This is a genomic window from Nocardia sp. NPDC049526 (genome assembly GCF_044465765.1).
Lineage (GTDB): Bacteria > Actinomycetota > Actinomycetes > Mycobacteriales > Mycobacteriaceae > Nocardia.
Genome location: NZ_JBITMA010000010.1, coordinates 228,281 through 285,951 on the forward strand (window position 1 = coordinate 228,281; position 57,671 = coordinate 285,951).

53 protein-coding genes (1 of these 53 cut by a window edge) are annotated in these 57,671 nt (G+C 64.6%); 25 read left to right on the plus strand and 28 right to left on the minus strand.

From position 1 onward, the window contains the following. Both ACIBW7_RS30020 and ACIBW7_RS30025 read right to left on the minus strand, forming a co-directional pair. Positions 1-502, minus strand: the 5' portion of a protein-coding gene (locus ACIBW7_RS30020; RefSeq protein ID WP_397052100.1) for an alpha/beta hydrolase. It extends 422 nt beyond the left edge of the window; 502 of the gene's 924 nt are visible here — the first part of the coding sequence; the start codon lies at positions 500-502; its stop codon lies beyond the left edge, outside the window. 65 nt (positions 503-567) lie between these two features. Continuing rightward, a complete protein-coding gene (locus tag ACIBW7_RS30025) occupies positions 568-3,048 on the minus strand; it encodes a glycoside hydrolase family 2 TIM barrel-domain containing protein (RefSeq protein WP_397052102.1) in 2,481 nt (826 codons plus the stop codon). Between the two features lie 125 nt (positions 3,049-3,173). On the opposite strand from ACIBW7_RS30025, the gene ACIBW7_RS30030 reads away from it, so the two are divergent. The 5 genes from ACIBW7_RS30030 to ACIBW7_RS30050 all read left to right on the plus strand — a co-directional run bounded on the left by ACIBW7_RS30030 (position 3,174) and on the right by ACIBW7_RS30050 (position 6,523). Further along, a complete protein-coding gene (locus tag ACIBW7_RS30030) occupies positions 3,174-4,154 on the plus strand; it encodes a LacI family DNA-binding transcriptional regulator (RefSeq protein WP_397052104.1) in 981 nt (326 codons plus the stop codon). Between the two features lie 221 nt (positions 4,155-4,375). Beyond that, entirely contained in the window at positions 4,376-4,537 is a 162-nt protein-coding gene (locus ACIBW7_RS30035; RefSeq protein WP_397052106.1) for a hypothetical protein, read from the plus strand. Between the two features lie 79 nt (positions 4,538-4,616). Continuing rightward, the gene (locus tag ACIBW7_RS30040; RefSeq protein WP_397052108.1) at positions 4,617-4,781 is read left to right on the plus strand and encodes a hypothetical protein; all 165 of its coding nucleotides are present in this window, start codon (positions 4,617-4,619) and stop codon (positions 4,779-4,781) included. Next, positions 4,753-5,100: a hypothetical protein gene (locus tag ACIBW7_RS30045; RefSeq protein WP_397052110.1), complete on the plus strand. Its 348-nt coding sequence runs from the start codon at positions 4,753-4,755 to the stop codon at positions 5,098-5,100. Before ACIBW7_RS30040 ends, ACIBW7_RS30045 begins: the two co-directional genes overlap by 29 nt. A 1,093-nt stretch (positions 5,101-6,193) precedes the next feature. Further along, entirely contained in the window at positions 6,194-6,523 is a 330-nt protein-coding gene (locus tag ACIBW7_RS30050; RefSeq protein WP_397052390.1) for a hypothetical protein, read from the plus strand. Here ACIBW7_RS30050 and ACIBW7_RS30055 read toward each other — a convergent pair. The 3 genes from ACIBW7_RS30055 to ACIBW7_RS30065 all read right to left on the minus strand — a co-directional run bounded on the left by ACIBW7_RS30055 (position 6,404) and on the right by ACIBW7_RS30065 (position 10,782). Continuing rightward, a complete protein-coding gene (locus ACIBW7_RS30055; RefSeq protein WP_397052112.1) occupies positions 6,404-7,498 on the minus strand; it encodes a serine/threonine-protein kinase in 1,095 nt (364 codons plus the stop codon). The genes ACIBW7_RS30050 and ACIBW7_RS30055 overlap by 120 nt on opposite strands. 1,025 nt (positions 7,499-8,523) lie before the next feature. Beyond that, on the minus strand, positions 8,524-9,957 hold the full coding sequence (locus tag ACIBW7_RS30060; protein ID WP_397052114.1) for an ATP-binding protein: 1,434 nt from the start codon (positions 9,955-9,957) through the stop codon (positions 8,524-8,526). A 219-nt stretch (positions 9,958-10,176) separates the two neighbouring features. Beyond that, positions 10,177-10,782, minus strand: coding sequence for a TetR/AcrR family transcriptional regulator (locus tag ACIBW7_RS30065; protein ID WP_397052116.1), 606 nt, complete (start codon positions 10,780-10,782; stop codon positions 10,177-10,179). 92 nt (positions 10,783-10,874) lie between these two features. Between ACIBW7_RS30065 and ACIBW7_RS30070 the strand changes: the two genes are divergently transcribed. Beyond that, positions 10,875-11,723, plus strand: a complete 849-nt coding sequence (locus tag ACIBW7_RS30070) for an alpha/beta fold hydrolase (RefSeq protein WP_397052118.1) — start codon at positions 10,875-10,877, stop codon at positions 11,721-11,723. Between the two features lie 32 nt (positions 11,724-11,755). Then, a complete protein-coding gene (locus tag ACIBW7_RS30075) occupies positions 11,756-12,634 on the plus strand; it encodes an alpha/beta fold hydrolase (RefSeq protein WP_397052120.1) in 879 nt (292 codons plus the stop codon). Between the two features lie 4 nt (positions 12,635-12,638). On the opposite strand, the gene ACIBW7_RS30080 is transcribed toward ACIBW7_RS30075, so the two are convergent. After that, positions 12,639-13,688 (minus strand): LLM class flavin-dependent oxidoreductase, encoded by a 1,050-nt coding sequence (locus tag ACIBW7_RS30080; protein ID WP_397052122.1) that lies wholly within the window; start codon positions 13,686-13,688, stop codon positions 12,639-12,641. Then, positions 13,688-14,194: an SRPBCC family protein gene (locus tag ACIBW7_RS30085; protein WP_397052124.1), complete on the minus strand. Its 507-nt coding sequence runs from the start codon at positions 14,192-14,194 to the stop codon at positions 13,688-13,690. Before ACIBW7_RS30085 ends, ACIBW7_RS30080 begins: the two co-directional genes overlap by 1 nt. A 179-nt stretch (positions 14,195-14,373) precedes the next feature. Between ACIBW7_RS30085 and ACIBW7_RS30090 the strand changes: the two genes are divergently transcribed. Next, on the plus strand, positions 14,374-15,459 hold the full coding sequence (locus ACIBW7_RS30090) for an aldo/keto reductase (protein WP_397052126.1): 1,086 nt from the start codon (positions 14,374-14,376) through the stop codon (positions 15,457-15,459). A 65-nt stretch (positions 15,460-15,524) separates the two neighbouring features. Here the strand turns inward: ACIBW7_RS30090 and ACIBW7_RS30095 are convergent, their stop codons facing one another. The 3 genes from ACIBW7_RS30095 to ACIBW7_RS30105 form a co-directional block, all read right to left on the minus strand. Further along, on the minus strand, positions 15,525-16,184 hold the full coding sequence (locus tag ACIBW7_RS30095; RefSeq protein ID WP_397052128.1) for a winged helix-turn-helix transcriptional regulator: 660 nt from the start codon (positions 16,182-16,184) through the stop codon (positions 15,525-15,527). Positions 16,185-16,321: 137 nt separating this feature from the next. Beyond that, on the minus strand, positions 16,322-17,173 hold the full coding sequence (locus ACIBW7_RS30100; RefSeq protein ID WP_397052130.1) for an alpha/beta fold hydrolase: 852 nt from the start codon (positions 17,171-17,173) through the stop codon (positions 16,322-16,324). A 67-nt stretch (positions 17,174-17,240) separates the two neighbouring features. Next, on the minus strand, positions 17,241-18,332 hold the full coding sequence (locus ACIBW7_RS30105) for an alkene reductase (RefSeq protein ID WP_397052132.1): 1,092 nt from the start codon (positions 18,330-18,332) through the stop codon (positions 17,241-17,243). Between the two features lie 183 nt (positions 18,333-18,515). Here ACIBW7_RS30105 and ACIBW7_RS30110 point away from each other — a divergent pair, with 183 nt between their 5' ends. After that, positions 18,516-19,223, plus strand: a complete 708-nt coding sequence (locus ACIBW7_RS30110; RefSeq protein ID WP_397052134.1) for an SDR family oxidoreductase — start codon at positions 18,516-18,518, stop codon at positions 19,221-19,223. A gap of 277 nt (positions 19,224-19,500) precedes the next feature. Here ACIBW7_RS30110 and ACIBW7_RS30115 read toward each other — a convergent pair whose 3' ends face one another. Continuing rightward, complete coding sequence (locus ACIBW7_RS30115; RefSeq protein ID WP_397052136.1) at positions 19,501-20,682, minus strand: PucR family transcriptional regulator; 1,182 nt, start codon at positions 20,680-20,682, stop codon at positions 19,501-19,503. 110 nt (positions 20,683-20,792) lie between these two features. On the opposite strand from ACIBW7_RS30115, the gene ACIBW7_RS30120 reads away from it, so the two are divergent. Together ACIBW7_RS30120 and ACIBW7_RS30125 are read left to right on the plus strand one after the other, a co-directional pair. Continuing rightward, positions 20,793-22,520 carry an aldehyde dehydrogenase family protein gene (locus ACIBW7_RS30120; RefSeq protein ID WP_397052138.1) on the plus strand — a complete coding sequence of 576 codons (1,728 nt, stop codon included), beginning with the start codon at positions 20,793-20,795 and terminating at the stop codon, positions 22,518-22,520. A 16-nt stretch (positions 22,521-22,536) separates the two neighbouring features. After that, the gene (locus ACIBW7_RS30125; protein WP_397052140.1) at positions 22,537-24,111 is read left to right on the plus strand and encodes a GMC family oxidoreductase; all 1,575 of its coding nucleotides are present in this window, start codon (positions 22,537-22,539) and stop codon (positions 24,109-24,111) included. Positions 24,112-24,207: 96 nt separating this feature from the next. Here ACIBW7_RS30125 and ACIBW7_RS30130 read toward each other — a convergent pair whose 3' ends face one another. Continuing rightward, on the minus strand, positions 24,208-25,455 hold the full coding sequence (locus ACIBW7_RS30130) for a PucR family transcriptional regulator (RefSeq protein WP_397052142.1): 1,248 nt from the start codon (positions 25,453-25,455) through the stop codon (positions 24,208-24,210). 140 nt (positions 25,456-25,595) lie between these two features. On the opposite strand from ACIBW7_RS30130, the gene ACIBW7_RS30135 reads away from it, so the two are divergent. Together ACIBW7_RS30135 and ACIBW7_RS30140 are read left to right on the plus strand one after the other, a co-directional pair. Continuing rightward, positions 25,596-27,125: a flavin-containing monooxygenase gene (locus ACIBW7_RS30135; protein WP_397052144.1), complete on the plus strand. Its 1,530-nt coding sequence runs from the start codon at positions 25,596-25,598 to the stop codon at positions 27,123-27,125. 2 nt (positions 27,126-27,127) lie between these two features. Next, positions 27,128-28,069 (plus strand): alpha/beta hydrolase, encoded by a 942-nt coding sequence (locus tag ACIBW7_RS30140; protein WP_397052146.1) that lies wholly within the window; start codon positions 27,128-27,130, stop codon positions 28,067-28,069. Positions 28,070-28,276: 207 nt separating this feature from the next. On the opposite strand, the gene ACIBW7_RS30145 is transcribed toward ACIBW7_RS30140, so the two are convergent. The 13 genes from ACIBW7_RS30145 to ACIBW7_RS30205 form a co-directional block, all read right to left on the minus strand. Next, the gene (locus ACIBW7_RS30145; RefSeq protein WP_397052148.1) at positions 28,277-28,732 is read right to left on the minus strand and encodes a winged helix-turn-helix transcriptional regulator; all 456 of its coding nucleotides are present in this window, start codon (positions 28,730-28,732) and stop codon (positions 28,277-28,279) included. A gap of 17 nt (positions 28,733-28,749) precedes the next feature. Beyond that, positions 28,750-29,796, minus strand: coding sequence for an adenylate/guanylate cyclase domain-containing protein (locus tag ACIBW7_RS30150; protein ID WP_397052150.1), 1,047 nt, complete (start codon positions 29,794-29,796; stop codon positions 28,750-28,752). Between the two features lie 123 nt (positions 29,797-29,919). Then, positions 29,920-33,372 carry a protein kinase gene (locus tag ACIBW7_RS30155; RefSeq protein ID WP_397052151.1) on the minus strand — a complete coding sequence of 1,151 codons (3,453 nt, stop codon included), beginning with the start codon at positions 33,370-33,372 and terminating at the stop codon, positions 29,920-29,922. Positions 33,373-33,583: 211 nt separating this feature from the next. Beyond that, a complete protein-coding gene (locus ACIBW7_RS30160) occupies positions 33,584-34,093 on the minus strand; it encodes a zinc-binding dehydrogenase (protein ID WP_397052392.1) in 510 nt (169 codons plus the stop codon). Positions 34,094-34,189: 96 nt separating this feature from the next. Beyond that, a complete protein-coding gene (locus ACIBW7_RS30165; protein WP_397052152.1) occupies positions 34,190-34,582 on the minus strand; it encodes a hypothetical protein in 393 nt (130 codons plus the stop codon). A gap of 123 nt (positions 34,583-34,705) precedes the next feature. Then, the gene (locus tag ACIBW7_RS30170) at positions 34,706-35,053 is read right to left on the minus strand and encodes a hypothetical protein (protein ID WP_397052154.1); all 348 of its coding nucleotides are present in this window, start codon (positions 35,051-35,053) and stop codon (positions 34,706-34,708) included. 60 nt (positions 35,054-35,113) lie between these two features. Continuing rightward, entirely contained in the window at positions 35,114-35,542 is a 429-nt protein-coding gene (locus tag ACIBW7_RS30175) for a tautomerase family protein (protein WP_397052156.1), read from the minus strand. 51 nt (positions 35,543-35,593) lie between these two features. Next, on the minus strand, positions 35,594-37,105 hold the full coding sequence (locus ACIBW7_RS30180; protein ID WP_397052158.1) for a long-chain fatty acid--CoA ligase: 1,512 nt from the start codon (positions 37,103-37,105) through the stop codon (positions 35,594-35,596). A 286-nt stretch (positions 37,106-37,391) separates the two neighbouring features. Further along, positions 37,392-38,069, minus strand: a complete 678-nt coding sequence (locus tag ACIBW7_RS30185; protein ID WP_397052160.1) for a DUF169 domain-containing protein — start codon at positions 38,067-38,069, stop codon at positions 37,392-37,394. 26 nt (positions 38,070-38,095) lie between these two features. Continuing rightward, positions 38,096-39,676, minus strand: coding sequence for a hypothetical protein (locus ACIBW7_RS30190; RefSeq protein ID WP_397052162.1), 1,581 nt, complete (start codon positions 39,674-39,676; stop codon positions 38,096-38,098). 1 nt (position 39,677) lies between these two features. After that, positions 39,678-40,244, minus strand: coding sequence for a hypothetical protein (locus ACIBW7_RS30195; protein WP_397052164.1), 567 nt, complete (start codon positions 40,242-40,244; stop codon positions 39,678-39,680). A 3-nt stretch (positions 40,245-40,247) separates the two neighbouring features. Further along, positions 40,248-41,186: an alpha/beta hydrolase gene (locus ACIBW7_RS30200; protein ID WP_397052166.1), complete on the minus strand. Its 939-nt coding sequence runs from the start codon at positions 41,184-41,186 to the stop codon at positions 40,248-40,250. 5 nt (positions 41,187-41,191) lie between these two features. Next, positions 41,192-42,166 carry an enoyl-CoA hydratase/isomerase family protein gene (locus ACIBW7_RS30205; RefSeq protein WP_397052168.1) on the minus strand — a complete coding sequence of 325 codons (975 nt, stop codon included), beginning with the start codon at positions 42,164-42,166 and terminating at the stop codon, positions 41,192-41,194. Between the two features lie 236 nt (positions 42,167-42,402). Between ACIBW7_RS30205 and ACIBW7_RS30210 the strand changes: the two genes are divergently transcribed. From ACIBW7_RS30210 to ACIBW7_RS30225, 4 genes are all read left to right on the plus strand, one after another. Further along, on the plus strand, positions 42,403-43,101 hold the full coding sequence (locus tag ACIBW7_RS30210) for a TetR/AcrR family transcriptional regulator (RefSeq protein WP_397052170.1): 699 nt from the start codon (positions 42,403-42,405) through the stop codon (positions 43,099-43,101). 98 nt (positions 43,102-43,199) lie between these two features. Next, on the plus strand, positions 43,200-44,102 hold the full coding sequence (locus ACIBW7_RS30215) for an SDR family oxidoreductase (protein ID WP_397052172.1): 903 nt from the start codon (positions 43,200-43,202) through the stop codon (positions 44,100-44,102). Between the two features lie 75 nt (positions 44,103-44,177). After that, positions 44,178-45,113: an NADP-dependent oxidoreductase gene (locus ACIBW7_RS30220; protein ID WP_387285143.1), complete on the plus strand. Its 936-nt coding sequence runs from the start codon at positions 44,178-44,180 to the stop codon at positions 45,111-45,113. Between the two features lie 14 nt (positions 45,114-45,127). Next, positions 45,128-45,751 carry a hypothetical protein gene (locus tag ACIBW7_RS30225; RefSeq protein ID WP_397052174.1) on the plus strand — a complete coding sequence of 208 codons (624 nt, stop codon included), beginning with the start codon at positions 45,128-45,130 and terminating at the stop codon, positions 45,749-45,751. Here ACIBW7_RS30225 and ACIBW7_RS30230 read toward each other — a convergent pair. Further along, a complete protein-coding gene (locus ACIBW7_RS30230; protein WP_397052176.1) occupies positions 45,738-46,427 on the minus strand; it encodes a TetR/AcrR family transcriptional regulator in 690 nt (229 codons plus the stop codon). The genes ACIBW7_RS30225 and ACIBW7_RS30230 overlap by 14 nt on opposite strands. 161 nt (positions 46,428-46,588) lie before the next feature. On the opposite strand from ACIBW7_RS30230, the gene ACIBW7_RS30235 reads away from it, so the two are divergent. From ACIBW7_RS30235 to ACIBW7_RS30245, 3 genes are read left to right on the plus strand one after another with little or no spacing between them, the layout of a single operon-like run. Further along, positions 46,589-47,554: an enoyl-CoA hydratase/isomerase family protein gene (locus ACIBW7_RS30235; RefSeq protein ID WP_397052178.1), complete on the plus strand. Its 966-nt coding sequence runs from the start codon at positions 46,589-46,591 to the stop codon at positions 47,552-47,554. Further along, positions 47,551-48,510 carry an alpha/beta hydrolase gene (locus tag ACIBW7_RS30240; protein WP_397052180.1) on the plus strand — a complete coding sequence of 320 codons (960 nt, stop codon included), beginning with the start codon at positions 47,551-47,553 and terminating at the stop codon, positions 48,508-48,510. The genes ACIBW7_RS30235 and ACIBW7_RS30240 overlap by 4 nt, the downstream gene beginning before the upstream one ends. Before the next feature lie 11 nt (positions 48,511-48,521). Next, complete coding sequence (locus ACIBW7_RS30245) at positions 48,522-50,045, plus strand: class I adenylate-forming enzyme family protein (protein WP_397052182.1); 1,524 nt, start codon at positions 48,522-48,524, stop codon at positions 50,043-50,045. 65 nt (positions 50,046-50,110) lie between these two features. Here the strand turns inward: ACIBW7_RS30245 and ACIBW7_RS30250 are convergent, their stop codons facing one another. Next, a complete protein-coding gene (locus ACIBW7_RS30250; protein ID WP_397052184.1) occupies positions 50,111-50,686 on the minus strand; it encodes a TetR/AcrR family transcriptional regulator in 576 nt (191 codons plus the stop codon). Between the two features lie 284 nt (positions 50,687-50,970). Between ACIBW7_RS30250 and ACIBW7_RS30255 the strand changes: the two genes are divergently transcribed. Both ACIBW7_RS30255 and ACIBW7_RS30260 read left to right on the plus strand, forming a co-directional pair. Beyond that, complete coding sequence (locus tag ACIBW7_RS30255) at positions 50,971-52,215, plus strand: NADH:flavin oxidoreductase/NADH oxidase family protein (protein WP_397052186.1); 1,245 nt, start codon at positions 50,971-50,973, stop codon at positions 52,213-52,215. Between the two features lie 166 nt (positions 52,216-52,381). Further along, positions 52,382-53,236, plus strand: a complete 855-nt coding sequence (locus ACIBW7_RS30260; RefSeq protein ID WP_397052188.1) for an SDR family NAD(P)-dependent oxidoreductase — start codon at positions 52,382-52,384, stop codon at positions 53,234-53,236. Between the two features lie 358 nt (positions 53,237-53,594). Here the strand turns inward: ACIBW7_RS30260 and ACIBW7_RS30265 are convergent, their stop codons facing one another. Next, entirely contained in the window at positions 53,595-54,596 is a 1,002-nt protein-coding gene (locus tag ACIBW7_RS30265; RefSeq protein WP_397052190.1) for an NADP-dependent oxidoreductase, read from the minus strand. 746 nt (positions 54,597-55,342) lie between these two features. Between ACIBW7_RS30265 and ACIBW7_RS30270 the strand changes: the two genes are divergently transcribed. From ACIBW7_RS30270 to lipB, 3 genes are all read left to right on the plus strand, one after another. Further along, the gene (locus tag ACIBW7_RS30270; protein ID WP_397052192.1) at positions 55,343-56,314 is read left to right on the plus strand and encodes an NAD(P)H-dependent flavin oxidoreductase; all 972 of its coding nucleotides are present in this window, start codon (positions 55,343-55,345) and stop codon (positions 56,312-56,314) included. A gap of 217 nt (positions 56,315-56,531) precedes the next feature. Further along, on the plus strand, positions 56,532-56,726 hold the full coding sequence (locus ACIBW7_RS30275; protein WP_397052194.1) for a hypothetical protein: 195 nt from the start codon (positions 56,532-56,534) through the stop codon (positions 56,724-56,726). A 127-nt stretch (positions 56,727-56,853) separates the two neighbouring features. Next, positions 56,854-57,540, plus strand: a complete 687-nt coding sequence (gene lipB / locus ACIBW7_RS30280; protein ID WP_397052196.1) for a lipoyl(octanoyl) transferase LipB — start codon at positions 56,854-56,856, stop codon at positions 57,538-57,540. The last annotated feature ends 131 nt before the right edge of the window (positions 57,541-57,671 follow it).

Consider the following 57,671-nt stretch of genomic DNA (forward strand, 5'->3'; position numbering starts at 1 on the left):
GACCACGATCACGAACCAACAGCGCGAGTGCCGCGGCCAACCCGCCACCGGCACTGCTACCGCCGATCGCCACCCTCGTCGAGTCCACCGCGGGATGATCGGCGAGCCAGCCGAGCGCACGGTAACAGTCTTCCAGCGGTTCTGGGAACGGGTGCTCGGGAGCGAGCCGATAATCTACGGCCGCCACCACGATTCCGAGTGCGGCCGCGAACCGGCGACAGAGCGCGGCGTCCTGCTGTGCTCGGCCCATCACGTATCCGCCACCGTGAATCCACAACAGCGCGGGCGAAGGAGTCATCGTGGCCGAAGGACGATGTAGTCGAACGCGTACCCCGTCACCGAGCTGCGCCACCTCCACATCGCGCGGACGCCGCCAGCTCCACAGCGCCTGCAGCCGACGAAGCAGCGGCAGCGTGGCCGGCGACACCAATTGCCGCGGCAGGAACCGCGCTCTGCGGCGCCGGTCGGGGTGAAATCCTTCGCCCGTTGCGGTCTCGCTCATAACTGATCAACCATTCTGAATGTCCTCGATATCCGCGTCTCGTCGTGCTCGACGCCGTGGTCGTCTTATTCGACGGCGATCAGGATCTCGACTGGGTCGCACCCGGGGGCCGAGGCGAGCAGACTGATCTCGCCGGGGCCGGTCGGCCGCAGCACGGCGAGAGCGCGGCCCTCGTATGTGCGCCGCTCGATCGCGTCGAATCGTTCCTCGGTCGAGGGGGCCGCACTACCGAAACCGAGTAGTACACCGTCTCCCGAGATCGCTACCCGCACAGGACGATCCGCGTGGGTGTGCATGGTTCCGTGCTCGTCGACCAGGGAGAGGGTGACATAGGCGAGATCGCCGCCATCCGTGGTGAGGACCGGGCGATCGGCCTCGACGCGCAGCCGTACTGGGCCGGTCGCGGATCGCAGGACGTCACGGCCGGATTCGGCACCGTCCCGGTAGGCGATCGCGAGCAGTTCCCCCGGTTCGTAACTGGTTTCGAATTCGGTGCGAAAGCGGTGCTGCGCACCCACCGGCCGCCGCCCGAGGGATCGGCCGTTCACCAGCAGTTCGACTTCCTCGGCCGCGCTGTAGACCTCAACGGTGATCGGGGAACCTTCGAAACCCGGCCAAGTCCAGCCGGCGATCGCATCACTCCATGCCCATGGCCCGCCGGCGAACGTCTGCCCGTGATGTTCCGGCTTGCGTACCGCCAGGTAGGGCTGTGCGCGCAGACCGAAGACGATTTCGCGATAGTACGAGGCCGGTCGGCGGTGACCGGTGATATCTATGTCACCGCAGCCGGCGAGCAGGTATGGATACGGTGCCGCGTGGCTGGGCTGCGCATTGTCTGGAGTCACGTATCGGGGTCGGCCGAGGCCGACTTCACCGAGATAGTCCCAGCCGGTCCAGGTGAAGTCGCCGATGACGTGGCTGTACTGCTCGACGAGCTGCCAGTTGCGGTCGATGCGCGTGGGAAAGGTCTCGGTACCCAGGATGATCCGGTTCGGGAACAGCTCCCGGTCGAGGCCGTACCGGGATTCGGCGTAGTTCATACCGGCGACATCGAGCAGAGCGAAGGATTCGGCCGTGCGCCGAGTCACCAGCTCGGACGAGCCGATCGCGTCCATCGCAGCCCCGGCATCGGTCATCAGGGTGTTGATGCCCTTGTTCTCGTCGGCAGTCGTCGGCGCCTGTTGACCCTGCCCTTGTCGACTCCGTCCCTGCTGACGCAGGGCAGCCAGGTCCGACAGAACGGCCAGCATGCCGTTGACGGCGTTGGTTACGTAACGGGTGCCATCCAGCGCACGAACCTTCTCGGCCAGCTTGCGGCCCCACGCAGCGCCGACCGCCGATCCGGCTTCGGGGATCTCGTTGCCGATCGAGTACAGAATGACGCTGGGGTGATTGAAATCCTTGGCGACCATCGCCTCGATATCGCGTTCCCACCATTGCGGAAAGCTCAGGCTGTAGTCGAAGTCGCTCTTGGCTGAAGTCCACATATCGAACGCCTCGTCCACCACCAGCACGCCGAGGCGGTCACAGGCATCCAGCATCGGTTTGCTCATCGGGTTGTGCGACATGCGGATCGCGTTGAATCCGGCATCCCGGAGCAGTTGGACGCGGCGTTCTTCGGCGCGGGCGAAGGTCGCCGCGCCCAGTGGCCCGTTGTCGTGGTGGATGCACGCGCCACGCAGCTTGACGGTCTCGCCGTTGATGCGTAAGCCGCGTCGCGGGTCGAGCCGCACTGAGCGGATGCCGAAAGTGACTGTCTCGGTGTCGATTTCGCCGTCCACATCGGCCAAGGCGACGCCACCGGTGTACAGCGCAGGTTCGTCCGGACTCCACAGCGATGGACCGTGCACATAGAGGCGCTGACGACACGTCGCGGGCTCGCCGGGCAGCACCGTGAGCTTCGAGGCGTCGGTGGCGACGAGATTTCCCATGGCGTCGCGGAGTTCGGTGCGGACGTCGATTGTGCGGATCGCGATCGAGTCGTTCTCGACTCTGGTCGCGACCTCGACCACTGCGAGGTCCGCGTCGATATCAGGGGTCGTAACCTTGATGCCGTCCGGCGCGATTCGGACCAGTTCACCGATCAGCATCCATGTGTCGCGGTAGATGCCCGCGCCGGTGTACCAGCGCGAATCCTGATAGGCGCGTGCCTCGACGCGGATCTCGTTGTCCTGACCGAATCGCAGAAACCGGTCGGCGTCGATGTGGAACTGCGAGTACCCATAGGGTCGCTGCCCGGCATAGTCCCCGTTGATATGCACGGTCGCGTCGCGGTAGACACCCTCGAATTCGAGAATGATTCGCTTGCCCCGATGTTCTTGCGGGACGAAGAAATCCTTGCGGTACTCGAAGACACCACCGGGAAAGAATGCGCTGGCGCCGCCCTCCCTGGTGACCGCACCGCTCGGGGCAACTCGCGTTTGGGTGATCATCGCATCGTGCGGCAGCGTGACCGGGTGATAGGGCGCCACCTCGCCGCCGAGTTCGGCGAACGGATTGACCTTGGGTCGGCTCTGCCAGTTGTCGTTGAAAGAGATGCGGATCATGGAATCTCCGGACTAACGCGCGTTACTGAAGCGTGTTAGTGAGCCTAGCATCAGTACGGACCGCGTGGTTCTAGGCTTTAGATCGAAACAACGTCAACGAAACCGCCCCCTGCGACGAGAGAGCCATGGCGCGACCCGTTAAACGCAGCACCAGCCAAGACGTCGCCCGCGCCGCCGGCGTCTCCCGCACCACAGTGAGCTTCGTCCTCAACAACACACCCGGCCAGTTGATCCCCGCGGAGACCCGTCGCCGCGTTATCGACGCCGCGCAACGCCTGGACTACCACCCCCATGCCTCAGCACGTACTCTCGCCGCCGGCCGCAGCGACGTTGTCCTGCTTGCGATCCCCGACCTGCCCATCGGTCCCGGTATCAGTCGCTTCGTCGAGGAACTGGCCACGGCACTCGCGGCGCACGGCCTCACGCTGGTCATCCACGTCGCGGCGGGACACGGGCGGCCCCTGCCCGATGTGTGCGCGAGCATCGACGCCTCAGCAGTAATCGGATTCGATCCGTTCGACCGCGAGACCGTCAAAACCCTGCACCGGGCCGGCGCCGATGTCGTCATCCCCGCCGACAATCCGGGAACTCCCCCGGCGACCGCGGAAATCGGCCGCTTTCAAGCCAATCATCTGATCAGCCGAGGACATCGGCGCATCGGCTACGCGCTGCCGGCACATCCCGGGTTTCGAAAGATGGCCGAAGGACGCCTGCGCAGCGTCACCGACGCCTGCGCCGCAGCCGGCCTCGACGCCCCCGTGGTCGTCAGCACGAGCCTGGAGATCGCCGACGCGGCGCGGGCCGTGACGCAATGGACCGGCAATGCCGTGACAGGGATATGCGCCTTCAACGACGAAACCGCGATCGCCGTCCTCGCGGGCATGCGCGAACACGGCCTCATCGCCCCCGACGACCTCGCGGTGATCGGAGCCGATGACATCCCCACCGCACGGCTGGCGACCCCACCGCTCACCACGGTCCACTTCGACCTGCACCAAGTCGGCAAGCAACGCGCCGAGGCAGTCGTCGCCGGCTTGTCCGGCGACGACTGCCAGCCGACCTTCGTCCCGATCATCCCGCGGCTCGTTCAGCGTGCATCCACCTGAGTGCCGACGTAGTCGGGATGCGCATCCATCCCCATCGCTAGGCCTATGCCTGCGTTACCACCGCTGCTCTGCTCGACGATGCCGGACCGGCCACCGGATCCGTTATCCAGTAGCGGCACAGAGGCAGTGCGAGCAGCCTCCCTACTGCGCCTCGGTAGCGGCCATGACGCGGAATCCTCTCCGTCGACGCGCTCGGTAACCTCGCGTCGGCGGTCGGGCAGATGCATGACCTGCTGCAGTTCATCGCCGCCAACCACGCCAACGAGAATTCGCAGTCGGCGCCGGAACCGAACCCGAATGACCTGGTATTTCCGCCGGGAACCCTCGAGGTCTACAACCCGCCCGAGCCTCCGGCCGCGTATGGCGGCATGACGCGGAGCTGACAGGCTGGTCCTTGGTTAGAGACTGGGTTCAGGGCGAGGTGTAAGTGGCCGAACGATCAACCCCGATGTGCTGCGTAAGATGGCTGCGACGTGGCGGACGATGGCCAATGGTCTGCGGGTATCTGCGGCGCCGCTGCCGACGGCCCGGGAGCTGATCGAGGCACAGCAGAGTCCGGAGACAGAGCAGGCGCTCGAGCAGGCCGACATCGTCAAAGGTGAGTTCGAGTCGCTGGCGGGGGTGTGAGGAACTCGCGACTTCCTGTGACTCGTACCCGAATTCGGTTGAGCAGACCAAGAGCGCGATCAAACGCGAACTCGTGGCGCTGGTGGCGCTGGATCAAGCTTTCGGCTGGATAGCGGCTCCGTTCACCGGCGGCGGATCGGCATACGCGGCCCAAGGCGGGATGGCGATCGCGATCAGCGTCTACGGGGCTCGCATCGCGACGATGATTCGCGCGCTGGTGGGTGTGGTCGAGATCGTGCGCATTCCGGTCGCGGCGTGCCAAGCCCTCGCCCGTCGGCACGCCGCTGACCTGAGCCAGGCTCCTCGATACATCCGCTGAGAGTGAGTAATTCATGCGAGCATGGCCGCCAGCACATCCAGCTGTTTTCCGAATAGCAGACAGCGTCCTCGGTTTTTCTTGTCCGACCACCGGTTCGAATACGCAGTAGGACGCCGTACGAATTTTGCAACGTGAGAAATAGAGGACTAAATCAGATAATTACCAGCACCGATGTGACGATCGCACCGCAGGAACTAGACCTCCGTCCCGAGGAATTGGTCCACCGTGCTCGCGAATTGCGACAGCAACTGCCGGCCGTGCAGGCGACGACCGACGAACATGGCACGTACGCGCCCGCAATGCGTGAGCAGTTTCGCGCCGCCGGGTTCTATCGCGTTTTCCTCCCCGTCGCTTCGGTGGCGAAGAATTCGACGTGCCCACGTATGTCCGGTAGGCCCCAATGCGGTAGCTCAGCACCGCCGTGAAGATCACCGAACCCGGCCACAGGAACCAGACGAATGACACCATCACTCAGCGGCCATCCTTGCAAAGCAGCAGATACGCTGCCTTCAGATGCACGATGCACTCGTCCGGGTGGTGGAATCGGTGGATGTGCCGAAGCTCCCGAGCGCGTTCGGGAGTCAGCTCCAGTAGGGATACCTGGCACATGAATTCGGCCGGCTTGCCATCCGCCTGAACAAATGTTCTGTGCGGAAATGAGTCTGCGAACATCGTCAGTCTCAGAGTTCGGCGCAGGAAAGCGCGGGCAGATTCTGCGCCCGACGCTCGATACCAGAACAGCGGACTGCTCCGAGCCGGGCTGAAGGACGTCATTCTTGGTGAGACAGAGCTCCATGCTCGCGGTGGACCCGAGAAAGATGGCGTACCGGGCTGGCTTCAGACCGTCCGGTGGTACTCCTAGGTCCGAGATCGGGTAGGTCGAGTTGGTGATTGCCCCGTCCGGCAGCGCTGCTGCTGGCCGCCGACCGCGCCCGGGTGCGGGAGCTGGTCGTGGCCACGGTTCGTGAGCAGAGTTAGTCCGCCCAGCTGAAAGCCTTCGGCTGCAAATCTAATCTCCGTGCTGGACAACCTATTCGACATGTTCTGACATCTCGGATTACCGGCACCGGGAACCGGCCGCAGGGCCGACCACATCAGCTCTCTTCTTATGGCCGTCCACGACTCGAGCGGCAAACTCGCCTACATCGGCAACGTCGGCACCAGCTTCACGCAGAGAATGCTCGATGAGCTCCGGGCCGAACTCCAACCGCTGCAACGCAAAACGCCGACCGTCGACGCCAACATTCTCATCTGCCGCCGGGCGGATCGGCGAGCTCGAGTGTCGATCAGAAGTCCGCGATCATCATCGCGGACAGGAATCGGAGGGCGAGCCCAACGGGGGTGCTGTCGGGCCTCCCGGGTTGTTCGCCGATGTCGGACTCGTCGTCACGCAGGTGACCGAAATCGGTTGTGCAGGTGGTGAATCCCGATGTATACGAGCACTGATCACCCACCACGCAAGGGCCGCTACGACCGCGAGAACGACGATCCACGTCAACCCGGGCCGATTGCGGGTTCGTGGTTGTGCGCTCGGATTGACCCGGGTGGTGGCAAGCCTGGATGGGTCCAGAGTGGCTGTGGATGCGGGTGCCGCGTCGAGCGCGGCTCGTGCCGCCGCGGCCAGGTCCCCCGCTGTGCGATAACGGTCGCCTGGATACTTCGCCATCCCGCGCGCGATGACCGCATCGAATGCCGAAGGAACCGTTGCCGATGCGGACGGTCGTGGCGGCGGCGCATGCAGATGTGCAGTGATCTGCTGCTCGACACTCTCACCGCGGAACGGCTGGGAGCCCGTCAAGCATTGGTACAGAACACAAGCCAGGGAGTACACATCCGAACGGGCATCACAGGTGCCGTGCTGGAGTCGTTCCGGTGCCGTGTAGGCGAAACTGCCGATCGCCGCACCCGTGGTGGTCAAGCTGGATTCGCCGCTGAGGACGGCAATACCGAAATCGATGAGATACGCGAAATCACCCGCGGTGATCAGGATGTTCGAAGGCTTCACATCCCGGTGCACGAGCCCAGCCCGATGCGCCGCATCCAGGGCTGAACCGATCTGCCGGATGTATGCCACCGCAGTGTCGTTCGATATCGGCCCGGCAGCGAGCAAGGCAGCGATATCGTGACCCTCGACCAACCTCATATCCAAATACAGGCGCCCGTCGATCTCGCCGTAGTCGTGGATCGGGATGACGTGCGGTTCGCTCAACCTCGCCGCGGCGTGCGCCTCGCGCCGGAACCGCTCGCGATATTTCGGGTCGTGCGCCAGATGTTGCGACAGCACTTTGAGCGCTACCAGGCGATCGGTCTCGGTGTCGTAGGCCCGATAGACCTGACCCATACCACCCGCACCGAGTAACTCGAGGAGCCGGTACCGCCCGAATGCAGTGCCATCCACGCTGTACGACTACCACACCCAAGCCCTGAGCTCTACCGAATCACACCTTCCACAACAACATTCGTAGCTGCCGCCGAAAACAATCCGAATCCCGCCTACCTGCGGTAGAGCAATCACCACCATGGCCACGACCACTACCGTGGCCCGTCAGAACGAACGGTCGACCGGCTCGGGCGCCGCCGGTGCCTCGTCGACTCGGCGTCCATCGCCCCAGCCTCATGTATCCCACGCACGGGCGACGTGCATTACTACCGTATGGATGCGAGCGAACGCCGCACATGGCTGCTTAGCGGAGTTGCTTTCCGAGCACGTTTACACGGAATCCGCGCAGACGCTTGACCGCCGACGGAGGCATTCGCCAACACGCAGTGTCAGATCGACTGCCAGTCGAAAACGTGAGATTTTTGTGAGATCGTTCAAATCCCGGAGCTTCTCCAGAAACGCGAAAACCCCTTCCGATGCTGGTCGGAAGGGGTTTTGTCTGTCGGGCTGACAGGATTTGAACCTGCGACCACCTGACACAGGTTCTAGTTTTCTGATCGTGTCTCAACATCACTGAAAAAGACTGGTAGACCGATACTTTCATGATCCAGAGATGCTCAACATGACCTGAAATATCCCCGTAGATTCCGGCTGAAAGTGTGAGATTTTGGTGAGACCGGCAAATTACCCGCGATCGACTCCGAGGTCGGCGACCCCGGCCGACCGCTATGGTCGGCGCCTTGACGTAGGCATACGATCAAGGGGCCGATCCGATCTACGGATTCGCCCACCGTTGGCGTGTCGATATTCCGACACACCGAACAACATCAGCGTCAGTGAACATTTGGCAAACGCGCACACCATCAACCAACGCGTGCACGAGCGATCCCTCGCACACCCCGCCGACACGGGAATGCACGGGTGAGCCACACGGGATGTTTGCTGGACAGTGTCGACGACCCACGTGCCCGCTGATCGGGCACCACGTTGTTCACGGTGGTCGCGATACTGCCGCTCATACCGCAGATTCATTCGCGAATGGATCACTGCCACGCGCGCAGCAGATCATCCGGTCCCCAACAGGCGGCGATCGGCAAATCACCATCTACGCCGGACCGCGAAACCGCCACCAACGGAGTATCGAACCGCGTGCCGGGAACAGAGAGCACGCCACGGGCGAGGGCGTCGTAGTCATGACGGTCGAACCGGCGATCCTCGAGCCATTTGATCGACCCGACGAAATGCACTGCACCCGCCACAGGTTCGCGGTCGGCACCGATCAGATCGAGCTCCGGATTGTTTTGCCGGTTCCACCATCCACCCACCGCATCGGTATCGGGCCATCGGTCGTTGGGCAGCAAACGCAGCAGCGATTCCCGGATCACCGGTTCCACCGCGCGACCACGCCAGGTCGTCCACGAACGCTCGATCCGCTCCAACGCCAAATCTCCCCGGCCCCGTTCGATGAGCGGAATACCGCGCTCGAGGAAAGCCAGCCAGAACCGCAGATAGGAATCGGAGATACGGTAGCGCTTGTTCTTGCTGTCCGGCTTCGTGGACAGCGGAAGATCCGCCGCCACAATCCGCTTGGCCTGCAAGGTATTCAGCAACGGCGTCAGGGTTCCGCCCGCCAGCGCGCCCGTGCCACCCGCCGCCGCGGCGATGGCGCTGTAGGTGCGTTCACCGCTGCCGATCGCCTCCAGCACGGCCCGGGAACGCGACGCCTCGGGGAACTCACCGAGCAGCGACAACTCTCCCGCCACCAAGAGCGGTGACAGCGGATTCGTCGTGGCATCGCGCAGAAAGTCCTTGCGGCTCATGCCCGGTCGCCAGGACTGGACGATCTCCGGGAATCCACCGGTGATCAACAGCGCATCCACCGCCTCGGCCGCCGAGAGCTCGGTCATGGCCTGCACATCCGCCAAATGCAAAGGCTGCACGGTCATCTTCGTAGCCCGCCCGAAGAAGGGGCGACCATGTGACTGCAACGCCTCCATCACCGAGATATCGCTGCCCACCAACACCAACAGCACCGGCTTGGCCGACAGGTGCCGATCCCACACCGTCTGCAACGCCCCTTCGAACTCGGAGTCCTGCTCCACCAGCCAAGGCACCTCGTCGATTACGACAATGCTCGCAACGTCATCCGGCAACGCGATGGCCAAGGTCCGCAACGCCTGGTTCCAGTCGGCCGCCGATATCCCATTGACGAGTTCGGCCCCCCGCAGCGGCGAATGAGCCAAGGCGGCGACGAAGTCCTCGCGTTCAGTGACCGGATTGCGTCCACGCGTCGCCTGGAACACCACGTACGGAACACCGGAGCGATCACAGAACTCCTGGACTAGACGTGACTTCCCGACCCGTCGCCGACCGGTCATGATCACGGCCCGCCCGCGCGTCGCACCGGTTCCATCTATCACCTGCTGCAACTGTCGCCCCAACAGGTCGATGTCCGCTACACGCCCCTTGAACTCCACCCAAGCACCTCCACAACGAAAGATAGAACGTATCTTACATAGATTCGATCTAAGTAAGATCTAATCGATCCTTCCAACATGGCGCCGCTCGGCCGCTATCAGAGGGTTCAGGCGTCCGATCGAGTTCGAGGCCGAACGGAATGTGATCCACTACCGCTGCCTGCGCTCGGGACGTGGTGGTCCCACGCTACGGGTGGTCGTAGGCGACTAACACCGAGGTCAGGCAACGTCGCGCGTCGCTTGGTTTATCAGCGCCTCGGCTGTTGTCCGAGCATGCGCCCAGGGCGCCGGATCATTGAGCGACGTGGACAATGCCGCTGCGCCCTCGTAGAGGAGGGCGAGCTGGCTGCCCAGCAGCTGCGGGTCGGCGGCGTCGGCTTGTCGGGCCAGTTCGGTGAGTCCGTCGATGTAGTTCCGCTTGTGTGCGTGGACGATGTCTTGTACGCCGGGCATGGCCTCGGCCGCTTCGACAGCCGCGTTGTGGAACGGGCAGCCGCGCATCGGCGTATCGGCGGCATCCGGACTGTCGAACAAAGCGAGCAGCCGCGCTCGCGGGTTCGAATCGGAGTCCGACGGTGGCGGGTCCGTGAGGTTGCCCGCGGCTTGTCGTAGCATGCGCAAATACTCCTCCACCAACGCGGTCTTGCTCGGAAAGTGTTGGTAGAGAGTCCTTTTCGACACCGAGGCTTTGGCCGAAATCAGTTCGACACCGGTGGCGTTGATGCCCTCGTTGTAGAACAGCTCCGCAGCCGCGTTCAGGATGCGTTGACGCGCGCCACGCCCTCCCCGACGCGTCGTTTCCTGGGTACCGGTGAGCGAAGTCATGAGCTAAGTATACCGATCTGTTTACAAGCTGAGCATGGTTGAGTACCGTCAACACCGAAAGTACACCAATCGGTTTACAACAGGAGGAAGTCATGACGCGTGCGAGCGGCACCTTGTACAAAGATGCGCCGACGAAATCCGTGCAGGTCGGCACAACACGGTTCGCCTACCGCGAGCTGGGTCTCGAAACCGGCGTACCGGTGATCTTCTTGAATCATCTGGCCGCCAACCTGGACAACTGGGATCCCCGAGTGGTCGACGGCATTGCGGCGAAGCACCGCGTGATCACCTTCGACAACCGCGGCGTCGGCGCGTCCGAAGGCACGACACCGGATTCGATCGAAACGATGGCACGAGATGCCGTGGCCTTCATACGCGCATTGGGCTTCGATCAGGTAGACCTTTTGGGGCTGTCGATGGGAGGCTTCGTCGCGCAGGTGATCGCTCGCGAAGAGCCGGGACTGATTCGGAAGGTGATCCTCGCGGGAACCGGTCCGGCGGGAGGTGAAGGCATCGTCAACGTGACCTCGTTGACCTACCGTGACACCTTCAAGGCGATCGCCACTTTCAAAGATCCCAAGGAGTATCTGTTCTTCACCAGAACCGCGCACGGCAAGTCGGAGGCTCGGGCGTTCGTGAAGCGTTTGCAGGAACGCACCGTCGACCGCGACAAGTCAATCGCACTGCGCGCCTTTCGCACTCAGCTCAAAGCCATCCATGCATGGGGCCTTCAGGAGCCCTCCGACCTGAGTCGCATCCAGCACCCGGTCCTGGTGGCCAATGGTGACGACGATCGAATGGTGCCGACCAGCAACTCATTCGATCTGGCGCAACGTCTCCCGAATGCGACGCTGCGGATCTACCCGGACGCCGGACATGGCGGCATCTTCCAATATCACGACCGGTTCGTGGGCGAGGCGCTCGAATTCCTGGCATCCTGAGAACCGCCCACGCCGAACAGGAGATCGCCTGTATGTTCAGCGAATTCATCACCCACGACATCGATGTCGGGGGCGTTCGAATCCATGCGCGTGTGGGCGGTGAGGGGCCACCGGTACTACTGCTGCACGGCTACCCCCAAACCCATGTGATCTGGCGTGAGGTGGCAGCGGCGTTGGCCGAGTCGCATACCGTCGTCGTCTCCGATCTGCGTGGCTACGGCGACTCGGGCAAACCCGCCTCGGACAACGATCATTCGTCGTACAGCAAACGCGTGATGGCCGCGGACCAGGTCGGGTTGATGACCGCTTTGGGGCACCACCGTTTCGCGATCGTGGGTCACGACCGCGGCGCCCGAGTCGCCCATCGACTCTGCCTCGACCATCCCGAGCGGGTCGAACGAGCCGCAGTCCTCGACATCGTCCCGACCCGCCATGTTTTCGCGAACGTGGATCGCGCCTTGGCAACTGTCTACGACCACTGGTTCTTCCTCGCCGAGGAACCCGATCTGCCCGAGGTTCTCATCGGCGGTGCGCCCGAGTACTTTCTGCGCCGGAAACTCGAGCAATGGTCCGGTCCCGGTGCGGTATTCGAGGAGGAGGCGGTGGCGGAGTACGTGCGCTGCTTCAGCGACCCCGAGGCGATCCGGGCGAGCTGTGAGGATTACCGCGCCGCGGCCTCCATCGATCTCGAACACGACGAGGCCGACGCCGCGGCAGGCCGCCGGATCACCTGTGCGCTGCTGGTTCTGTGGGGTGCGCGCGGCTTCGTCGGAACCCGCTATGACGTGGTCGAGGTATGGCGGCAGTATGCCGATGATGTTCGTGGACACGGTTTGGACTGCGGGCATTTCGTCCCGGAGGAAGCCTCCGAGCAGACCATCATCGCGTTGCGCGAGTTCCTGTCGAACTAACCTGCTAGGAAATATCCCGCACGATCTCGATCGCTCTGGCCAAGGTGGACAGTCTGGCGTCCAACGTGTCCCCGGCCGGATAGAGCCGGACGGTATCGACACCGACATCGCGCCAGTCGCGTAATCGACTGCGCACCATCGATTCGGTACCGATGAGCGTGGTGCCGAGCACCATTTCATCGGTCACCCGTTCAGCCGCGCCGTCACGGTCTCCAGCTTGCCAACGTTCGTGCACCTCGGCGGCGATCTCGGCCCAGCCCTGCCGACCGTAGGCCTGATTGTAGAAGTTGGTCGACGCCGATCCCATGCCCCCGAGGCTGAACGCCAACTCCTTCTTTCGCCCGGCCACCATCTGGCGCAGCGCATCCTCGTCGGGTGCGAACGCCACCTCCGCACCTTGGCAGATATCCAGATCGGCCCGGTACCGCCTACCGCGAGCCAACCCCTCGTCCAGGTAGCGGAAGTAGGCGTCGGCCGCGCCCTCCGGCACGAAACTGGTGCCAAGCCAGCCATCGGCGATCTCGCCGGTCAGCCGGAGCATGGCAGGCGACAGTGTGGCGAGATAGATGGGGATCGGATGGTCGGCCCGCATCGAGAGGCGCATCGGCACCGCCTCACCGCCGGGCAAGGGGATCCGGAACTCGGTGCCGGAGTACGAGATCTTGCCGCCCTCGAGTACCCGGCGCACAATCTCCACTGTCTCCCGCATCCGGGCGAGGGGCCGGGCGAACGGCACTCCGTGCAAGCCCTCGATTACCTGCGGACCGGACACACCCAGACCGAGCAAGAACCGACCGCCGGAGAGGTTGGACAAGGCGATAGCCGTCTGCGCCACCGCAACCGGCGTGCGGGTACCGATCTGCATGATCCCGGATCCGAGCAGCATCCGCTCCGTGCGCGCCGCGTAGTACCCCAGGGCCGATGGCCCATCCGACCCCCACGCCTCCGCGACCCAGCAGATGTCGAGTCCGAGTTTTTCCGCCTCCACCACGAAGTCGACCTGTTCCGACCACCGGCCCCCGCCGGATGCCTCGATTGTCGTCGCAGTACGCATCACGCTTCCGCCAGCTTCTTGATGTGCTCCAGCGTGCTGGTGATATTGCGTTCGAACTCCCGCATCCGCACGAACACGATCTTCTGTTCCTTGTCCGGCATCCGGTCGATCGCCAGCGATAGGCCCGAACGCGCGGGGCCCATCTGCATCCACTGCGACAGCTCGGTTCCGCCGTCCCTGGGTTCGAGCCGGAACCGCCAGACGGCAGTAGGATTTTCCGGATCCTCGACCGCCCACGCGAACACCCGGGGCGGGTCGCATTCGATGATGTGCGAGGTGGTCGCCCACTCCCCCAGCGCATCATGCTTGCTGCGGCCGATGAATCGCGCACCGACGACCGGGCCGGTCGGTTCGTCGATCCACTCGACCGACTGGAGCTCATCGCTCATGTCGGGCATCGACTCCACCGCGGACACCACCGCCCAAACCCGCTCCGGCGGGGCGTCGATCCAGATGCGTACCTCCACCGTCGGTGTGTCGGCGTAGCGTGCGCCAGTCCACTCCATCGCGGGACCTCCTTCTCGGCAAAATGTGCCAACCGTGCGAGGCCGGTGGCTCGCGGTATCCGACACCGACTTTCACGACCCATCCTCCGCCGCTGCCGGCCACCATCAATAGTATTATGATCATAATTTAGCGACGGCGGGCCGTACCGACGACAGCCGAGCCGGTTACAGATTCGTCCGTGCAGCAGGCCAGAGAGGTCATCCAGAGCATGCGCTACACCACTTTCGGTCGGCGGACCGGTTTGCGAGTCTCCGAATTCGCCTTGGGTACAGCGAATTTCGGCACCAACTGGGGTGCCGGTGCCGAGTTCGAAGATTCCAGGGCGATGTTCGATACATTCGCAGAAGCCGGCGGAACGTTCATCGACACCGCCGATATCTATCAGTTCGGTCAGTCGGAAACGTACCTGGCCGATCTGATATCCACTGATCGCGAGCACTTCGTGCTGGCGAGCAAGTTCACCCAGGGCGACACGGCGCAACCACACGTATCGAAGACCGGCAACAGCCGGAAGGTGATGGTGCAAGCACTCGAAAAATCGCTACGCCGCCTCGGCACGGATTACCTGGATCTCTACTGGGTGCACTGGCCGGACTTCGTGACACCCGTCGAGGAAATCGTCGAAACGGTCGACGACCTGGTACGAGCGGGAAAAATTCTGCACGCGGGCTTCTCCAACTTCCCGGCATGGCGCACCGCTCATGCCGCGACACTGGCAGACGAGCGCGGAATCGGCGCACGGATCGTGGGAGTACAAACCGAGTACAGCCTGGTCGAGCGGACCGCCGACCGCGAGATCATGCCGATGGCAGAGGCATTCGGACTCGGTGTCGCACTCTACTCACCGCTCGGTGGCGGTCTACTCACCGGAAAATATCGGACCAGCGACGAGGGGCGGCTGACGACGCTGGGCGCGGTTATCCAGCGGGAGGACACAACTCGGAAATCCGCCGTCGTCGATGCCGTTCTCGCCGTAGCCGGTGAGATCGGCGTGAGCCCGGCCCAGGTGGCAATGTCATGGCAGCGAGAACACGCCCGACGCCGCGCGACCGCGGTGGTGCCGATCATCGGGCCGCGCACGAGTGCGCAGCTCGACGACTACCTGGCTTCACTCGATGTGACCCTCGAGGATGAGCAGTACACAAGGTTGACTACGGCGAGTGCCCCTTCCCTGGGGGCGCCGCACGATGGCGCCGCTCGCTCGGCCGACGCGGTCCGCGGCCGTGTGGGAGGCGACTTTATTGTGAATACTCCAGTGGCATAACCGAACTCGGGCGCGCGTCGCTCGTGTGGGTGCGGGAGGAGTCCCGCACCCACACGAGTGACGAATTAACCGGTGCTCGTCAGGCCGAAGGCGCGGAGGAAGGACTGCAATTCGCCGTCGTCGCCCTCCACCGTGAGCGCGCCGGATTCGACGGCGTCGGCTACATCGAGCTCATTGGTCACCAGAGCGGCGAGCGTCGAGATGTCGCTATTCAGTGAGATTTTGGGCAATGTCGGGGCCGGGCCCGGCCGCAAACGGACTCCGTCCGCCGACGGGCCGATCCATGCGGACTCGTCGCCGATGTTGATCTGCACGACTCCCCCGAACCGATCGACGGCATCGGGTTCGGCGCGGGCCACCAGTCCCTGTACCAACCATTCCGCACGCGTCGTATCCGCGGCGTCGAATGGTGCACCGTGTCTGAACCCCCAGACCGCGAGTTGCCCGATCGCCGGGCGCAACTCTTCGCCGATACCGGTGAGTGCGTATGCCGCGACCGGGGTCGGTGGCGGAAGTACCGTGCGCTCGATCAAACCCGCTTCTTCCAGACCCTTGAGACGACTGGCGAGCAGATTGGTGCCGAGGCCCGGCAGCCCCTCGGCCAGGTCCTTATATCTCCGCGGACCCATACCGAGGTCACGCAGGATGAGAAGAGTCCATCGATCGCCGAGGATGTCGAGCGCACGGGCGAGACCGCAGTTCTGGCCGTACGTTCGAGAATTCATAACCATATTATAGTAAATACTTCACTTTTATATTGTCTTCGGTCACGTGACATTCCGCGCACCAATCAATCCCGGGCGAAGCCGCCTGCCGCTCCCGACTGACCGGCGGGAGCGACAGGCATACGCGAGAACAAAGCTCAGTCGGCGAGGAAGGACTTCACCTCGGCCGTGAATTCCGCGAGATGCTGGAACAGGAACGCGTGGCCGGCGTCGCTGTACAGCACCAACTTGGCCGACGGGAGGTGCTCCACAGCGGAGTACGACGCGAAGGCGTGAATCATGACGTCGTGCGAACCGTTGGCATAGAGCACAGGCTGCCGAATCGTTTCGAGCCCCGCGACAACCTGCTCCCACGGCGTCGCCAGCGCCGCGGTGATTGCCTGGAGCTGCCCCATAGCGGCGGCTTCGCTGACCACCGGAGCGTCCGTCGGCATCGCGGCCGAGACCTTGTCGAAGTGTTCGAGCCCCAGCTTTCGAGCCTCTTCGGTTTCGGGATAGAACAGATACAGCATGTCCTCGAGATCGGCGTCCGGCTTGGCCATGATTCCCAGGACCCGTTCGGTGATGGTCGGCATATTCGGGGCGAGGCCCGATCCGCTGCCCGCGACGATCAACTTGCGAACGAGATCGGGCCGCGTGAGCGTGACCGCCTGCGCGACGACACCACCGAAGGACCAGCCGAGCAGGTCGACCTCGGTCAACCCCAGCGCTTCGATGAAGTCGATCGCGCCCGCGGCGAACCCCTCGACGGAGGTGAGGGCTTCGCCGCGGGTGTATCCGATACCGATGTTGTCGAACAGGATGACGTCCCACTCGGCGGCGAGGAGGTCGAGGAACTCCGGATCCCACCAGTCGACGGTGGCACGGAAGCGGTGCAACAGCACCAGCGGAACTCCGCCGCGCGGGCCGATCCGGCGGTAGGTGAAACGCGCCGACGCTCCATCGACATGCAGATCCTCGGCGGCGTTGACAGGTGTATAGGTACTCATATCGTTCTCCTCAGGTGGTGCGGATTAATCGGTTGCCCACTAGCTATGCGATGAAAAGCCTTGTGGCTCAGGCAATCTCAGCGAGAGCGGGATAGTCGGTGTACCCGCGCGGCCCGCCACCGTACAGCGTGGTGAAGTCCACCTCGTTCAGCTCCGCGCCGGTGCGCCAGCGCTCTACGAGATCGGGATTGGCGAGGAAGGCACGCCCGACGACGACGGCGTCGGCCAGGTCCTTATCCAGCAGGTCCTCGACTGTTTCGAGCGACGTTGGTACCGGTGTAGCACCGAGGTTCAAGAGCACCGAACCGCCGAACCGAGCGCGGAGGTCACCGACGAGCGGTTCGAGGGACTCGAACGGGCTGGCCAGAATGCTCAGATACGCCAGACCCAATGGCGCGATCGCATCCACGACCGCCCGATACGTCTCGTCGAGGTCGGCACCGGGCACCTCGCCGATGCCGTTCAACTGATGACCGGGCGAGAGCCGCAGGCCGACCCGATCCGCACCGATCGCCTCGGCGACCGCCGTGACCACGTCGATGACGAACCGAGCCCGATTCTCCGGCGTGCCGCCGAATTCGTCGTCGCGGAGGTTGACCGTCGGATCGAGGAACTGGTGCAGCAGATAGCCGTTCGCACCGTGGATCTCGACCCCGTCGAGACCGGCGCGGATCGCGTTGCGGGCAGCCTCGACGAATTCGGAGATGATACTGGGGATTTCACCAGCCGCGATGGCTCGAGGCACATCGTGATCGACCATGCCGGTCAGCGTGAACATCTGACCGGGAGCCTGGACGGCGCTCGGCGCGATCGTATCCACACCACCCTTGTTGCCGGCATGGGCGACCCGCCCGACGTGCATCAACTGAGCCACGATCGTGCCACCGGCGCCGTGCACGCCCTCGGCGACGAGTCGCCACCCGGCAACTTGTTCGTCGGTGTAGAGCCCGGGCACAGTCGGGTAGCCCTGGCCGACCGCACTGGGCGCAGTCCCCTCCGTGACGATCAGCCCCGCCCCGGCGCGCTGGGTGTAGTACTCGGCGTTCATCGCCGTGGGCACGTTGCCTTCTCCCGCGCGGCTACGAGTCAGCGGCGCCATGACGAAAGACTGCGGTAGATCCCAAGGTCCGATTCGTACCGGCTTGAAAGCAACAGACATGCGTGATCCTCCTGGTGGGGATGGGTGTCGAAAGATGGATGGGGCGGAGCCGATCGGCATCACTTTAAAAAAAGATAGTATTTGCTACTCGATTCTGCAACCAGGCCCGTAGTGAAGCTCCCCGCCGGCCCGTGTAGCCTCATCTATGTATACCGATCGGTTTACATTCTCTAGGAGGACGTCATGACTTCGCTCGTCGATCAGACGGTGCTCGTCACCGGAGCCAATCGCGGCATGGGCCGCGAATACGTCGAGCAACTACTCGGCCGCGGGGTGAAGAAGATCTATGCCGCCGCCCGCGACCCACAGCAGATCCATGCAACAGACGCGCGCATCGTTCCGCTGCACCTCGATGTCACCAGCGCCGTCTCGGTCGCCGAAGCGGCCGAGACCGCAACCGATGTCAGCGTTCTGATCAACAATGCGGGCATCGCCCGCGGAGCCTCGGTACTCGGCCGATCCACGGACGGGCTTCGCGCGGAGCTGGAGACGAACCTGTTCGGCCCGCTCGCACTGGCTTCCGCATTCGCCGACCGGATCGTTGAGCGCTCCGGCGCCATCGTCAACGTCTCGTCGGTTCTCGCATGGCTTCCCATAGGCGGGAGCTATGGCGTATCGAAGGCGGCGATGTGGAGCGCGACGGACTCCATGCGCACCGAACTCGCCCCACGCGGCGTCCAGGTGGTGGGCGTCTACATGGGCCTCGTCGACACCGATATGGGGAAGTACTCGGATTCGCCGAAGTCAGATCCCGCGGATGTGGTTCGACAGGTGCTCGACGGCATCGAGTCCGGCACCGCAGAAGTACTCGCGGACGAGCTCAGTCGACAGGCGCGCGCATGGCTGAGCGAGCCCGTGCAGAAACGCCTCGCACGACTGATGAGCAGCTGAGGAATGCCGACATGACGTTTACCACCCTTGGTATACCGGTGGGTCGCGCTGTATCGCCGCGGACCGCGCCTGATCGGAGCCCTCACACTGAACCGACCGAGATCATGAAATACCGCGGGCTCATCCTGAAACAGTCGAGCTGGGATGACGCTCTCGCGTTCGCCACCGCTCGTCGGAACACCGCGCGCCGAAGACCCTTCACCGACAGCGATAACCGCTGCTCACCCCTACCGCGACCGGCTTGCGAATACGTTGCCTTACAACGCTGTTGAGCAAACTACAGCGGGCGCAGCAGTCGGGTCGCCTGCAGCGCGATGTAGAGCTCGGCCGCCTGTGCCGGTTGATCGCAGTCGCGGCCGGTGAGGTCGCGAATCTTGCGCAGCCGGTAGAGCACGGTGTTGCGGTGATAGTGCATCTGCCGCGCGGCGGCCACGGTCGAACCTTTGCACTCGAACCACACTTCGAGGGTGTGCAGCAAGGCCGTTCGCTCCGCCTCCGGCAGTTGCATGAGCGGGCCGAGGATTTGTGCGGCGGCACTGCGCGCCGCATCGGGTAGCCGCACCACCAGTAGTGCGACCGGCTCCGATTCGTAGCGGGTCATCGCGACCGCGCCGCGCGGTGTGCACTTGAGCGCGAGCCGGGCTTCCTCACGCGCGGCGGCAATGCCCTGTGGACTGCTGAAGATGCGACTGACGCCCGCACGAGCTTCGACCGCCGCACCGAGTAAGCCAATGGCACTATCGATTTCGGCGGGCGTGGGTGCGCAGATCAGACCGGTCCGGGTATCGGCGTAGAAATCCCAGATCGAAACGATGCCACGGTCCTTCAGCTTGGCGATCGCGGCTGCCATCGTGTTCTGATCCGAATCGACCTCGGCCGCAAGCACTACGAACACCCCGGACTCGGGCAGGCCGAGAGTGCGCGCCGCGTCCAGAACCACAGCGGGATTCTCGGCGTGGTCGTCGAACAACGTCCGGATCACCCGGGCCCGCGACTCGATATCGGCCAAGGCGACCAGAGTTTCGGTCTCGCGGTACGCCTCGGCCGCGGCATCGGAGTACCGGTCGACCATCGCCCACAATGCGCCAGGAATCTTCAGCAGCTCACCGTGCGCGACACCACCGGCGCGGACCATCAACTCTTCCCAGATCAACCGACCACCGAGCCGGTACGCGTGCAGCATCGCCGCTATCGGCAACCCCTGTTCGGCCTTCAATCTGCCCGCCGCCCGCGCGGATTCCAGCCGCACCGGATCGCGGCCGGCGAGGTAGCCGAGCATTGCGCTCAAGTTGTCCAGGCAGGCTCCGCGCAGTTGCTCACGGGTCAGCAGTTGGGAGTCCAGGTATGCCCGCTCGGATGCGACGATCCGGTCGGCCAGTTCGTCGGCCATCGAGTCCACCGAGTCCAGCAACTGCCTCGCGAGTTCGGTGGCCGCGAGCGAGTGCAACGGTCTGGCCACCACGGCAGCGTACCACCAGCGCTGTGGCCCACACCACACCGTAATTGTGCCGTCGCACAAAGTCGATCACCTACTCGCGCGACCGCCGCCCATGGTGTGCGGCGGCACTGATGCGGACAATTCCGACTATGACCATCAACGACTCGCCGACCGACCTGCGGGGCGCCGTCGACGCCGCACTGTCAGACCTTGCCGAGGGCGAAAAGGCCTGGGCCGCAATCTCCTTGGCCGCACGAGCCGAGCTGCTCGGGCGCGTCCGTGAGCGCACCGCGCAATTTGCCCGAGAGTGGGTCGATGCGGCGGTCAGATATAAGCGACTGGATCCAGACGCGGCGCTGGTCGGCGAGGAATGGATATCCGGCCCCTATGCGATGGCAACCGGGGCCGGAGCACTAGAGCAGAGCCTGCGCGCACTCGCCGCCGGGCACAGCCCACTCGAGAAGGCGCATTTCGGCACCGCCGGTGGACGCACCACGGTCCGCGTGCTGCCCACATCGGTCTTCGACACTTTGCTGCTGAGCGGATTCAGCGCTGAGGTGTGGCTGCAGCCGGGAATCGGCCGGGCCGAAGCCATCCGAGCCGCGGGGCTGGCACAGCTCGACCCGGTTCACACCAACGGCATCGGCGTGGTGCTCGGCGCGGGCAACATCACCTCGATCGCCCCGTTGGACGTAATGTACGAACTGTTCGCGCACAACCGCGTCGTCGCTTTGAAGCTGAATCCGCTCACGGACCCGATGCTGGAGCCGCTGACCGATGTGCTGGAGCCGTTCATTGCGATCGGGGCCGTCCGGATCCTCACCGGCGCAGCGGATGTCGGCGAATATCTGGTGCAGCATCCAGACGTCGCACACGTGCATATGACCGGCAGCGCCGCGACCCACGACGCGATCGTCTGGGGACACGGCGAGGACGCCGCGGCGCGCAAGGACGCCGGTCGGCCTCGACTGGACAAGCCGATCACCAGCGAACTCGGCGGCGTCTCCCCGACCATCGTGCTGCCGGGCCGGTGGAGCAAGGCCGATCTGCGGTTCCAGGCCGACCACATTGTCACCCAGCGCCTGCACAACGGCGGATACAACTGTGTCGCGGCACAGGCCGTCGTGATTTCCGCCGACTGGGATCAGAAGGACGACTTCCTTCGCGAGCTGCGCGCGGCCTACGACGCCGCACCGAGTCGGGCCGCGTACTATCCGGGCAGCGACGATCGGGTCGCGGCAGCCGCATCGACCTATCCGAACGCCGAGCACTTCGGCGGCCGAGTCCTGATGCCGGGCCTGCGCGGCGACCGAAGCGAGACACTGCTGCAGACCGAATACTTCGCGCCGGTTCTCGGAGTCGTCGAATTGTCCGGCCTCGGATCCGATTTCGCGCGTGCGGCGGCGGCAGTGGCGAACGACGAGTTCGTCGGCACGCTCGGGGTGAATGTCATCGCGCACCCGGCGACCATCCGCGCGATGGGCGCGGCATTCGACGACCTGATCGAGCAGCTGCACTACGGCACGATCGCGATCAATGCGTGGACCGGCGCCGGGTTCCTGACCGCTGCGGCCACCTGGGGTGCATATCCGGGCCACACGATCGACGACGTTCAGAGCGGAATCGGTGTGGTGCACAACGCGTTCCTGATCGACCGGCCCGAACGGACGGTCGTGCGCGGACCGTTCCGTCCCGCGCCACGCTCGGTGCTGCACGGTGAGTGGTCGCTCACGCCGAAGCCGCCGTGGTTTGTGAACAATACGACCGCGGCGACGACCGGACGGCGACTCGCCGCGTTCGCCGGAGCGCCCGGATGGGGAAAACTGCCCGCAATCTTCGCATCCGCGTTGCGCGGCTGACCGAGCAGGAGCACACGTGGATACCCACGCCGATTACGTCGTCATCGGTACCGGATCGGCGGGCGCGGTCGTCGCCAACCGACTCAGTACCGACCCCGCCACCAGCGTCGTAGTGCTGGAGGCCGGACCGCAGGACAAAGACAAATTCATCCATATCCCCGCCGCATTCTCGAAGCTGTTCCGCAGCGCCGTGGATTGGGATTACCGCACCGAACCGCAGCCCAATCTGGGCGGACGCGAAATCTATTGGCCCAGGGGCAAAACGCTGGGCGGCTCCTCGTCGCTCAACGCGATGATGTGGGTGCGCGGATTCGCCGCGGACTACGACGATTGGGCCGAGCGAGCTGGAAGCGACTGGTCCTTCGCTGAGGTCGTGCGGTACTTCCGCAAGATCGAAGCAGTCGAGGGGGCACGCGAGCCCGACGAGGGTGTCGACGGCCCGCTGCATGTGTCGCGGCAGCGCAGCCCGCGCGCGTTCACTGCGGCCTGGCTGGCGGCCGCGGCGGAGTCCGGGCACACCGTGGAGCGCCCGAATCTGCCCGAGCCGAAGGGTTTCTCCGAGACCGTCGTGACGCAGAAGGGCGGCGCACGCTGGAGCACGGCCGACGCCTACCTTCGGCCCGCGCTCGGCAGGAAGAACCTGACATTGCGCACCGAGGCCGTCGCGACACGCATCATCTTCGATGGAACTCGCGCTGTGGCAGTCGAATTCGAGTCCAGCGGCAGGCGCGAGGTCGTGTATGCCCGCCGGGAAGTGGTGCTGTGCGGCGGCGCGATCAACAGTCCACAACTACTGATGCTCTCCGGCATCGGCGATCGCGAACATCTCGCAGAGCACGGCATCGCCACCGTGTACCACGCACCGGAGGTCGGGCAGAACCTGATGGACCATCTGGTCGCGATGCTCGGCTTCGACGTCGAAGGCGACAGCTTGTTCGCCGCGGAAAAGCCGCTGGAGCTCATCAATTACCTTGCCAGACAACGCGGGATGCTGACCTCCAATGTGGGTGAGGCCTACGGATTCGTGCGTAGCCGCCCGGATCTGGATCTGCCCGACCTCGAGCTGATCTTCGGACCCGCACCGTTCTTCGACGAGGGCATCGGAGAACCGTACGGCCACGCGGTGGTAATGGGATCGATCCTGCTCAAACCGCAGAGCAGAGGCCGCATCTCGTTGCGCTCGGCCGACCCACTGGCGAAGCCGGTCATCGATCCCCGCTACCTGTCCGACAGCGGCGGCGTCGATCGCGCGGCCATCCTGGCAGGCCTTCGCATGTGCGCGGAGATCGCCGAAGCACCCGCGTTGAAAAAACTGCTCGGCAAGGTCGCTCGTCCCGTGGGCGCACCGGATACCGGTGCTGACACGCTCGAAAAGGCGCTCACCTCCTGTTCACACACCCTGTATCACCCGGTGGGCACCTGCCGGATGGGCAGCGACGAAACCAGCGTCGTGACACCGGCTTTGCTGGTTCGAGGTGTCGAAGGGCTGCGGATCGCGGACGCATCGGTGATGCCCAGCATCATTCGCGGACACACCCACGCCCCGAGCGTGCTGATCGGTGAGAAGGCAGCCGACCTGATCCGCGGCTGAAAGGAGGGCCCCTGGGCGGCCTCGTGACGGGCATCGGTTGTCAGCCGACGCCCCTCGAGTGCGGGCACGTTGCCGCCGGGGCCCATCCCCGCGACCTCACGTCCGAGAATCGTCCGCGTTGGTCGGCTGATGACCGAGCCAATGTGCGATCTCCAGGGCTACCCCGATCTCGAGACCGTTGCTGTCGAGGGAGACCGGCAGGATCTCCTGCGCACGTTGAATGCGGTTGAGAACGGTATTGCGATGCGCAAAGAGTGTTCGTGCGGCCCGCGACGCGCTGAATTGCTCACGGATATAGATCCGCAATGTCTCCCGGAGTTCGGCATCCGCTGTCGTCACCTTCCCCAACGTCCGGGCGACGAACTCGTTGGCCCGCTGCTCGTTGTAGGTTGCGAGCGTCACGAGTTGGACGTCGGCGAAGCTGGCGAAACGCAAGTCCGGCAATCGTTGCATCAGTCGTTGCGTCTCGACCGCATCCAGGTGGCTGCGTCGAAAACCCTCCACCCCGGTGTCGGCCGGTCCCATGGCGATGCGCACGCCCTCGATATGCGACGTCGCCGCCGCGAGGGTTTGTGCATCGACGGCCGTCGCATTGGCCAACCAGGTCCACACCGAGGTGGAGCTGGCGATGACATCCAACGTCTGCTGTGCCTGGGTGGCAGCCCCCAGCGCCTCCGCCGCGCGCTGCAAGCCGCGCCGATCAGGCGCCCCGGGGTCCGTCCACAACACAGCCGCGGTGTGGCGGCGGTCGAATCGGTAGCCGAGGCGGTCGCTGGCGCGATCGTTGGCCATCGGAGCTCCTTCGAGAACGAGGCTCACCAATTCGAAACGCTGCGCGTGACTGTCCCGGGTGAGTTCGGCGCGTTCGGATTCGAGTTGAGCGGCCAGCGCGGCGAGCGTGACATCGACGAAGTCGGCCAGCGAACGGGCGGCCACGTCGAGAGCTTCCTGAAGTACGACGGGATCGGATGAGACGGCGAATGCCAGCCGCATCCAATGCCTCCAGAGCGCATTGTGTCCCGCGTGATATGCCGTGACCAGAATCTGTTCGACCCCTCGACGGAATGTGTCGCGGGCTATGCCGACCACTTCCGCACTCAGGTTTGCCGTGACCGGTTCCCTCGGAGCACTGCGCACGGAGGCGGCCCAGTGCAGCAGGTTGGCGCGGGAACTGGCCGTGACCTCGGCAACCAGCGACGGTTCGGTGCGAAAGGGTTCGATCGCCGCCGCGAAGACGGCATCGTGCACGTCGGTCATGACATCGGCGGGTTCAGCGAGCAGCATTTCGCAGACGTTCTGGACAACGCCGTCAGCCCCCGGCAACGGGGTTGCAACTCGATTCACTGGTCGAATGTAACCCCGACACGATAGGCAGAACGCCCATTTGGCCGTCACTTCTTGGGCAAATCACTCTTGAGAGGTAGGTCACTCCATCCCGACACTTGTAACGCACGACACAGCGACAACGGCGAGAGGACCAGGCCATGGCGACGAAACGCAAGGTCGACCACAAAGCTCGGGATGAGATGTTCGGGTACGTCGACGTCCTGATCGTGGGTGCGGGGATCTCGGGAATCGGCGCGGGCAGCCATCTGAAGAGCAAGCTGCCGGACAAGACGTTCCTTATCGTGGATGCCCGCGAGAACATCGGCGGCACCTGGGACCTGTTCCGCTACCCCGGGATTCGCGCCGACACGGACGCGCAGACATTTTCCTACGAGTTCAAGCCGTGGAAGCTCGACAACGCGATCGCTGACGGCGCGGAGATCCTGAGCTACCTCCATGAGACGGTCGACGACTACAACTTGTCGTCCCATCTGCGACTCGGCTGGAAAGTCGCCTCGGCCGACTGGTCCTCCCAGCGGGGACTGTGGGCAGTCCAGCTGTCCAACCTCGGCACCGGCCAGAGCGCGACCGTGGAATGCCGGTGGCTGTTCGGGGCCACCGGATACTACGACTACGACCAGGGATACCGGCCGCACTTCGATGACGAAGAGCGCTTCACCGGCGAGATCGTCCATCCCCAACATTGGCCGCAGGATCTGGACTACCGCGGTCGAAAGGTGGTGGTCATCGGCAGCGGCGCCACCGCGATCACGCTGGTCCCGGCGATGGCGGAGACCGCCGCACACGTCACGCTGTTGCAGCGCTCACCCACCTACATCCTCCCGATCCCGAGCCGTGACCCGGTCACCGACGGACTGCGCAGGCTCCTGCCCGAGCCCACGGCATACCGGATGAGCAGGACCATCAACAGAACTCGGCTCGCTGTCATCTATGCAGTGAGCCGTCGCTATCCGCGCTTTACCCGTCGACTCGTCCGCTGGGTCAACAAAAACGCGTTGCCGAAGGGCTATCCGGTCGATCAGCACTTCAAGCCCAGCTACGACCCGTGGCACGAGCGCATGTGCTTCGCCCGCGACGGCGACTTGTTCACCGCGATCAGCACCGGCAAGGCTTCCGTGGTCACCGACCGGATCGCCCGGTTCACCGAGCGCGGAATCGAACTCGCCACCGGGAACAGTCTCGACGCCGACATCGTCGTGACCGCGACCGGCCTACGGATGATTCCGCTGCGGGCGATGACTCTCAGCCTCGACGGCGTGCCGATCGACGTCGCCGACACGGTGGTCTACAAGGGCATGATGCTCTCGGGAGTACCGAACTTCGCCTTCGCCTTCGGTTACACCAATGCGGCGTGGACCTTGAAGGTCGACCTCGTCTGCGAGCATCTGTGCCGTCTCATCGCGCACCTGGACAGCACCGGCGAGCACATCGCGGTGCCGGTCGCCAACGACCCCACCCTTCAACTCACCCCGATGGTGGACTTCCACGCCGGTTATGTCCAACGAGCGGCCGAATCTCTTCCCCGGCAAGGTTCGCACGGCCCTTGGTCGATGGAGATGAGCTACGGAGCGGACCGAGACCGGCTCGTCCGGGGACCCGTGGCGGATCCCGCGTTGCGGTTCTCCCGCGTCGCTGCCGAATCCGATATCGCGTTGCGGGTCGGCTGAGGATGAGAAGGCAAGAGATCACCTTCCCCAGCGCTGGAACGACCTGTGCCGCATGGCATCTGCGGGCAGCTGACGACACCTTGCACGGCAAGAACGGACGGCCGTGCGTCGTGATGGCGCACGGCTTCAGCGGCACCCGCGACACCGGTTTGCTCGGATTCGCGGAGGGCTTCGCCGCCGCCGGCCTCGATGTGGTGCTCTTCGACTATCGCGGCTTCGGTGCCTCGGCGGGAAATCCGCGCCAGCTCGTGTCCTATCGCCGCCAACGCGCCGACTACCGTGCAGCGGTCCGCGCCGCGCGCAGTATCGAGGGTGTGGATCCCGGTCGGATCATCCTGTGGGGAACGTCGTACTCGGGTGGACATGTCTTGAAGATCGCCGCCGACGACCCTGACGTCGCAGCGATCGTGGCGATGACACCAGCTGTCGACGGTCCTGCCACAGTGGCGCACCTCGCCCGAAACGGAGGGCTGGCACCCATATTTCGGCTCGCCGCCGCGGGAGTTCGCGATGGGTTGGCCGCCGCCACCCGACGGCCGCCCTGGCTGTTGCCTGCCATCGGTCCATCTGGCTCGGGTGCGGTGTTGGCCAAAGACGGCGCACAAGAGGCGATGGCCGGTGTTGCCGGGCCGGGTTGGCGCAACGAGGTCTGTGCGCGGGTGGCACTCGAGCTCGCACTGAATCGGCCAGGCGGGTCCGCGCGTCGACTCCAGGCCCCGCTGCTCGTACAGGTGGGCGATGCGGACACGGTGGTCCCGGTCCGGGCGGCGCTGAAGGTAGCGGCCCGCGCAGGCGGCGGCGCCGAGGTTCGCCGCTACCCGGTGGACCACTTCGACGTGTACGACGGTCCCTGGCAGGTGCGCTTACTCGCCGATCAGGTCGCCTTCCTCACGCGCGAGCTGCCGAGCTTTCACGATCCGGTGATGGCCGTCGATCCTTCCTGACCACGTCGCCGATCCCCGCCACCTGCGCCGCGGGCGATCGACTGTGTGGGTGGATGCCGACACCACATTTCGTGCTGTCGGCACGAATACGGCTGAATTCTTCGGGCGGTCGAGACGCTTACCGTCCGGCACCCGAGCCCTAGAGTTGCGGTCCGCACAGGTGGGGTCTTGTCCGATGAGGGACTGAATCACAACGGCCGTTACGCATCAGCCTTCGCGACAAGCGGGCTCGGCGTGGAATTCGATATCGTCGAGCGCGATGTCTGCACCACATGATCCGCAAATAGTGCGCGCGGTCAACTCGTGCCGACACGACGAATGATGTAGCGTCACCGAATCAGCGCTGCCCTCGTCCAGCCAGCGGGCTTCCCACTCACGCATCGCTATGAGAACCGAGAAGAAGTCGCGTCCTTTATCGGTGAGGATGTACTCTCTGCGCGGTGGGTGTTCCTGGTATAGCCGTTTGGTCATCACGCCCCGCTCCACCAGTCGGGTAAGTCGAGTCGACAGTACGTTTCGTGCGATGCCGAGAGATTTCTGGAATTCGTCGAAGCGACGGGCGCCCATGATCGCGTCGCGCATGATCAACGGTGTCCATGAATCACCGAACAGCTCCACTGTGCGAGCAACCGAGCACGCCGGGTCCGAGAATGTCGACTTCATGAATACAAAATATCCGCTCAGTCTCGCGATGGCTCCGCGATGAGATACTGATCATTCCGGAAGTTCGTCCGATGCAATCGCCAGGAATCCAAACGGTCGTAGCCACGCACGGTGACCGGAGGTCGTTGTTCGAGTCGGTAGCCATCGTGCTCGCACAGTGCCTGCGCCATATTCTCGTCGACCAGGGCCTCGCCAGGCGTGCCGACCGAGGTCAGCCTGCTCGCGATATTCACCGTTGCCCCGAAAATATCACCGAGTCGATCCACAACCGGCCCCGAGGCGACCCCGATGCGCAGTGGCGGCTCGGAATCCGGCCATGCCGCAAGCAGATCGAGCGCGATGTCAGCGGCGGCAGTCGGTCGGTCGGCCGTGAACAGCGCCGCATCACCGATCATTTTCACGATACGACCGCTATTCTCCCCGACGGCATTCGTGGTCGCGGACTCGAAAGCATCGAGCAAACGGCGTATCTCGTATTCGCCCGCGCCGCGCGTCAGGGCCGTATACCCCGAAATATCCGCGAATCCGACCGCCGTGCCGATCGGACGCGAGCTGTCCTCCTGCGCGACCGCGATCCGTCGAGCGATGTACGCGGCGACCTGCCTGCGCCACATGTAGGCGTGGGTTTGTTCGAGCAAAGGCAAAATCTGCTCGGAGAATGTCAGCAACGCTGAAGCCGAGGTGGATGTTGTCACCTCGTCGAGGAAGTTGTCGACGGCCAACTGAGCCTCCCAGGTGGCCAACGGGGAGACCGACTGCGTAATCGCGCGAGTTATCGCGACGATCGCTGCATCGTCGACACCGGCGATTTCACGCCATTTCCCGGCTCGACGCAACGCCTCGACGTCATCGTCGGTGAATGCCCGTTCCTCGTCCGGCGGCGTCGCGAATCCCATTGCCCGCCATATACGCTCGGCACGTTCACGGTCGATACCGGAACGGCTCAGCACTTCGTCGGCTGTGTACTTGCGCGGACCGCCCAGGATCATTGCATCGACCGTATCGCCGATCTTCTGCAAATTGTCGCGGATGTTTCCGGGCAACGGTGGCCTATTCGTGGTCATCGATTTCGCAACTTCCAATGGTGGGCTCTCCAGTGTGACTGATGGGCGACACCATTATGTTCCGGTAGCCGAGCAATGATCACTATCGTCGAACTGTCCCACCGACGCCGAGAACCAGCAGTGCTAGTCCTCGGATCGACGGCTGCGGTTGGGTAGCGCCGGTTCGAACTGGGCCAGCACCTGCAGCAGGAACGAGCGCGGTAGCCCAGCCGCTGACGGTGCTTCGGCGAGTGTTTCCAGGACCGGTTGCAGTTGGCGGCCGCTGTCGGCGACGAGCCGTGCCAGCCCCAGGCCCGCGCAATGCGACAGTGCCGGAGCCAGTAGTTCGGCGGCCCGCACTTTTTGCCCGGTTGCCGACAGGCAGCATCCGCGCAGCAGTTCAGCCAGGAGCAGTGCCCTCGGTCGTGTTTGGCGACTGATCTCGCGCACGAGGTGTTCGGCCCGGTCGAGGGCCTGCTGGGCAGCCGCCGGTGACGGTTCAGCGAGAAGCAGCCGGATCGCGGAATCGTGTTCGAGCTCGGATGCGATAGCCAGGGTCGCGGTGGGTTGCGCGGTATAGGGCGCGAGATTGTCGAGGACCTGCCGTTCGCTAACGGTGATGGGCAGACCGAGGCGGACACGCTCGTTCACGATTCGTGCCGCCAGTCGTGGCAGTGACAGATCTGCGGCGATCTTCGCGCCCGCCGCCAGACGTTGCTGGGCGCGGTCGAGATCGCCGCGCACGGCCGCCAGGCGCGCACCGGTCCCGTACGTGGCCATCAAGAACTCCACGGCACCGCCCTCGGGACCGAGACCGATCTCGAGGAGTTCCTCCGCCTCGATGAATTGCCCTTTCTCATACAGCAATTCGCCGAGCAAGGCACTCGCCAGCCGGGTGGCGTGCGACTGCTTACCGGTCCGCAACGCCAGGCGCAGAGCCATCCGATAGCAAGACTCCGCAGCGGCGATATCGAGTTGTTCGGCCGCGGCCATACCGGCGATGCAATCGCAGTACATCACCCCGAAAGGGCCCGAAGCACGGTCTCTATACGACTCCATCCAACGATGCCAGTGCTGGACCTGTTCGAAATCGAACCGATAGAGCGCGGACGCGGCCGCGGAGGCCGCCGCCGTAATGGAAAGGAAAGGCCGAGCCGAAGTCTGCACACGCGCCAACACCGGCGCTGGGACCTCGGCGGACCGATCGGTCACCAGATCATTGCAGACCCTGGCCAGAGACGCCTCGAGCCGGATCTCATCGGCTTGTTCATCATCGACCGTGCCCGCAGCCAGCGCGGTGTCGGCTCGATCGAGTGCGACGATGGCGGCCGAGCGTCGCTGCAGGGCGACATTCGCCCAGCCTATCTGTACCTGCAGAACCGGATTCAGCGCTGTCAGTGAACCGGGCAGCTTCGCGACCAAGCCGAGGAAGGTCGCCATCCGCGAACCCTCGAGCAGTTTCTCGCCGCGCTCTTGCACCAGCCGCATGGCCAGGTCCGAGGCGTCGGCGGCGAGGGCATGGTCGACCGCCTCGTTCGGCATATCGTGGTCGGCGAACCACGACGAGGCTCTCAGGTGCAATTGCTCGAGCAGGCCGGGGTGTTGTTGGACGAGTCGACGCCGCAGGAAGTCGGCGAACAGTCCGTGGTAGCGGAACCAGTCCAGGTCGTCATCGATGTTGCGCAGGAACAAATCACGCTGGCGAACGTCCTCGAGCAATTCCTGGCCGGGTTTGCGGTCGGTCAGCGCTTCGGCGAGCTCACCGCAGATGCGTTCGGTGACCGCTGTGCGCATCAGGAACTCGAGTATGTCCGGTTCTAGCGAGCCGACGACATTTTCCAGCAGATACTCGCCGATCGCGTAGTGGCGTCCGGATATCTGGCTGATGTAGGTGCCCGGGTCTGCCTTACCGCGCAGCGATAACGACGCCAGTTGCAGCGCCGCGACCCAGCCTTCGGTCGAGCGGCGCAAGTTCTCCATATCGGTGGCCGCCAGCGACAATCCGTTCATCCCGCTGAGGAACGCCGTCGTCTCGGCGCCGTCGAATCGCAGTGCGGCCTCGTCGATTTCGAGAAGTTCATCGCTGACGCGCAGCCGACTCAGTGGCAACCCCGTGCGGGTGCGACTGGTTACGATCAGCCGCAGATGATGACAGCCGCGGTCGAGCAGGAATTCCATGGCCGCGATCGAGGATCGGCTGGTCACGCGATGCCAGTCATCGATCACCAACGCGACCGTTTCACCGCTGTCGTGGATCTGATCGATCAGAGTCGTCATCACATGGCGTCCGGCATCGGTGGAACGCTGCTCGAGCAGCTCCGTCAGTCCCGTCGCCAGCTCGGGACGAGTGCCCCGGATCGCGTGCACGATGTGCGCCAGCAACCACACCACATTGTTGTCGTCGGGATCCACGCTCAACCAGGCGACGGGGACACCTTCGGCCTCGAGCACGTCACCCCACTGCGCGGCCAGGGTGCTCTTCCCGAAACCTGCGGGCCCATGAATCAAGACCAGCCGTCGCGCCCGCGCCTCGCGCAAGACAGCCAGCAACCGGGGCCGCTCGATCGGCCGACGCAGCGTGCTCGGCGGCCGATACCGCGTCGCCGGAGTCGGCAATGGAACGTCAGGCACCGATGTTTCGGCCACCGGTACCGATCGGGACTCCGCGGACCGCTCGATCCCGCTCTCCGTCCCGGTGCCGGGCGGCAGCGCCATCGTGTCGACCCGGACACCACTGGAGAACTGCACGTTCCGCAACATCTCGCCGAATTCGCGTGCGCCGACAGGCCGCTCGGCTGGATCGGCGTCCAGTGCCGACTCGATCGCCGTGCACAGCATCGCGGGCACGCCGGCTCCGCGCAGATCCGGAATCGGCTCCGAGCTGATTCGCAGAAACTGGGTGACCAGCGATTCACCGGCCCGGCGTTCGAACGCCGCGTGGCCGGTCAGCAGGCAGAACAGGCTGGCGCCGAGACCGTACACATCCGAGGCCGCCGACGGATCCTCACCTTTGAGGACCTCGGGTGCGGTGAACGCGGGTGTCCCTGCCACCACACCAGCCGATGTCTCGAAGCCGCCACCGATTCGGGCGATACCGAAATCCGCGAGCTGAGGCTCACCGTAATCGCTGAGCAGGACATTGGCGGGGTTCACATCACGGTGCAGGACCCCGAACGCATGGGCCGCGGCCAGTGCACCGGCCAGTTTCACCCCGATCGACAGCACTTCCTGCCACGGCACCGGTCCTTGCTCGCGGACCCGACTCATCAGCGATCCCTGCGCATGCAGTGGCATCACTATGAAGGGCTGCCCGGTTGGGGTGACATCTGCTCGCAGTACCTGCACGATGTGCGGGTGTCCGGAAAACCGGCCTAGCGCCTGCTGCTCGCGCAGGAAGCGGGCACGCTCGTCGCCGGAAACCTCCGACGTCAACACCTTCACCGCTACCTGACGGTCGAGCGAACCTTCGACGCATTGGTACACGACGCCGAAACCGCCCCGACCGATCTCCTGCGCATCGTCGAACCCGGCCGCGGCCAATTCCGCCGCGATACCGAACTGAAGGTCGCGTTGCGTCCCCTCTGGGTCGTGCGACACCGGCCGCTCATCCACACCAACGGACGCGCAAAACCCTCGCCGCGGCGCACCACTGTGCAGTCGGCCCGCCCCACAAGACCCCGCCGCAGCCACTCATCCGCGCCACCTCTCGACCTGGGAAAAGTGCCCCGACAATTCGAGGATAGTCTTCCGACGAGCGAGAACCGGCGATTCCGAACAGGCGGCGGTGCGGGGCCCGATTCGTGCGGACTCAGATCGCGAGGACGAGTTTTCCGGTGTTCGCACCCGCGAACAGCATGTTCAGTGTTTCACCGAACCGGGCGACTCCACCCTCGACAACGTGCTCTCGCGCCTTGATCTTGCCGTCGGCCAACCACTGCGAGATCTTCGCGACAGCCTCGCCGTAGCGGTCGCGGTAGTCGAACACTACGAATCCGGTCATCGAGGCCCGGAAGATCAGCAGAGACATATAGCGCGAGGGGCCGGGAGCCGGTTTGTCGTCGTTGTACGACGAAATCGCCCCGCAGATGACCACCCTCGCACCCCGCGCCAGATTCGCCAGCGCAGCATCGAGGATGTCGCCACCGACATTGTCGAAGAACACGTCGATTCCCTCCGGCGCCAGCTCCCGCAGTCGGTGCAGCACACCCTCGCCGCGATAATCGATCGCTGCGTCGAAGCCGAGTTCCTCGATCAGCACGCGGCACTTCTCCGCACCGCCCGCAATCCCGATGACCCGCGCTCCGAAAGCTTTCGCGATCTGACCGGCGACCCCCCACGGCTCCGGCCGCGGCCGAGATCACGACGGTCTCACCGGCCCGCAGTTTGCCGACCTCGAGTAGACCGAAATAGGCAGTCATACCGGGCATTCCGAGAGCGCCGAGCCAGGTCGCCGCTGGTGCGATGCCGAGATCGATCCGCTGTACGCCGTTGCTGTCGCTGATCGCGTATTGGTCACGCCGAAGGTGCCGCTGACGGTTTCACCGACCGCGAAGTCAGGATGCGCCGACTCGACGACGGTGGCGACATCCAGCGAGCGCATGACGTCATCGATGCCGACCGGCGGCAGGTACGACCGGACATCGTTCAGCCACCCGCGCATGGCCGGGTCGATGGATACCAGATCGACCTTCACCAGGATCTGCCCGGCGGCGATGGCGGGAAGTTCCTCGGTCGCGACACGCCAGGTGTCCGCATCGGGCAACCCGGATGGCCGCTTCGCGAGTAGTACCTGCTGGGTCTTCGTCATTGAGAGTCCTTACGCGGTGCTGTAGCCAGCGGTCCCGTTCTTCTTCGTCGGCCTCGAGTACCTGTTCGGTGACGTGGTCGATGTAGGCGAAATTCGCCGCCGCCAGGCGTTGCGCGACGGCGGTCAGCAGGTACGGGTCGCTGACCTTGGTGTTGAGGATGGCCAGGGCTCGCTGCGGGGCCGTGTCCTGGCCGAGCCGATAGGCGCGGACGAGAGCTCGAACCGGAACGCCGTGTTGGCGAGGCGTCGGGCGTATTCGATCGCCGCGGGTGGCGCCTCCGCCTGCCCGATATCGACGCCGTATTGCAGGAAGGGCAGGGAGGTCTCGACGTTGCCCTCGATGCTCGCGACGAGCGATGCTTGCAGACTCTCCTCGCCGCGCAACTCGGCGATCTCACTCGAAAGTCGGTGGTAGAGCTCGCGAATCAAGGCGGCGCGGTCATGGCTCAGTGCCGCGCCGACCTCTGCCACACAGGCGGCGACCTGTGTGGCGAGGTCCGTCGATCGCGGGTACCCCATATGCGCGATCAGCTATTGGGTCGACAGCACATCGCCGAGTTCCTGCCTGTGCTGTTCGATCCACTCCGCTTCCTCGCCGGGGGCGGGCATGATCAGCCCCGCCTCCATGATGGAAGTGGGATCCATCTCGTTGAGTCCGAGCAGCAGACTTCGGGCGTCCTGGCCGGTGATGGCGGTCCACGCCGCCGACAACCGGGTGAGCAGTTCGGCCCGCGATGTGCGATCCCGACCGGCCCGGATATTTCCGCTGATCACCGAAACCGTGTTGGGGTTACCGGCGGTGAAAAACGCCGACGGCTCGTATTCGACGAATACAACGTTGACGAATCCCCGGGGCGCGCCGGTGACCGAGGTATGAATGGTGGTGATTGCTTCGGCCAGCTCGGCGCGATGGCCCTCAGCCAGCGAGCCCGCGGGAACCAAAACTTGATAAAGCGGCATGGGCTTTCCTTTCGATTTGATTAGCGGCCGACCGTAATTCCGCAAGGAGCGTCAGTGAATGGTCGATCCGCTGTGGTCGACATGCAGATTGATTTCGCGCTTGAGGATCTTTCCGGTCGGCCCCTTCGGCAAGGCGTCGACAATGTGCAGGTGCCGGGGGTATTTGTAGGCGGCGACGCGTTCCTTGACGAAGTCACGCAGTTCGTCGGCGCCAATCGATGCGCCGGGCTTGAGGGCGACAGCGGCAGTGACCTCCTCACCGAGCTCGGCGTGCGCGATACCGACGACCGCCGCCTCGGCGACATCGGGGTGCTCGTAGAGCACCTCCTCGATCTCGCGAGGGTAGACGTTGTAGCCGCCGCGAATGATCATGTCCTTCTTGCGGTCGACGATGAAGTAATTGCCGTTCGCATCGCTCCGACCCAGATCGCCGGTGTGAAACCAGCCATCGGTGATCGCCTCGGCGGTCTCCTCTGGCTTGTTCCAATAGCCTTTCATGATGTTGTCGCCGCGAATCACGATCTCACCGACCGTGCCGTCGGCCACCTCGCCGCCCTCGTCGTCGACCACTCGCAGTTCGACGCCGCGGACCGGGGTACCGATGGAACCGGGTACACGGGGCCGATCGGGGTGATTGAAGCAAGCGACGGGCGAGGTCTCCGATAGCCCGTACCCTTCGAGCACCACACATCCGAACTGCTGCTCGAAGGCGTGCAGCACCTCCACCGGCAGCGCGGAGCCACCACTGACACAGCGCCGCAGTGCGCCGAGGCCGGTGTCGGCGGCACCCGGATGGTTCAGCAGCGCCGAGTACATCGTCGGCACCCCTTCGAAGATCGTCACCTGGTCCCGAACCAGTAGCTCCAACGCCTTGGCCGGGTCGAACCGCGGCAACAGCGTCAGCGTCGCGCCGACGCGCACGGCGGCGTTCAGTGCGCATGTCTGCCCGAAGACATGGAACAGCGGTAGCCCGCCGAAGATCACGTCCTCGGCGCTGAGCTCGAGCAGGGTCTGTGTGCAGACGTCGACGTTGCTGCCCAGGTTGGCGTGGGTCAGCTCGGCGCCCTTCGGCAAGCCGGTGGTGCCGGAGGTGTACAGGATTACCGCGGTGTCATCGGGGCGGCGCTCGATCACCTCCTCACGTGGCTCGATCGCCATCATTTGGTCGAGGAACTCGGCCGGAGCAACCGGTATCGCGGTACTGCCCACCTGCGTGGCACCCGCGGCGGCTTCGGCGGCGAAGTCTTGCCAGACGAATATCAGCTTGGCGCCGGAATCGCGCAGGTAATAGGCGACTTCACGTTCCTTGAGCAAGGGATTCATCGGTACCACAACCGCGCCCACCCGCAAGATCGCGTAGTAGAGAGCGGCGAAATGCGGGACGTTCGGGAGCATGATCGCGACCCGATCACCCGGCGCCACCTCGTATGCGGCCAGAAGCCCGGCGATGTGCTGACTGAGCGCCTCCAAGTGCCCGTAGGAAACGGCCGTCTCGTCGAGCCGAATCGCCACATGGTGGGGATGGTTATGGGCAGAGATCACGAGGTTTCCGGCGAGATTCATTTTCCGTTGCTTTCGTCGGGCGCCGAAGGTCCGGCTTCGGTACATATCGGCACGTCGCCCTGAGGCAAGTGCACTGATAGAACTGCGTTCATAACTTCGTTATTAGAGGGTAGGCGATCCGCCACTTGGAGTCGAGTGTCTCGGTGCCGTCCGAGCACGAGCGCAACTCGATGATCAACCCGACCTGCTGACATCTCGGCGGTCACGTCCCAACGAACAATCGTTCGCACCGCAGGCGCGGCAGCAACCCATCGTCTTCGAAAATCACTGCCGGGATGACCGGCGCTCACGCCGGGCTGAAGTTGCTCGCCATATCGGCGGCCGCGAACTCGCTGACGGCACGGTCCGCGGCGGTCGAGGCCTCCAGCCGTTCGATAATCGATGCCAGCTCGACCGCCGGAAGCGCGCAGGTCAGCTCATCCTCGGGGAGGTTGGTTCGGGTCCGGCTCACCGCGCAGCCGGGGCTCACCGCGACCTGCCCGGCCTGGGCGAGTGGGACGATCACACACTGCGGCTTGCGGGCCAAGGTGAGATCGGGGACGGCACCGAGCAGGGTCATCAACGCCGTCGGCGACAGTTTGACCAGGACCACGTCCGGGTTTTCCGCCTCGGCCAGCGGTTGATAGGTGATCGAGGACGGACGGAACGGCAACGCCGCGGCGGCCATCAGGTCGGCCTCGCCGACCCAGCCGCTGCCCACCAGGGCCGCGGTGTCCGCGCCGGCGGCGGCCTGTTCGAGCGGGATCAGCCCATGGGTGTAGCTGCCGACGCTGCAATGGGCGTGATCGGCGGCGACAGTATCGAGACGTTGCCGCTGCGCCGGTGTCCAGAAACAGCATCCGGCCGGTTGCGCCGGGACCGGAGCGGGCGCATCCGCGGCGGCGTCGAAGGTTATCGCGACAGATGTTTCGGTGAGGCCGAGAAGTTCGGACAAACGGCGGGCCATAACGGTGTAGGTGCTCATGATCAGGGCCTTTCGGGAAGAATTTGTCATGCGTAGGTGAGGCGGACCCGGTGGGTATCGATGTCGAGGTCGATGGCCACCGCACCGAGTTGTGATCGGCGCCAGGTGTCGCTGGGGCGGTCGTCTACCTCCAGCGAGATCGCCGCGTCGTACGGCAGGTTGTCGACGGTGAACGAAGTCGGTGCTCCCCGTCGCGACGGGGTCGCGGCGAAGGTGTCGATCTCGATCACTCGGCGCCGAATGTCATTGTGGGTGCGTCGGATACCGATGAGTGGGTAGTCGAGGCCGCAGACGGTCGGCTCGTCGTACATGGTGGTGTTCAGGGAGTTGAAAACCCGGGACCAGGCGCCGGGTTCCGCGCATTCGATCATCATCATGGTGGCGTTGATCTGGCCGCGCGGCCATTGTTCGCCCAGCCCGCACCAGAACGCGAAGCGGCTGTCGTCTTGGCCGAAATACCTTGGCTCGAACTGACTTTCGGACACCGCGCGCAGGCGTTCCCAGGTGATGGTGTCACCCATTTCGCGCGCCATCCACAGGGCGATGGACAGCATCTGCGGGTCATCAGCCAACTGGACGACCGGCACTTTGGGGTTGTTCCAGCCCAGCTGGCGCATCGCCGATTCGTACAGTTCGATCCCGAGTTCGGGATCCTGCGGATAGATGTAGTGCACAAGGGTCAGCGCGCTGTAGCCGTTCACCGGGCCGGGGAAGGTCATCGTCGCGTTTTCGATCGGGTCGTAGAAGAGCGCCACCCAATCGATGCGACCTTGCCGGTCCCGTCCCATGTAGTGCTTCTTGGCGAATTCGATCCAATCCAGGAACGGTTCGTTGAGCGAGGTGTGCAGCACCGAGTCGTACATTTTGAGGCCCAGACCGGCCGCGGTCACACAAAACGGCCAGATCTTGGTGTTCTCGCAGTGTGGGCCTTGGGGTCGCGCCGCCATCTGGTCGGAGATGAACTTCGCCATCCGCTGGTGTGTCCAGGTGAATCTGCGGTTCTGGTATCCGGAAACCTCGAATGGAGTGGTTTGCGTCGACTGTCCCGAGACGTAGTGGCGCATGCCGAGCAGGAGATTGAGCCACCCACGATAAAAGAGGTTTCCGTCGCAGCCGACCGGGTCGGGCTGGAGGCCCCACGGTTCGACGCCGTTGCCGGTCCAGCCGGGTAGGGCGTACCGACCACGCAGATGCTCGGGTACCACCATCAACCATTCAGGGGGATATTTGTCGACGTTGGGGTCGGGCCCGATAAGGGTGTTCCAGTCGATACCGCCCCAGAAGGTGACGTAGCGGCGCGCCAGCTCGTCGAGGATGCGGGTATAGCCTTCCCGCCACGCCGGAGTCGCTTCCACCATCATGGGCAGTACGTAGCCCATCTCGGCGAGGTCGAAGCGCGGGAACGCGCACATCGGCGGCTCGCTGTAGCGATCCCACCACGGATGCGGCTCGCCCTGATCGGACCAGTCGTCGTCGGTCGTGGCCTTGTCCCACATGAACCTCAGCCAGCCCAGCGATCGGTCGTTGAGTCCGGCCGCGGCGGTTGTCGTCGTCATCGCATGGGTTGCGGGGGTCGTGGTCGTCGGCGTTGCTGCCAGCTGTGTCATCTCATGGCTCCGGCATAGGTTCGTCGGTGGTGCCGCGGACCATCCACAACGTTGACCTGGCTTTCCAGGCGGCCTTCCACTCGGGATCCAGGCGCACGACCGCAGGCTCGATGAGGATGGTCTCGTCCCCGCTCGCAGCGGGGTCGTGGGCGATGTAGGCATCGGGGATCCGGTGGCGGGGTCCACTCGCGCGCCCGATCTTGATGAACTTCCGAGTAAGGCCGAAGAACCACAGCAGTACGAAGGCACTGCCATGAATCTCGACTGTGCCCTGGTGATTTGCTTCGACCAGCTTGTCGACCGCCCTCGGGGAACTGAGAATGCGCAGCGCTTGCCGACTCGAGCCGATGTGCACCACACAGTCGGCTGCGGCGGCATGGCCGGAATGTGATGTCGCCCGGCGCAATTGCGTATCGAAGATCCAGTGCCGGGCGACCCGGTCACCAGCGGACATCTCGAAGGTCAGCGAGCGGGTTATCTGCGACCGCACGGACGGCATGAACCGGGATCCCTGGGCGATGCACTGCCCGAGGAACCAGAGCAGCAGGCGCATGGCCGCGTTCGACATCGGTTACCGCACCGTCCCGATGACCGGCGCGGGTTGCAGGTGGCGGACCAAGAACGCGGTTTGCTCGGTCACCAACTGCTCGAATGCCTCCCCGAGGTAGAAATCGAAATGTCCTGCGTCGTACAGCCGAACATCGCCGCGCGGTGCCTGGCGGGCGTAGCGTTCGGTCTGCTTGGGCGGGGCCACCGAATCGGTTGCGCTGATGCAGATCAGGATCGGCGCGACAATGTGCTTGGCCGATCGACCGGGCCGATACCGGATCAGGCTCGTGACACTGCGGGCCGCGGCACGGTTGATCCACTGGAAGCCGGGAGGCAGCAGCGCGTGCATCCCGGGCAGCGCATCGGGTGCGTTCATGAGGGCCATCTCACCCGGTGCCGCGGCGACCGGAACGCAGATCGGCTCCTCATCCCGCGCCGCCGCCACCAGGTCGCGGGCCACAACGCGCAACAGCGCCAGCGTCTCCCCCAGCCCCAGGCCCGCCGCCGATGCGAGTCCGTCGGTGAATGGGCACTGGGCGACCGCGGCACGAAGTTCCGGATGCCGGGCGGCGACCGAAATGGCATGTCCGCCACCGAGGGAACTCCCCCATACCGCGACCCGAGCACGATCGACTTCCGGCAAGCTGACCGCGTACTCGAGCGCGGCGTCCCAGTCGGCGAGCTGCTTGCTCATCGACAACACCTGGCGTGGTGCGCCGCCGCTGTCACCGAGATGGCGGTAGGTGAACACCACCACCGCAAGCCCGGCCGCGGCGAATCGCTCGGCGTAGGGCGCCAGCCCCATCTCCCGAGTGGCACCCAAACCGTGCCCCATCACAACCACGGGCACCGGCTTATCGACGGCAATATCCGGCAGGTACAGCCAAGCCGAGCAGAAGGAGTCGCCGGAGGGAAAATCCACGGTGCGGCGGCCGAATGCGTGAGTTGCTTTGCGAGACATTTCTTTCACTTCCTGGTTGTGGTACCGAGCGCGGCACTGCCGTGCCGTAGCGCCGCGTCATAGCCGCCGGGCCGATACAGCGGCAGCTCACCGCTCTCGGCGGTCTCACGCAGGTAGCGCAGCATGATCTCCTGTGCCTGCCGCTGCGGCAGCGATGCCAGGAATTCGGTGCGCTCGAGGTGCAGGCCCTCGGCCATCGACAGCGATCCCCCCACATTCACCGACCGCTTGATGGCGGCGATCGCCTCGGTCGGCCGTGCCGCGAGATGCATGCCGCGTTCGATCGCGCGACCCATGAGCCGATCGGCGGGGACGATCTCATCGATCGCCCCGATCGCCAGCGCTTCCTCGGCCAGGAACGGCTTGCCTTCCAAGATCGCGACCAGCGCCCGGTGTGATCCGATGAGCCGAGGCAGGCGCTGGGTGCCGCCGGCGCCGGGCGCGAAGCCGAGCAGCACCTCAGGATGCCCGATGAAATAGTCGCCTTCGGCCATCAATCGCAGGTCACAGGCCCACGAGATCTCCGCGCCCACACCGAGCACCGACCCATTGAGTGCCGCGACGAAGATCGTGGAGCTCGTGCTCATCCGCAGCAATGTCTCGTGCATGAGGTCCAGCTGAACCGCGCCGGTCAACGGCGTCTTCCGGGCAATCCAACGGGTGAGTTTGTTCCGGCCGAATTGGTGGGCGATCCGCGCCACCACATTGGTGATACCGCGGCCGACCGGCGGGATGACCGAACCGTCTTCCTGCAGCCATCGCAGATCGGCATGGCTGATGAATCGCCCCGGGTGCGACCCAGTGAACACGACCACGCGAACATCGGGGTCGCGGTCGGCGCGCTCGACGAGATCGAACAGCTCGGGAGCATCCTCGCGGCCGAACAGGCCCAACTCATTGCTGGCGAAACGCGCGACGATCACTCCGCCGTCGAGTTTCTCGGTCTGGATGCGTTGCGCCCCGGGACGTGGCTGCGACATGGCGCCGACTCCTCCTTACCTATCCGATCTGGGGAAACCACACCGAAGACAGGTGCGAGAACGAAGTTTGGAACTTCGTTATGAACTTCGTTATGGGGACAATAGTGCACTAGGTCACATTGGACAAGACTCGTGATCGCCGACTCATCGTTCCTCGCCGAGTCGAACTGGGCGAATGCTCGGTAGCCTCGTTTCACCAACCCAAAGCTGTCCGAACCTGGAGGTGAGCGGCTCCGATGCCGAAGCCAAGCAAGGAAGCCGCCACTCGATTGACGGCCGATCAGATCGCCGAACGGCTGATCGAGGCGGCCACGCGACTGCTCGCCGAGAAGGGGCCTTCGCAGATCAAGGCACGGTCGGTCGCCGAGGCCGCGCAAGTATCGACGATGGCGGTGTACTACCACCTCGGCGGAGTGCCCGAGCTACTCCAAGGCGTCGTCGATAAGGGATTCCGGGACCTGGGCCGGGCGCTCGTCGCAACGCCGCCGAGCGATGATCCGGTCACGGACCTATTCGCTATGGCGTTGACCTACCGCGGCTTCGCACAGGACAATCCCCACCTGTACGACTTGATGTTCGGACTCTCGACCCGCGGAAGCTATCGACCACCCAAAGCCTCGAACTCCCAGAGCGGACGATCCGACGAATTCCAGGCCGCTTACGCACATCTGATTCAGGCATGCGCCCGGCTCGCGCACAGCGGCCGCCTGCGCGGCAACGCGGATCCCGACGTCGTAGCCACCCAACTCTGGAGCTGCGTGCACGGATTCATCACGCTGGAATTGGGCGATTACTTCGTCCAGTTCTCGGACCCCGTGCGCCAGGTCTTGCAACCGATGACAGTGAATCTGCTGGTCGGTTTCGGCGACACCGCCGAGTCGGCGAATGCCTCCGAAACCGCGGCGGCCCGCTCGATGAGCACCGACCCCGCGTAGGCGCGCACGACCACAACCCCGGCACAACATCGAAAGATGCCGCTCGATCACCGCCACTCACTCTTGCCTTCCCCGTATAACGAAGTTATCCTCGGCTGATGCAACGAAGCTTGGCAGGTCGACGACTGGTAGTTACCGGAGCCGCACGCGGCATCGGGGAAAAGGTGGCACGCCTTGCCGCCGCTCGCGGGGCACGCGTGGCCTTGATCGGACTCGAGCCCGACAAATTGCGCGCGCTGGCCGCCGACCTGGGGCCCACCGCCTGCTGGCGGGAGGCCGACGTGCGCGACAGCACCGCACTGCGGTCGGCGATCGATGACTGCGCCGAAATCATGGGCGGCATCGACTTCCTTGTCGCCAACGCTGGGGTGGCGGCCTACGGAACCGTGCGGCAGATGGATGAGGCATCGTTCGATCGCGTACTGGACATCAACCTGAACGGCGTCTTTCGAACCCTCAAGCACACAACGCCGCATCTAGAGCGCACCCGAGGTCACGTACTGGTCATCGCGTCCGCGCTGTCGTTCATGCCCCTGGCCGGATTGGCCTCCTACGGTGCGAGCAAAGCCGGAGTCGAAATGCTCACCCTGGCCTACCGCCAAGAGGTGGCGCACCTCGGTGTCACGGTCGGCGTGGTCCACCCCTCATGGATCGACACAGACCTTGTCCGAGGCGCCGACGCGGACCTGCCCTCGTTCCAGGGCATACGCAAAAAGCTGCCCTATCCGGGCAATGTCACCACGAGCGTCGACGAGGCGGCCGGCGCGATCGTCGACGGACTCGCGCGCCGTCGCGCCCGCGTGTACGTACCGCGCGCGGTCGGCGTGGCCAACTGGGCGAAGGGTGCCGTGAACTCACCCCTGACCTGGCGTTGGGCCAGGCGCTTCGCCGCCGAACTGGTTCCGAACTTGGAGCGTGAGGTCGAGGCACTGGGACGACACGACCAGCTCACGCCGGGAATCGACAACAAGCCCACTACCGAAGTCCGACAAACCAAATGACGGCACACCCGGCCGATGCGTCGGTTCGGCGACGACACGATCCGGCACGACTCGCGTGACCATCAGGAGACAGACATGAACGACACGATGCAGGCCATCAGCCAGCACGAGCTCGGCGGACCCGACGTGCTCCAGCGCGTCACCCTGCCGATCCCGGCGCCTGGCATCGGCGAGGTCGTCGTCCGAGTACACGCCGCCGGCGTCAACCCGGTCGACGCGTTGGCTCGCCAGAGCGGCCTGTTCGTCAGCGAGCTGCCGTTCGTGCTCGGTTGGGATATCTCGGGCCACGTGGTGGCAGTGGGCCCGGGTGTGACCGTGCATCAGCCCGGCGACGAGGTGTTCGGCATGCTGCCATTCCCGCACGGCCACGGCGCCTACGCCGAGTACGCCGTCGCTCCGGCCCGCGTGCTCGTCCCGAAACCGCAGCGTCTCGATCACATCCAAGCCGCCGCCCTCCCCTTGGCTGGTCTCACCGCTTGGCAGGCCCTCGTTGATACGGCTCGCATCGACCAAGACAGTCGCGTATTGATCAACGGTGCGGCCGGCGGTGTCGGACATCTCGCAGTGCAGATCGCGAAAACCCGTGGCGCACATGTCATCGCATTGGCTTCGGCACAGGACGCCGACTTCGTCGCCGTAGTGGGCGCCGACGAGGTGATCGACTACACCACGACCGATTTCACCCAAGCCGTCAAGGAAGTCGACGCCGTCCTCGAGGTCATCGGCGGCGACTACCCCGCCAAGGCCTTGGAAGTTCTCAAACCCGGCGGCATCCTGGTTTCGACTTTGCCTCCCACGGTCGCTGCGCTGGAAAAGGATGCGGCCGCGCGCGGCATCCGGGTGGCCGGGCTATTCGTCGAGGCCGACCGGCTCGGCATGACCGCCCTGGCCGAGTTCGCCGCCACCGGCGAACTCATCCCCGCTGTCGCCGCGACCTTTCCCCTCGAGCAGGCCGCTGCCGCCCACGCCACCAAGAGCGGACCCGGCAAGACCGTACTCACCCTGGCCTGACGCTTGCACTGGAAATGACCGACCCGAACTGTCCGACAACCCCGCCATCAGCAATCGCGACTCCGATCAGAGATCGCTGGGCCGAGCTGCATGCCGCCGCAGTAAGCGCTCTGACCGAGGCGGTGCGGCACGAGCCCGGCGGCGAACCGATCGACTTCGGCGAATTCCTGGCCAGTGTTCTGGAAACCGTGGCCGCCAACGTCGGCAGCGTCGCGCGGCTCGTCGCGGGACGATCGAACAGCAACGAGGCAGCCTGCATCCATAGCCTCGCCGGTGGCGAATCGGCCACCCCCGAATGGCTCGCGCCGGGTCGATCGGAGCCCGTCGTCGTACCACTCGATATCTGGGATATTTTCGGCAACAACGGAATTGGAGAATCCGACGGTCCGCTCTCGAAGACACTCCAGCGATATCAGCATTACACCGCTGCGTTCGAAGCGGCGGTAGTCGTCGAGAGCGCGCGGCTCGGCCTGACAGTACCGGTGACGGTGCAGACCATCACCGATCCCGAGATGGCGTTGCGAGCCGCCGGCGGCGCGGATGCCATCGCCGCCCGGCTACGGGCTTACGCGATCGAGGCCGCGGCGAGGGTCCTGCTCACCGAGGGCAGTCCCACCGACGGAGTTACCGAGGATTGATCGACTCGTAGAAGCGCAAGGCCGCGTCGTGCGAGACCTGAGCCCGACCCCGCTCGTCTCCGAGGCCGACCGAAAAGTTGACACCCATCGGCAGCATCACCTGCACAACCGCGTCGCTGAAGTCGGCGAAGTGCTCGGCCAATTCGAGGGTGATATAGCCGTGCACATAACTCCACAACTGAGCGGCGACCACCCCGGGTTCCTGCTGCTCGACCCGGCCCGAGTCCACAAGCCGTTGGCACGCTTCGACTATGTGCGCGTAGGCGTTTCGGAAGGCAGGAGACCGCCCGCTGAAACGAATATCGGAATCCCCCATCGGCCGGTATGTCGCGCGCGTGGACAGACCGAACATCAGGTCATAGAGGTGCGGGTTCTCGCGGGCGACCTGTCGACATGTCAACGCCATCGTGAAGAGATCTGCGATCGGATCCGCCGTCACCGGCATTTGGGAAAACGCCCTGTCGAGTTCCTTGAATCCTCGATCGACGACGGCTCGGACGAGCTCCGGGATCCCGCCGAAGTGACTGTAGACCACCATCGTCGAGAGCCCGGTCGCCGACGCCACCGCGCGGGCTTTGATGGCCGAGGGCCCCTGCTCGGCCAGCAGACCGATCGTCGCTTTGACGAGGCGGTCCGGCACGCTTTCGATCGTCGAATCCTCTGACACATTCCTCATATTTCCACCTGACTCCACACCACCCGGGCCCCGAGCCCGGTCGTATGGCTCTTGCCACACATCCTGTAACTTCGTTATAGTAGTCGTGTAACTTCGTTATTGGCAGCGTGGCCAGGCATCCGCTCGCCGATCCCGATCAACTCACCACGGAGGCAGAGTCGATGAGACATCACAGCAAGGGGCACCTCGATATCGAGGATCGCGGCTCCGTTTTGATCGCGCGCGTCGACGGCGGGCCGCACGGGTTGTTCGGCCTCGAGATCTCCAACCAACTAGAAGCGTTGGTGGACCGGGCCGACCGCGACCCGAGCGTGCACGCGGTCGTCTTCACCGGGGCACATCCCGAACGGTTCGTCAGCCATGCCGATGTCCGCTGGCTGCAGGAGGGCGGCGCCGCGGTGCCCCCGGTCAACCGACTCGGCGCCTCCGTCCTCGCACGTACCGCCAAGAATGTCGACCGGGCCCGCCTGGGTCCCCTGGTGAACCGCACCCCGATGGGGCCCGCGGTCGAGCTCGAGCGCCTGCACACGACATTCCTGCGGATGAACCGCAGCGGCGTCATCTTCATCGCCGCTCTCAACGGTTCGGCCCTCGGCCTCGGCGCGGAGTTCGCCTGGGCGAACGATCTGCGAGTAATGGCCGACGGTGATTTCTTCATCGGCCAACCGGAGGTCCTCCTCGGCATCATGCCGGGCGGTGGTGGCAGCCAGCGGCTGACTCGCCTGATCGGCACCCACAAGTCCTTGGTCGCGATTCTCGAAGGTAAGCCGTTCACGCCCGCGCAGGCTCTCGCCAACGGGGCCGTCGACGCCGTGGTCCCGCAGGACGAAGTCGTCACGCGGGCGGTCGAACTCGCAGAACATTTCGGCTCTCGGACGAAGGGATCGGTCGAGGCCATCAAGCGGGCGGTGTATTTCGGCGGGTCGATGTCGTTGACGGACGGCCTGCACGTCGAGCGCACCGAATTCCTCGCCACCGCGCTGTCGAAAGAAGGGCAGCAACTGATGCTCGACTACATGGAGAGCACCGAATCCAACGGTGAACTCCCCCTCTACAACCCCGACATCTACAAGCAAGCGCTCGAACTGGGCACGGTGCCCGGGCATCGCTCGACGAACGGACGATGACACCAGCTATGGCCGCCAAGAAGCCCTTCACCCGTCAAGACGTCTATTTCTCCTCCGGCACCAGCACCTGCTCGGCGTGGCTCTACCTCCCCACCGGTGTCACCTCGCCACCGGTCGTCGTCCTCGGGCACGGTCTCGGCGCGACCCGCGAAATGCGCCTGGATGCCTTCGCTGAACGTTTCGCCAAGGCCGGGATCGCCTGCTTGGCCTTCACCTATCGGCACTTCGGCGACAGCGGCGGCCAACCTCGGCAGCTGCTGTCGATCAAGAAGCAGTTGGAAGACTGGGATGCCGCCATCGACTATGTGCGGGCCCGTCGTGACGTCGACGGCGCACGAATTGCGGTGTGGGGCAGCTCCTTCGGTGGTGGCCACGCCATCACCGTCGCTTCGCGCCACCCCGAACTGCGCGCGGCCGTGGCCCAGTGCCCGTTCACCGACGGTTTGGCCTCCGCGCTCGCCCTGGGCCCGATCGCGTCACTCAAGCTCGCTCCGGTACTGGCCCGGGACCTGACCGCTATGGCCCTCGGCCGCCCGCCAGTGACAATCCCCCTCGCCGCGTCCCCCGGTTCGCTCGCTCTGATGAACGCCCCCGACGCACTTCCCGGCTACGAGGCACTGATTCCCCCAGGGACGACATTCGTGAACGAGGCGGCGGCGCGGGTCATTCCGACCATCGCCGCATACCGGCCCGGGCGGGCGGCGAAAGACATCACCATCCCAATCCTGTTCTGCGTCAGCAACACCGACACCGTCACCCCGCCCGCGCAGACCCTCCGATACGCGCGCACCGCGCCCCGGGGGGAGATCAAGACCTACGACGCCGGACACTTCGACTTCTACCTCTGCGATGCTTTCGAGGCGTTGGTCACGGATCAGATCGAGTTCCTTACCCGCCACCTCGCCTCGGCACCCGTCATTTCGATTCCGGCACCGGATCGCGCCACATCAAGGTAGGTACGCTCGCGATGAATTTTGCTTCACTGCCCGACCGCCGCGCCGAACTGGATCCGCATGGGCCCGCGCTCTCCGACGGCTCGCAGTCGCTCACCAATGCCGAGCTGCTGGACCGCGTCCGAGCCGCATCTGAGCACCTTCGATCGCTCGGGATCGGCCCCGGCGATGTCGTGGCTCTCCAGTTGAAGAACCGAATCGAGTTCGTACTGCTGTTGTTCGGGGCCTGGCGGCTGGGCGCCACCATCACACCCGTCAATCCGAGCCTGACCGACAACGAGGTGGTTCGGCAGCTCGACGACTCGGGCGCCCGCCTGCTCGTGGTCGAGGACGACATCACACCGGCGGGCGGCATCACCACGCTCACCGTGGGCGATCTGTACACCGGCGCCGCCAGCTCGGGTCTCGCATCAGAGCATTCGTCCGCGTTGGACCTGCTGTATCAAACCGCGGTGGAGTGGATTCAACAGCCGCAGGTCGACTCGTCCGCGCTGGCTCTGCTCATCTACACGAGCGGCACGACGGGCGTTCCGAAGGGCGTAATGCTCGACCACGGCAATATCGACGCCATGGCGGCTATGGGCGTCGAGTCACTGAGCGTCGGACCGACCGACCGGTGCCTGCTGATCCTGCCGCTGTTCCACGTCAACGGGATCGTGGTCAGCATCCTCACGCCGCTGCTCGCCGGTGCGAGTGTCGTCATCGCGGGCCGGTTCGATCCCCGAACCTTCTTCGACCTCGTCGAATCCGAGCGTCCGACCTTCTTCAGCGGCGTGCCGACGATCTACAGCATTCTCGCCGCGCTTCCGGACAGTGTCCGGCCGGACACATCGTCGTTGCGTTTCGGAATCTGCGGCGCGGCACCGGCTTCTGCCGAGTTGCTGACCCGGTTCGAGGCTCGGTACGGGTTCCCCCTCATCGAAGGCTACGGCCTGTCCGAAGGCACATGCGGCACCACCATCAACCCGCTCGCGGGCCCTCGCCGAGCCGGGACCGTGGGAATTCCCTTCCCAGGGCAGGAGATTCGCATCGTCGACGACTCCGGCACCGAGGTGGCGCCGGGCATGGACGGTGAGCTGGTGGTCCGAGGTCCCAACGTCATGCGGGGTTACCTCGGCCGTCCGGACGAAACCGCCCGTGTCATTGTCGACGGCTGGTTGCATACCGGTGACGTCGGCCATGTCGACGCGGACGGTTATCTGACACTGGTCGGGCGATCGAAAGACATGATCATCCGCGGTGGCGAGAACATCTACCCCAAGGAGATCGAGGACGTCCTGGTCGGCGACTCGTCGGTCCTCGAGGCCGCCGTGATCGGCGTACCCGACGAAAAATGGGGAGAGATCGTCGTCGCCTACGTGCAGCCACGACCGGACTCGACGATCGATCCCGCCGCGTTGAAAGCACTGTGCGCCGAGCGACTGACGCCCTACAAGCGTCCGACCACGTTCGTCGTGGTGGACGCCATCCCGAAGAACGCGGTCGGCAAGATCGACAAAGTCTCGCTACGGACAGCCCACGCCACAGCCGGGGCGTGACGGCCTCGTTCTCACGGGCTACTTCGACGATGACCCGCCGCGGAATCTCCTGCGGCGGGTTACTTTTATGCGGTGCCCAACAGCGCCAGGGCATTCCGGATGCCCTGATCCAGCAGCTCGTCGGCGAGTCGACGATCGTCGACCGCGCGGGAAAGCTGCAGCGTACCGGCCATCATGGCGAAAACACCGAGCACCGACACGCGTGCCGATCCTGGATCATCCGGCGACAGCAGAGCCGCGATGTCATCGATGACTACCAACACGCCGTCGGTGTACACCCGCCTCGTCGCATCCGAGCAACGCCCGATCTCATCGAGCAGCGCAGCCGAGGGACAGCCGTCCGCGCGACTGTCGCGGTGGTCCGGCGAAAGATACCAACGCACGAACTGCTCCAGTCCGGCTCGGTCTCGCACCTGTGCACCGATGCTCGCCCTCTGCTCACGCAGCTGATCGGCTACCGCGTTCGCGACCAGATCGTCTTTGGACGCGAAATGCGCATAAAAGGCGCCGTTGGTGAGCCCCGCATCTTTCATCAGAGTGGCGACCCCCGAGCCATCGATGCCGCTGCGCTTGAACCGACGACCGGCCGCCTCGATGATCCGACGCCTCGTCGCTTCCTTGTGCTCACTCCCGTAGCGCATCCCACACACTCCTTCGACGCCAGGACAACCATTTTGCCCCTGGCCGCTCTCACTAGATTATATTATGATCGTAATCCAATGCGGATAGGCGTCGATCGGCGAGAGCAAGCCAGCAGCGCTCATCCGCAAGCAGTGGAGGTGGTCGACCACCTGATAGCGCGCAACCCTTTGTCCAGCCGAACCGCAGGTTCGACCCGAACCCCGCAAAGGCCATCAGCTGGGCCGCGCCTCTATCCGCGCAAACGAATCCGGCTCGAGGCCGACCAGCCGAAAGGAATACCGCTATGAGCTCCCTACACGACCCGCTGACACTGCCCTGTGGCCAGGTGCTGCCCAATCGGATCATGAAGGCCGCGTTGAGCGAAGCGCTGGGCAACAAGAAGAACTCGCCCGACGGCCGCCTGGAACAGCTCTACGCGACCTGGAGCCAAGGTGGGTACGGCTTGCTCATCACCGGCAATGTCATGGTCGATCGCACGCAACTCGGCGAGCCCGGCAACGTCGTCATCGAGGATGAGCGCGATCTCGACGCACTGACCCGCTGGGCCAAGTCGACGAAGGATGCGGGTGTCCCGATCTGGGTGCAGCTCAACCACCCGGGACGGCAGTCGAACCCGCTCGCTCTCGGGCACACCCCCGTCGCCCCCAGCCCGATCCCGCTCAACATGCCCGGCGCAACTACACCCCGTGAGCTGACGCCCGCCGAGATCGAGGACATCATCGAGCGTTTCGCGGCTGCGGCAGTTGTGTGCGAGACCGCGGGTTTCGACGGCGTGCAGGTGCACGGCGCGCACGGATACCTTGTGGCACAGTTTCTTTCGCCGTTGTCGAACCAACGCGACGATGACTGGGGCGGTGACCCCGAACGACGCATGCGCTTCGCACTCGAGGTCGTGCGCCGCATCCGCGCGCGGGTGTCACCGGGTTTCGCGGTGGGCATCAAGCTCAACTCTGCCGACTTCCAGCGCGGCGGGTTCACCGAGGAAGAGTCCCGCGACGTCATCGCGGCATTGGCGCGCGAGGGCCTCGATCTGATCGAGGTCAGCGGTGGCAGCTACGAGGAGCCGGCCATGATGGGCACGGCCGCGGCCAGTACCCGGGCTCGGGAGGCCTACTTCCTGGAGTACGCCCACACGGTTCGCGCCCTCGTCGGCGACATCCCGCTGGCGGTCACAGGCGGTTTCCGGTCCCGCGCCGCGATGGACGATGCGGTCCACTCCGGAGAGTGCGATGTGGTCGGCATCGGCCGACCGACCGCGACGACGACCGACGCCGCCGACGTAATCCTCGCGGGGCGAGCACCAGCCCTCACCGCGCATCGGGTGCAAGCCGGCATGCGCGGCGTCCTGGGCAAAATCACCGATCTCAAGGGGCTCGACGGATTCCTCGATCTCGGCTGGCACACCGACCAGTTGCATCGTGTGGGCGCCGGTCTGGCGCCGGATCTGAATCGGGGACGCATCGCCACCGCTCTCGCGCTGCTGCGCCGGAACGGCCGGGCATCTTTCGGAAGCAAGCGCGGGCTCTAGCCAGCGCGCTCGTACTCCTCGGCAGCGAGACCAGGGCAGACGAAGTACTGGCCGATGACATCTCCAGACAGGGCTTGCCGGGGACATCGCGACGCAATACCCGCAGTCGGCAGGCTGACACCAGCACCTAAGAAGTCGAAACCATCGCTGCGACAAAGGAGTTGCTGTGCTCGGTAGGCAGAGCAGGTCATCACTCGTCGGGAAAGTCGCCGTCATCACCGGCGGCGCGAAAGGCGTGGGCGCCGCGACCGCGCAGCGCCTGATCGATAAGGGCGCAGCCGTGGCGATCGTCGATCTCCCGGAAACCGTGCAGCCGGAAGAGCCGCGCATGATCACGCTGTCCGGCGATGTCACGCGGCTTTCCGATATGACCGAAGCCGCCGACAAGGTTCTCGACCACTTCGGCCGGATCGACATCGTCATCGCCAACGCGGGCGTCGCAGCACGCGGAGCGACCCTGCGCGCATCATCGTCCGGAGTCGTCGACCGGCTGCTCGACGTCAATATCCGCGGTGCGCTCAATACCGTCCACGCCTGTTTGCCCAGCGTCATCGACAACAGCGGACACGTTGTGCTGCTGTCGTCCGTCTTCGCCTACCTCAATGGCGTCGGAACGATTCCCTACGCCATGAGTAAGGCGGCGATCGAGCAGTTGGGCCGCGGACTGCGCGTCGAACTGTCGGCCTATGACGTCAGCGTGACGACGGCGTATTTCGCGATGATCGACACGGACATGATCCGGCGCAGCGTCGATGCCGACCCCGCGGCTACGGCGCTGCTCGACACCTTGCCGCGCGTTCTGCACAAACGCATCACCACCGAGCAGGCCGCAAGGGCGATCGTCGCAGGTATTGCCCGCCGCAATGGTCGTGTGGTCCGCCCACGCCGTTGGGCGGCGGTCTCCTCGCTGCGCGGCGTGCTCGGCCCTGCCATGGACGCGCACATGTCTCGACATGCGGGCACCCAGAGCATCGTGCGGGAGCTGGATGTCCGACACGGCCAGGATCGCTTGACGACCTGATCGGCAGCACACGAGAGGTAGCCATCGACGGCCACCAGTGAGGAGTGACCTATGACCACATACAAAGACGCACCAACCAGAACTATCGATATCGGCGGAACACGTTTCGCATACCGACAGCTGGGCCCAGCCTGATCGACGCCGCGATCAATCAGCCGATCGAGTAGGCATTCAGAGCAAAGAAAAGTGCGAGCATGGCCAGTGAAGTCGGCCCCATCAGGCCAGCCGACAGTGGGGCCGTTGGCTCCGGGCCTCCCGGGGGGCGATGGTCAGCACATGCACAACCGCCCCAACCGCCAGCGGTACCGGCCGGTCGAGGCGGCCTTTCAGGATTGACGTCGTGCAGGTCCTTCTAGCATCAGTCGAGCGTGATGACGACCTTGCCGGCTTTGACTTTGCCGCTCTCGACATAGGCGAGCGCGTCGAGGGTCTTATCGAACGCAAAGGTCGAGTCGAGGACCGGACGGAGATGACCCGCGTCATAGAGGGCGCCGAGCTCGCGGAGCTGCGCACCACTGGCCCGCATGAAGAAGAACGAGTAGCGCACACCGAGCTTCTTCGCGGCCGCACGGACCTTGCGGCTCAGGAACGACATCACGAGCTTGAAGGGCGCGGGGGCGCCGAGCTGCTTTGCGAATCCGGAATCGGGAGGGCCCGCGACGCCGATCGCCAGGCCGCCGGGCTTCAACACGGTGAGCGACTTCAACAGGTTCTCGCCGCCGAGCGAATCCAGCACGAGATCGTAGCCGGAGACGACCTGCGAGAAGTCCTGCTTGGTGTAGTCGATGACGACGTCGGCGCCAAGATCGCGGACGAGTTTCTCGCTGGCGCCGGTGGCGGTGGTCGCCACGTACGCCCCGAGATGCTTGGCGAGTTGGATCACGGTGGATCCGAGGCCTCCGGCGCCCGCGTGGACGAGGACCTTCTGCCCGGGCTTGACCTGAGCCTTTTCGACCAGGATCTGCCAGGCGGCGAGTGCGACCAGGGGAACGGCGGCGGCTTCTTGCACACTGAGTGAGGCCGGTTTGGGCGCGACATCGCTCTCGTCGATCGCGATGTACTCGGCAAAGGTCCCGATGCGCAGGTCGCGGGGGCGTGCGTACACCTCGTCGCCGACTTTGAAGTCGCGGACGCCCGCACCGACCTTGGTCACCACGCCGGCGACGTCGTGGCCGAGCACGAAGGGGGTCTTGTACTTCAGCAGCTGTTTGAACTCACCGTTGCGGACCATCTTGTCCAGCGGGTTGATGCTGGCAGCCCGCACCCGGACCATGACGTCATTCTTGCCAACCTTCGGCTCGGCTACCTCGGCGGCGCGGAGCCCGTCTTTGCCGTACTTCGCGACGACGAATGCCTTCATGTCTGCCCTTTCCTCAGCGACTCGGTTGGAGGCACCGGTGTGACCTCGCGATGTAGCGTCGTCCTGATGCCGACTCCAGTAAGTATAACTTCGTTATTCAGTCAGGTGCAAGGCGGCCTCCATCATGTTGCCGAACGTGTAATCGACCTAGATGAATGCGGGTGACGCCAGGTATCCGGCCAGCTCTTGGCCGAGCAGTGCCGCGAACTCGATGGTTGCGAGGTCGCCTGCGCTCGGTCCCATTGCCTGAAAGTCCGATGGGAAGTCCGCTCTTGCCCCTTCGCGCCGGGATCGCCGTAGCCGGGCCACCGGAGACATCGGCAACCTTACACCTGACCCCGCAACCGCCCGACCCCGCACTCGCGGCTATTGCCACGCTTCCTGTAACTTCGTTATGTTAGGTCTGTAACTTCATTATTGAACATCCGACCTCGTCCATCGTGGTCGACGCCATCCCCAAGAACGCGGTCGGCAAAATCGACAAGGTCTCGCTCCGGGCATCCATCCCGGAGCCGCAGCACGGTCGTGACAACCGGTGGCCACTACCAGTGGTTCTGGACGATTCGGGTTGGGCGATACCGCATTCCAGTCGATCCTGGATCGGTCGCACTCCCAGACCTCGGGCGAGGTCCGCCAAGAGCTCGTGAAGCTCTGCGTCGCCCGAATCGCCACCCGAAGCGCTGTGGGTGGCTCGTTATCCCTTGCGCGACATGCGCGAAGTACCCCGCCCACTGAAGGAAACGTCCATGACCCTGCCGCCCATCCTGTCCGAACGCCTGCGCCTGCCCGCGGTCGCGTCCCCCATGTTCATCGTTTCCGGACCGGATCTGGTGATCGCGCAATCGCGGGCTGGGATCGTGGGCTCGTTCCCGTCGCTCAACGCGCGACCCCAGTCACAGTTGCGGGAATGGCTGGTGCGGATCAATGAAGACTTGGCCAAACACGATGCCGACAATCCCGATCAGCTCTCCGCTCCGTATGCGGTGAATCTCATTGTGCACAAAAGCAACAACCGGCTCGAAGAAGATCTGGCCACTCTGGTCGACTTTCAGGTGCCGATCGTGATCACCTCGCTCGGCGCGCGGCCGGACGTCAATGCGGCCGTGCACTCCTACGGCGGCATCGTGCTGCACGACGTCATCAATAATGTGTTCGCGCGCAAGGCCGTCGAGCGCGGTGCCGACGGCCTCATCGCGGTCGCCGCCGGCGCGGGCGGGCACGCCGGCGCGCAATCCCCCTTCGCACTGGTTCAGGAAATCCGAGCCTGGTTCGACGGTCCGCTCCTGCTTTCGGGGGCTATCGCCCACGGCCGCTCCATCCTGGCTGCCCAAGCCGCCGGGGCGGACCTCGCCTACATCGGATCCGCCTTCATCCCCACCGACGAGGCCAACGCCGTCCCCGGCTACAAACAAATGATCATCGACTCGACCGCCGCCGATATCGTCTACTCGAACCTGTTCACCGGAGTCCATGGAAACTACCTCCGAAACAGCATCGCCGCTGCCGGAATGGACCCCGACAATCTCGGCCAATCCGACCCGTCCAGAATGGATTTCGGCACCGGCGACACTCTCGGAGAGGGCGCGAAGCCGTGGCGCGACATCTGGGGCTCGGGGCAGGGCATCGGCGCGAGCACCGCCGTCACGCCCGTGGCCGACGTGGTCGACCGACTTGCCCGTGAGTACGCCGATGCGAAGGCCCGCCTCAGGCAGCTCTAGAAGAGCCCAGGATCCTGACGGCGGATCCGCAGGCGGATTCGACCGCGCAAGCACTCCTCCCCAGGGAATTTCGGAGTATAGCCGCGGCCATACCGGAAGTAGCCCGAGAAGCACAGCAGAAAGTTCGCGAAAAACGTTACCGGACACCGGTATCGGTGCGTTCCGCCGTGAAAAGCCAGCGTCGCGCGACGGACGACCATTCCGCTCCAACCACCCGGTGGCCGAACCTGATGTGCCGGTCAACCGGCACCAGGCGCGCCTGTTCGCCGTAGGCCTGGTCGGCGCCAGCCAACTCGCTGCACAGTACTGGCTCGATACAGGTCGCTCCGTTCCGAAGACCGATGCGATAGCCACCGTCGTCGCACTGTGCTGGGGCGGACTATCGCAGGTGTCGTTGCGCGATACAGCATGACCGATGGTGCGCTGTCACAGCGCGCCCTTTCCTTGTCCACCGCTCGAATCAGCAAGGCGTCTCACGTCGATGTGAGTCGTTTCTGGTTGTCAGCGAATATTTGTTGCGCCGACCGATGTTTGGAAGCATGAAGATCGTGAAAGCTCGCCCCTTGGCCTTGATCGACGACACCGATCGCCTCATCGAGTATTCGACCGCCATGGACCGGATGCAGGCACTGTGGCAGGAGCGTGTCGAGGACCGCCGACCAGATACGCTGTGGCTGCTCAGCCACGAGCCGACATTCACTATCGGCCGTCGCACCCCCGAGGCCCATCTGCCCGCACCAGGGACCGCCATCCCGGTGATCGAGACCAATCGCGGCGGGCAGCTCACCTATCACGGTCCTGGGCAGCTGGTCGGTTACCTCGTGGTCAAGTTGCGTCAGGGCGAAGGTGTCGTCGATTACATCCGCGAGGTCGAGTACAGGATGATCGCGACGCTGGACGCGCTCGGCATCGCCGCCGAACGCCGAGAAACACCACCTGGTTCCGAGCCACTGACCGGGGTGTGGACGAGTAGAACCGGTCGCAAGATCACCTCGATCGGCATGCGGGTGGGCCGCAACGTCTCCACACACGGATTCGCGATCAACGTCGCCGGCGACCTGGGCCCGTGGCAGATGGCCATCCCCTGCGGGATGTCGGATGTGGACATGACATCGGTCGAGCGCGAGCTGGCCAACCAACCCGCGCCCACTTTGGATAAGGTCGCGATGGCGGTCGCCACAGCATTCGAAGCAAGGATTATCAGCGGGGCGACTTCAGAAGAGTAACTCGGTCGCAGAACACGCTGCCGTTCAGCCGGTTTCCCTGCGCCGTTCGCCACAAACATGCCCGGAATCGTCAGAATCAGTGAGCCCTTGCCAGATTCACCGAGTCGGACCAAAACAGCCGCAGGTTAGGA

Coding starts and splice junctions, on each gene's coding strand:
- ACIBW7_RS30025 (WP_397052102.1), bottom strand. CDS start 3,048: ATGATCCGCATCTCTTTCAACGACAACTGGCAGAGCCGACCCAAGGTC.
- ACIBW7_RS30030 (WP_397052104.1), top strand. CDS start 3,174: ATGGCGCGACCCGTTAAACGCAGCACCAGCCAAGACGTCGCCCGCGCC.
- ACIBW7_RS30035 (WP_397052106.1), top strand. CDS start 4,376: ATGCATGACCTGCTGCAGTTCATCGCCGCCAACCACGCCAACGAGAAT.
- ACIBW7_RS30040 (WP_397052108.1), top strand. CDS start 4,617: ATGGCTGCGACGTGGCGGACGATGGCCAATGGTCTGCGGGTATCTGCG.
- ACIBW7_RS30065 (WP_397052116.1), bottom strand. CDS start 10,782: ATGACTTCGCTCACCGGTACCCAGGAAACGACGCGTCGGGGAGGGCGT.
- ACIBW7_RS30070 (WP_397052118.1), top strand. CDS start 10,875: ATGACGCGTGCGAGCGGCACCTTGTACAAAGATGCGCCGACGAAATCC.
- ACIBW7_RS30075 (WP_397052120.1), top strand. CDS start 11,756: ATGTTCAGCGAATTCATCACCCACGACATCGATGTCGGGGGCGTTCGA.
- ACIBW7_RS30080 (WP_397052122.1), bottom strand. CDS start 13,688: ATGCGTACTGCGACGACAATCGAGGCATCCGGCGGGGGCCGGTGGTCG.
- ACIBW7_RS30085 (WP_397052124.1), bottom strand. CDS start 14,194: ATGGAGTGGACTGGCGCACGCTACGCCGACACACCGACGGTGGAGGTA.
- ACIBW7_RS30095 (WP_397052128.1), bottom strand. CDS start 16,184: ATGAATTCTCGAACGTACGGCCAGAACTGCGGTCTCGCCCGTGCGCTC.
- ACIBW7_RS30100 (WP_397052130.1), bottom strand. CDS start 17,173: ATGAGTACCTATACACCTGTCAACGCCGCCGAGGATCTGCATGTCGAT.
- ACIBW7_RS30105 (WP_397052132.1), bottom strand. CDS start 18,332: ATGTCTGTTGCTTTCAAGCCGGTACGAATCGGACCTTGGGATCTACCG.
- ACIBW7_RS30110 (WP_397052134.1), top strand. CDS start 18,516: ATGACTTCGCTCGTCGATCAGACGGTGCTCGTCACCGGAGCCAATCGC.
- ACIBW7_RS30120 (WP_397052138.1), top strand. CDS start 20,793: ATGCGGACAATTCCGACTATGACCATCAACGACTCGCCGACCGACCTG.
- ACIBW7_RS30135 (WP_397052144.1), top strand. CDS start 25,596: ATGGCGACGAAACGCAAGGTCGACCACAAAGCTCGGGATGAGATGTTC.
- ACIBW7_RS30140 (WP_397052146.1), top strand. CDS start 27,128: ATGAGAAGGCAAGAGATCACCTTCCCCAGCGCTGGAACGACCTGTGCC.
- ACIBW7_RS30145 (WP_397052148.1), bottom strand. CDS start 28,732: ATGAAGTCGACATTCTCGGACCCGGCGTGCTCGGTTGCTCGCACAGTG.
- ACIBW7_RS30150 (WP_397052150.1), bottom strand. CDS start 29,796: ATGACCACGAATAGGCCACCGTTGCCCGGAAACATCCGCGACAATTTG.
- ACIBW7_RS30165 (WP_397052152.1), bottom strand. CDS start 34,582: ATGACGAAGACCCAGCAGGTACTACTCGCGAAGCGGCCATCCGGGTTG.
- ACIBW7_RS30175 (WP_397052156.1), bottom strand. CDS start 35,542: ATGCCGCTTTATCAAGTTTTGGTTCCCGCGGGCTCGCTGGCTGAGGGC.
- ACIBW7_RS30180 (WP_397052158.1), bottom strand. CDS start 37,105: ATGAATCTCGCCGGAAACCTCGTGATCTCTGCCCATAACCATCCCCAC.
- ACIBW7_RS30185 (WP_397052160.1), bottom strand. CDS start 38,069: ATGAGCACCTACACCGTTATGGCCCGCCGTTTGTCCGAACTTCTCGGC.
- ACIBW7_RS30190 (WP_397052162.1), bottom strand. CDS start 39,676: ATGACACAGCTGGCAGCAACGCCGACGACCACGACCCCCGCAACCCAT.
- ACIBW7_RS30195 (WP_397052164.1), bottom strand. CDS start 40,244: ATGTCGAACGCGGCCATGCGCCTGCTGCTCTGGTTCCTCGGGCAGTGC.
- ACIBW7_RS30200 (WP_397052166.1), bottom strand. CDS start 41,186: ATGTCTCGCAAAGCAACTCACGCATTCGGCCGCCGCACCGTGGATTTT.
- ACIBW7_RS30205 (WP_397052168.1), bottom strand. CDS start 42,166: ATGTCGCAGCCACGTCCCGGGGCGCAACGCATCCAGACCGAGAAACTC.
- ACIBW7_RS30210 (WP_397052170.1), top strand. CDS start 42,403: ATGCCGAAGCCAAGCAAGGAAGCCGCCACTCGATTGACGGCCGATCAG.
- ACIBW7_RS30215 (WP_397052172.1), top strand. CDS start 43,200: ATGCAACGAAGCTTGGCAGGTCGACGACTGGTAGTTACCGGAGCCGCA.
- ACIBW7_RS30220 (WP_387285143.1), top strand. CDS start 44,178: ATGAACGACACGATGCAGGCCATCAGCCAGCACGAGCTCGGCGGACCC.
- ACIBW7_RS30225 (WP_397052174.1), top strand. CDS start 45,128: ATGACCGACCCGAACTGTCCGACAACCCCGCCATCAGCAATCGCGACT.
- ACIBW7_RS30230 (WP_397052176.1), bottom strand. CDS start 46,427: ATGAGGAATGTGTCAGAGGATTCGACGATCGAAAGCGTGCCGGACCGC.
- ACIBW7_RS30235 (WP_397052178.1), top strand. CDS start 46,589: ATGAGACATCACAGCAAGGGGCACCTCGATATCGAGGATCGCGGCTCC.
- ACIBW7_RS30240 (WP_397052180.1), top strand. CDS start 47,551: ATGACACCAGCTATGGCCGCCAAGAAGCCCTTCACCCGTCAAGACGTC.
- ACIBW7_RS30245 (WP_397052182.1), top strand. CDS start 48,522: ATGAATTTTGCTTCACTGCCCGACCGCCGCGCCGAACTGGATCCGCAT.
- ACIBW7_RS30250 (WP_397052184.1), bottom strand. CDS start 50,686: ATGCGCTACGGGAGTGAGCACAAGGAAGCGACGAGGCGTCGGATCATC.
- ACIBW7_RS30255 (WP_397052186.1), top strand. CDS start 50,971: ATGAGCTCCCTACACGACCCGCTGACACTGCCCTGTGGCCAGGTGCTG.
- ACIBW7_RS30265 (WP_397052190.1), bottom strand. CDS start 54,596: ATGAAGGCATTCGTCGTCGCGAAGTACGGCAAAGACGGGCTCCGCGCC.
- ACIBW7_RS30270 (WP_397052192.1), top strand. CDS start 55,343: ATGACCCTGCCGCCCATCCTGTCCGAACGCCTGCGCCTGCCCGCGGTC.
- lipB (WP_397052196.1), top strand. CDS start 56,854: ATGAAGATCGTGAAAGCTCGCCCCTTGGCCTTGATCGACGACACCGAT.